General features: G+C 64.2%; 55 protein-coding genes (1 of these 55 running past the window's edge). 31 read left to right on the top strand and 24 right to left on the bottom strand.

Translation table 11 applies throughout. From position 1 onward, the window contains the following. Together FFS45_RS14790 and FFS45_RS14785 are read left to right on the top strand one after the other, a co-directional pair. Positions 1-1,225: the 3' portion of an LLM class flavin-dependent oxidoreductase gene (locus tag FFS45_RS14790; protein WP_137955398.1), read on the top strand. The gene continues 125 nt to the left of window position 1, outside the view; only the last 1,225 of its 1,350 coding nucleotides appear in the window; the start codon falls outside the window, past its left edge; its stop codon occupies positions 1,223-1,225. Positions 1,226-1,263: 38 nt separating this feature from the next. After that, a complete protein-coding gene (locus FFS45_RS14785) occupies positions 1,264-2,631 on the top strand; it encodes an LLM class flavin-dependent oxidoreductase (protein WP_137955397.1) in 1,368 nt (455 codons plus the stop codon). A 54-nt stretch (positions 2,632-2,685) separates the two neighbouring features. On the opposite strand, the gene FFS45_RS14780 is transcribed toward FFS45_RS14785, so the two are convergent. From FFS45_RS14780 to FFS45_RS14760, 5 genes are all read right to left on the bottom strand, one after another. Then, positions 2,686-4,050, bottom strand: a complete 1,365-nt coding sequence (locus FFS45_RS14780) for an LLM class flavin-dependent oxidoreductase (protein ID WP_137955396.1) — start codon at positions 4,048-4,050, stop codon at positions 2,686-2,688. Positions 4,051-4,135: 85 nt separating this feature from the next. Continuing rightward, positions 4,136-4,999 carry an ABC transporter ATP-binding protein gene (locus FFS45_RS14775; RefSeq protein WP_137955395.1) on the bottom strand — a complete coding sequence of 288 codons (864 nt, stop codon included), beginning with the start codon at positions 4,997-4,999 and terminating at the stop codon, positions 4,136-4,138. A gap of 53 nt (positions 5,000-5,052) precedes the next feature. Continuing rightward, the gene (locus FFS45_RS14770) at positions 5,053-5,946 is read right to left on the bottom strand and encodes an ABC transporter permease (RefSeq protein WP_137955394.1); all 894 of its coding nucleotides are present in this window, start codon (positions 5,944-5,946) and stop codon (positions 5,053-5,055) included. 44 nt (positions 5,947-5,990) lie between these two features. Beyond that, positions 5,991-6,842 carry an ABC transporter permease gene (locus FFS45_RS14765; RefSeq protein WP_137955393.1) on the bottom strand — a complete coding sequence of 284 codons (852 nt, stop codon included), beginning with the start codon at positions 6,840-6,842 and terminating at the stop codon, positions 5,991-5,993. A 12-nt stretch (positions 6,843-6,854) separates the two neighbouring features. Beyond that, positions 6,855-7,922, bottom strand: a complete 1,068-nt coding sequence (locus FFS45_RS14760; protein ID WP_137955392.1) for an ABC transporter substrate-binding protein — start codon at positions 7,920-7,922, stop codon at positions 6,855-6,857. Between the two features lie 340 nt (positions 7,923-8,262). Between FFS45_RS14760 and soxC the strand changes: the two genes are divergently transcribed. The 5 genes from soxC (at position 8,263) to FFS45_RS14735 (ending at position 12,146) form a co-directional block, all read left to right on the top strand. Next, positions 8,263-9,552 (top strand): sulfite dehydrogenase, encoded by a 1,290-nt coding sequence (soxC, locus tag FFS45_RS14755; protein ID WP_137955391.1) that lies wholly within the window; start codon positions 8,263-8,265, stop codon positions 9,550-9,552. Positions 9,553-9,556: 4 nt separating this feature from the next. Beyond that, positions 9,557-10,084, top strand: coding sequence for a cytochrome c (locus tag FFS45_RS14750; RefSeq protein ID WP_249362794.1), 528 nt, complete (start codon positions 9,557-9,559; stop codon positions 10,082-10,084). A 145-nt stretch (positions 10,085-10,229) separates the two neighbouring features. Next, positions 10,230-10,478 (top strand): hypothetical protein, encoded by a 249-nt coding sequence (locus FFS45_RS14745; RefSeq protein ID WP_137955389.1) that lies wholly within the window; start codon positions 10,230-10,232, stop codon positions 10,476-10,478. A 46-nt stretch (positions 10,479-10,524) separates the two neighbouring features. Then, complete coding sequence (locus FFS45_RS14740; protein ID WP_137955388.1) at positions 10,525-11,280, top strand: SDR family NAD(P)-dependent oxidoreductase; 756 nt, start codon at positions 10,525-10,527, stop codon at positions 11,278-11,280. A gap of 26 nt (positions 11,281-11,306) precedes the next feature. Then, a complete protein-coding gene (locus FFS45_RS14735; protein WP_137955387.1) occupies positions 11,307-12,146 on the top strand; it encodes a CmcJ/NvfI family oxidoreductase in 840 nt (279 codons plus the stop codon). Between the two features lie 127 nt (positions 12,147-12,273). Here FFS45_RS14735 and FFS45_RS14730 read toward each other — a convergent pair whose 3' ends face one another. Then, the gene (locus FFS45_RS14730; RefSeq protein WP_349292316.1) at positions 12,274-13,476 is read right to left on the bottom strand and encodes a porin; all 1,203 of its coding nucleotides are present in this window, start codon (positions 13,474-13,476) and stop codon (positions 12,274-12,276) included. A gap of 82 nt (positions 13,477-13,558) precedes the next feature. Continuing rightward, the gene (locus FFS45_RS14725; RefSeq protein WP_137955386.1) at positions 13,559-13,753 is read right to left on the bottom strand and encodes a hypothetical protein; all 195 of its coding nucleotides are present in this window, start codon (positions 13,751-13,753) and stop codon (positions 13,559-13,561) included. Positions 13,754-13,987: 234 nt separating this feature from the next. Between FFS45_RS14725 and FFS45_RS14720 the strand changes: the two genes are divergently transcribed. The 3 genes from FFS45_RS14720 to FFS45_RS14710 are packed head-to-tail and all read left to right on the top strand — an operon-like array spanning position 13,988 to position 16,953. Beyond that, a complete protein-coding gene (locus FFS45_RS14720) occupies positions 13,988-15,049 on the top strand; it encodes an ABC transporter permease subunit (RefSeq protein ID WP_137955385.1) in 1,062 nt (353 codons plus the stop codon). Continuing rightward, positions 15,043-15,873 (top strand): ABC transporter ATP-binding protein, encoded by an 831-nt coding sequence (locus FFS45_RS14715; RefSeq protein ID WP_137955384.1) that lies wholly within the window; start codon positions 15,043-15,045, stop codon positions 15,871-15,873. The genes FFS45_RS14720 and FFS45_RS14715 overlap by 7 nt, the downstream gene beginning before the upstream one ends. Positions 15,874-15,918: 45 nt before the next feature. Continuing rightward, positions 15,919-16,953 (top strand): ABC transporter substrate-binding protein, encoded by a 1,035-nt coding sequence (locus FFS45_RS14710; protein ID WP_137955383.1) that lies wholly within the window; start codon positions 15,919-15,921, stop codon positions 16,951-16,953. Between the two features lie 167 nt (positions 16,954-17,120). On the opposite strand, the gene FFS45_RS14700 is transcribed toward FFS45_RS14710, so the two are convergent. The 9 genes from FFS45_RS14700 to FFS45_RS14660 form a co-directional block, all read right to left on the bottom strand. Next, on the bottom strand, positions 17,121-17,999 hold the full coding sequence (locus FFS45_RS14700; RefSeq protein WP_137955381.1) for an ABC transporter permease: 879 nt from the start codon (positions 17,997-17,999) through the stop codon (positions 17,121-17,123). Further along, positions 17,996-18,865, bottom strand: coding sequence for an ABC transporter ATP-binding protein (locus tag FFS45_RS14695; RefSeq protein ID WP_137955380.1), 870 nt, complete (start codon positions 18,863-18,865; stop codon positions 17,996-17,998). Before FFS45_RS14695 ends, FFS45_RS14700 begins: the two co-directional genes overlap by 4 nt. 97 nt (positions 18,866-18,962) lie before the next feature. Beyond that, on the bottom strand, positions 18,963-20,015 hold the full coding sequence (locus FFS45_RS14690) for an ABC transporter substrate-binding protein (RefSeq protein WP_137955379.1): 1,053 nt from the start codon (positions 20,013-20,015) through the stop codon (positions 18,963-18,965). A gap of 52 nt (positions 20,016-20,067) precedes the next feature. Next, complete coding sequence (locus tag FFS45_RS14685; protein ID WP_137955479.1) at positions 20,068-20,913, bottom strand: TauD/TfdA family dioxygenase; 846 nt, start codon at positions 20,911-20,913, stop codon at positions 20,068-20,070. 257 nt (positions 20,914-21,170) lie between these two features. Then, positions 21,171-21,455 (bottom strand): gamma-butyrobetaine hydroxylase-like domain-containing protein, encoded by a 285-nt coding sequence (locus tag FFS45_RS14680; RefSeq protein WP_137955378.1) that lies wholly within the window; start codon positions 21,453-21,455, stop codon positions 21,171-21,173. After that, on the bottom strand, positions 21,452-22,459 hold the full coding sequence (locus tag FFS45_RS14675; protein WP_249362786.1) for a HEAT repeat domain-containing protein: 1,008 nt from the start codon (positions 22,457-22,459) through the stop codon (positions 21,452-21,454). The genes FFS45_RS14680 and FFS45_RS14675 overlap by 4 nt, the downstream gene beginning before the upstream one ends. A 91-nt stretch (positions 22,460-22,550) precedes the next feature. After that, a complete protein-coding gene (locus FFS45_RS14670) occupies positions 22,551-22,796 on the bottom strand; it encodes a ferredoxin family protein (protein ID WP_090682857.1) in 246 nt (81 codons plus the stop codon). An 18-nt stretch (positions 22,797-22,814) separates the two neighbouring features. After that, a complete protein-coding gene (locus FFS45_RS14665; protein WP_137955377.1) occupies positions 22,815-24,554 on the bottom strand; it encodes a fumarate reductase/succinate dehydrogenase flavoprotein subunit in 1,740 nt (579 codons plus the stop codon). Next, complete coding sequence (locus tag FFS45_RS14660; RefSeq protein ID WP_137955376.1) at positions 24,551-25,321, bottom strand: GntR family transcriptional regulator; 771 nt, start codon at positions 25,319-25,321, stop codon at positions 24,551-24,553. Before FFS45_RS14660 ends, FFS45_RS14665 begins: the two co-directional genes overlap by 4 nt. Before the next feature lie 313 nt (positions 25,322-25,634). Here FFS45_RS14660 and FFS45_RS14655 point away from each other — a divergent pair, with 313 nt between their 5' ends. The 5 genes from FFS45_RS14655 (at position 25,635) to FFS45_RS14635 (ending at position 30,526) form a co-directional block, all read left to right on the top strand. Then, positions 25,635-26,102, top strand: coding sequence for a rhodanese-like domain-containing protein (locus FFS45_RS14655; RefSeq protein WP_137955375.1), 468 nt, complete (start codon positions 25,635-25,637; stop codon positions 26,100-26,102). 33 nt (positions 26,103-26,135) lie between these two features. Further along, positions 26,136-27,134, top strand: a complete 999-nt coding sequence (gene epsC / locus FFS45_RS14650; RefSeq protein ID WP_137955374.1) for a serine O-acetyltransferase EpsC — start codon at positions 26,136-26,138, stop codon at positions 27,132-27,134. Next, a complete protein-coding gene (locus tag FFS45_RS14645; RefSeq protein WP_137955373.1) occupies positions 27,131-27,430 on the top strand; it encodes a helix-turn-helix transcriptional regulator in 300 nt (99 codons plus the stop codon). Before epsC ends, FFS45_RS14645 begins: the two co-directional genes overlap by 4 nt. A gap of 107 nt (positions 27,431-27,537) precedes the next feature. Continuing rightward, positions 27,538-28,470, top strand: coding sequence for a family 2A encapsulin nanocompartment shell protein (locus FFS45_RS14640; RefSeq protein ID WP_137955372.1), 933 nt, complete (start codon positions 27,538-27,540; stop codon positions 28,468-28,470). After that, the gene (locus tag FFS45_RS14635) at positions 28,445-30,526 is read left to right on the top strand and encodes a family 2A encapsulin nanocompartment cargo protein cysteine desulfurase (protein WP_137955371.1); all 2,082 of its coding nucleotides are present in this window, start codon (positions 28,445-28,447) and stop codon (positions 30,524-30,526) included. The genes FFS45_RS14640 and FFS45_RS14635 overlap by 26 nt, the downstream gene beginning before the upstream one ends. Before the next feature lie 90 nt (positions 30,527-30,616). Here the strand turns inward: FFS45_RS14635 and FFS45_RS14630 are convergent, their stop codons facing one another. The 3 genes from FFS45_RS14630 to FFS45_RS14620 all read right to left on the bottom strand — a co-directional run bounded on the left by FFS45_RS14630 (position 30,617) and on the right by FFS45_RS14620 (position 33,289). Further along, positions 30,617-32,149 (bottom strand): FAD/NAD(P)-binding protein, encoded by a 1,533-nt coding sequence (locus FFS45_RS14630; RefSeq protein ID WP_137955370.1) that lies wholly within the window; start codon positions 32,147-32,149, stop codon positions 30,617-30,619. A 355-nt stretch (positions 32,150-32,504) separates the two neighbouring features. Beyond that, positions 32,505-32,738: a hypothetical protein gene (locus FFS45_RS14625; RefSeq protein ID WP_137955369.1), complete on the bottom strand. Its 234-nt coding sequence runs from the start codon at positions 32,736-32,738 to the stop codon at positions 32,505-32,507. Positions 32,739-32,824: 86 nt separating this feature from the next. Continuing rightward, entirely contained in the window at positions 32,825-33,289 is a 465-nt protein-coding gene (locus tag FFS45_RS14620; protein ID WP_137955368.1) for an Lrp/AsnC family transcriptional regulator, read from the bottom strand. A 134-nt stretch (positions 33,290-33,423) separates the two neighbouring features. Between FFS45_RS14620 and FFS45_RS14615 the strand changes: the two genes are divergently transcribed. Both FFS45_RS14615 and FFS45_RS14610 read left to right on the top strand, forming a co-directional pair. Beyond that, on the top strand, positions 33,424-34,053 hold the full coding sequence (locus tag FFS45_RS14615; RefSeq protein WP_137955367.1) for a LysE family translocator: 630 nt from the start codon (positions 33,424-33,426) through the stop codon (positions 34,051-34,053). A 68-nt stretch (positions 34,054-34,121) separates the two neighbouring features. After that, positions 34,122-34,442 (top strand): YnfA family protein, encoded by a 321-nt coding sequence (locus FFS45_RS14610; RefSeq protein WP_137955366.1) that lies wholly within the window; start codon positions 34,122-34,124, stop codon positions 34,440-34,442. A 92-nt stretch (positions 34,443-34,534) separates the two neighbouring features. Here the strand turns inward: FFS45_RS14610 and FFS45_RS14605 are convergent, their stop codons facing one another. After that, entirely contained in the window at positions 34,535-35,041 is a 507-nt protein-coding gene (locus tag FFS45_RS14605) for a DUF1993 domain-containing protein (RefSeq protein ID WP_137955365.1), read from the bottom strand. Positions 35,042-35,345: 304 nt separating this feature from the next. On the opposite strand from FFS45_RS14605, the gene FFS45_RS14600 reads away from it, so the two are divergent. The 4 genes from FFS45_RS14600 to FFS45_RS14585 all read left to right on the top strand — a co-directional run bounded on the left by FFS45_RS14600 (position 35,346) and on the right by FFS45_RS14585 (position 40,301). Continuing rightward, positions 35,346-36,905, top strand: coding sequence for a S53 family peptidase (locus FFS45_RS14600; protein ID WP_137955364.1), 1,560 nt, complete (start codon positions 35,346-35,348; stop codon positions 36,903-36,905). A 136-nt stretch (positions 36,906-37,041) separates the two neighbouring features. Further along, on the top strand, positions 37,042-38,697 hold the full coding sequence (locus tag FFS45_RS14595) for a peptidase S1 (protein ID WP_137955363.1): 1,656 nt from the start codon (positions 37,042-37,044) through the stop codon (positions 38,695-38,697). 295 nt (positions 38,698-38,992) lie between these two features. Continuing rightward, a complete protein-coding gene (locus FFS45_RS14590) occupies positions 38,993-39,643 on the top strand; it encodes a hypothetical protein (protein ID WP_137955362.1) in 651 nt (216 codons plus the stop codon). Positions 39,644-40,034: 391 nt separating this feature from the next. Then, positions 40,035-40,301 carry an RNA-binding protein gene (locus FFS45_RS14585; RefSeq protein ID WP_137955361.1) on the top strand — a complete coding sequence of 89 codons (267 nt, stop codon included), beginning with the start codon at positions 40,035-40,037 and terminating at the stop codon, positions 40,299-40,301. An 11-nt stretch (positions 40,302-40,312) separates the two neighbouring features. Here FFS45_RS14585 and nadE read toward each other — a convergent pair whose 3' ends face one another. Then, positions 40,313-41,164, bottom strand: a complete 852-nt coding sequence (gene nadE / locus FFS45_RS14580; protein WP_137955360.1) for an ammonia-dependent NAD(+) synthetase — start codon at positions 41,162-41,164, stop codon at positions 40,313-40,315. A 359-nt stretch (positions 41,165-41,523) separates the two neighbouring features. Between nadE and FFS45_RS14575 the strand changes: the two genes are divergently transcribed. Next, entirely contained in the window at positions 41,524-42,423 is a 900-nt protein-coding gene (locus FFS45_RS14575; RefSeq protein ID WP_249362785.1) for a L,D-transpeptidase, read from the top strand. 156 nt (positions 42,424-42,579) lie between these two features. On the opposite strand, the gene FFS45_RS14570 is transcribed toward FFS45_RS14575, so the two are convergent. Beyond that, positions 42,580-43,461, bottom strand: a complete 882-nt coding sequence (locus FFS45_RS14570; protein ID WP_137955359.1) for a DMT family transporter — start codon at positions 43,459-43,461, stop codon at positions 42,580-42,582. Between the two features lie 154 nt (positions 43,462-43,615). Beyond that, positions 43,616-45,172 (bottom strand): AarF/UbiB family protein, encoded by a 1,557-nt coding sequence (locus FFS45_RS14565; RefSeq protein WP_137955358.1) that lies wholly within the window; start codon positions 45,170-45,172, stop codon positions 43,616-43,618. Positions 45,173-45,326: 154 nt separating this feature from the next. Between FFS45_RS14565 and FFS45_RS14560 the strand changes: the two genes are divergently transcribed. Beyond that, positions 45,327-46,082 carry a DeoR/GlpR family DNA-binding transcription regulator gene (locus tag FFS45_RS14560; RefSeq protein ID WP_137955357.1) on the top strand — a complete coding sequence of 252 codons (756 nt, stop codon included), beginning with the start codon at positions 45,327-45,329 and terminating at the stop codon, positions 46,080-46,082. 85 nt (positions 46,083-46,167) lie between these two features. Here FFS45_RS14560 and FFS45_RS14555 read toward each other — a convergent pair whose 3' ends face one another. Next, a complete protein-coding gene (locus FFS45_RS14555) occupies positions 46,168-47,277 on the bottom strand; it encodes a 2-aminoethylphosphonate--pyruvate transaminase (RefSeq protein WP_137955476.1) in 1,110 nt (369 codons plus the stop codon). Between the two features lie 349 nt (positions 47,278-47,626). Between FFS45_RS14555 and phnS the strand changes: the two genes are divergently transcribed. The 8 genes from phnS (at position 47,627) to FFS45_RS14515 (ending at position 55,825) form a co-directional block, all read left to right on the top strand. Next, on the top strand, positions 47,627-48,721 hold the full coding sequence (phnS, locus tag FFS45_RS14550) for a 2-aminoethylphosphonate ABC transporter substrate-binding protein (RefSeq protein WP_137955356.1): 1,095 nt from the start codon (positions 47,627-47,629) through the stop codon (positions 48,719-48,721). A 113-nt stretch (positions 48,722-48,834) separates the two neighbouring features. After that, positions 48,835-49,932 carry a 2-aminoethylphosphonate ABC transport system ATP-binding subunit PhnT gene (gene phnT, locus FFS45_RS14545; RefSeq protein ID WP_137955355.1) on the top strand — a complete coding sequence of 366 codons (1,098 nt, stop codon included), beginning with the start codon at positions 48,835-48,837 and terminating at the stop codon, positions 49,930-49,932. Beyond that, complete coding sequence (locus tag FFS45_RS14540) at positions 49,910-50,836, top strand: 2-aminoethylphosphonate ABC transporter permease subunit (protein ID WP_137955354.1); 927 nt, start codon at positions 49,910-49,912, stop codon at positions 50,834-50,836. The genes phnT and FFS45_RS14540 overlap by 23 nt, the downstream gene beginning before the upstream one ends. Then, the gene (phnV, locus tag FFS45_RS14535) at positions 50,836-51,699 is read left to right on the top strand and encodes a 2-aminoethylphosphonate ABC transport system, membrane component PhnV (protein WP_137955353.1); all 864 of its coding nucleotides are present in this window, start codon (positions 50,836-50,838) and stop codon (positions 51,697-51,699) included. The genes FFS45_RS14540 and phnV overlap by 1 nt, the downstream gene beginning before the upstream one ends. A gap of 78 nt (positions 51,700-51,777) precedes the next feature. Next, positions 51,778-52,524: a phosphonate utilization associated transcriptional regulator gene (locus FFS45_RS14530; RefSeq protein ID WP_137955352.1), complete on the top strand. Its 747-nt coding sequence runs from the start codon at positions 51,778-51,780 to the stop codon at positions 52,522-52,524. A 22-nt stretch (positions 52,525-52,546) separates the two neighbouring features. Continuing rightward, complete coding sequence (gene phnA / locus FFS45_RS14525) at positions 52,547-53,812, top strand: phosphonoacetate hydrolase (RefSeq protein WP_137955351.1); 1,266 nt, start codon at positions 52,547-52,549, stop codon at positions 53,810-53,812. Beyond that, a complete protein-coding gene (gene phnY, locus FFS45_RS14520; RefSeq protein ID WP_137955350.1) occupies positions 53,809-55,260 on the top strand; it encodes a phosphonoacetaldehyde dehydrogenase in 1,452 nt (483 codons plus the stop codon). Before phnA ends, phnY begins: the two co-directional genes overlap by 4 nt. A 4-nt stretch (positions 55,261-55,264) precedes the next feature. Next, positions 55,265-55,825 (top strand): phosphonate degradation HD-domain oxygenase, encoded by a 561-nt coding sequence (locus FFS45_RS14515; protein ID WP_137955349.1) that lies wholly within the window; start codon positions 55,265-55,267, stop codon positions 55,823-55,825. Positions 55,826-56,039: the final 214 nt, after the last annotated feature.

The raw sequence follows: 56,039 nt of genomic DNA, 5'->3' as shown, positions 1-56,039 counted from the left end.
CGGCCATTACGTGCGCGTCGCGCAGATTGCCGAGGCGGCCAAGTTCGATGCCGTGTTCCTTGCGGATAATGCATCGATTGCGGACCAGATAAACTTCCGGCCGATCACCGCGCTCGAACCGACGGTGCTGCTGGCGAGCATTGCAGCGGCGACGTCGCGCATTGGCGTGATCGGCACGGCATCCACCAGCTATAACGAGCCGTACAACATCGCGCGCCGTTTCGCCACGCTCGACCACGTGAGCGCGGGGCGCGCCGGCTGGAACGTCGTCACGACCGCGGATCTGGGGTCCGCGCGCAATTTCGGCCGTGAGGCCGTGCCTGACCACGCCGAGCGCTATGCCCGCGCGGCCGAATTCACCGAGGTGGTCAAGGCGCTGTGGGATAGCTGGGAAGACGACGCGTTTATCGGCGACAAGGTCAATGGGCATTTCGTCGACACCGGCAAGGTTCATCCCATCGCGCATCGCGGCAAATATTTCGATGTTCAGGGACCGCTCAATCTGCCGCGCTCGCCGCAGGGGCACCCGGTGCTGGTGCAGGCCGGAGCGTCGGCTGATGGCCGCGATCTCGCGGCGCGCCATGCCGAGGCAGTGTTCTCGGCCTCGCAGTCGTTCGAAGAGTCGCTCGCCTATGGGCGTGAACTGAAGGCTGGGGCAGCCGCCTACGGGCGCGGCCCAGTGAAGGTACTGGCGGGACTGACGACGATTATCGGCGCCACCGAAAGCGAAGCCTTGCGGCGGCGCGACGAACTGATCGATCTGATTCCGTGGAGCTACAGCCTGACGCGCCTCGCCGGCACGCTGGGCATCCCCGCGGACAGACTCAAGCTGGACGAGCCACTGCCCGACAACCTGACCTTGCCAGGCGGCGGCAATGGCAACCACACCTTCTTTCACGCCACGATCGCGCAGGCACGGCGGCATGGCTACACGGTGCGTGAGCTGATCCGCTCGCTTGCGGGCGGTGGCGGTCATCGCGTGATTGTCGGGACACCTGAGCAGATTGCGGACGACATCGAGCATTGGTTCAAGGCTGGCGCGGCCGATGGTTTCAACCTGATGCCGGACGTCTTGCCGGGTGGCCTGCAGGACTTCGCGGATGGCGTGGTGCCGATCCTGCAGCAGCGTGGCATTTTTCGCACCGAGTATGAAGGCCGCACCCTGCGCGAGCATCTCGGTCTCGCACGGCCCGACAACGGGCGCGTGTGGCAGAAGAGTGCCTAGGCGTTCGCCTTGACCCCTCATTTTCAGAATCCATCATCATGACCCAACGCAGCGGCCATTTGCGCCTTGGCGCTTTTCTCTATCCGGCAGGCCACCATATCGCAGCATGGCGTCATCCCGAAGCGCAGGCCGACGCCGGTGTGAATTTCCGGCATTACGTGAAACTCGCCCAGGCTGCGGAAGCCGCGAAGTTCGATCTGGTGTTTCTCGCCGACGGCGCGGGCACGCGCGGCGACAATGTGGAGTTTCTCAGCCGCACGGCGCATAGCTACGTCGCGCAATTCGAGCCGATTACCTTGCTGTCGGCGCTGGCAGCCGTCACGGAACACGTGGGTCTGGTGGCGACGGCGTCGACCAGCTTCAACGAGCCGTATCACGTTGCCCGCAAGTTCGCGTCGCTCGACCACATCAGCGGCGGGCGTGCCGGCTGGAATCTGGTGACGTCTTCGAATGAGCATGAGGCGAGGAACTTCAACCGCGACAAACACTTTGACCACGCCGAGCGCTATGAGCGCGCCGTGGAGTTTGCGCAAGTCGTGGGAGGCCTGTGGGACAGCTGGGAGGACGACGCGTTCTTGCGCGACAAGACGCAAGGGCGTTTCTTCGATCCCGCGCGGCGTCATGTGCTCGATCATAAGGGGCGCTTCTTCCAGGTAAGAGGACCGTTGAATGTGGCCCGTTCGCCGCAGGGTCATCCGGTTGTGGTGCAAGCCGGATCGTCGGAGGCGGGCCGGGATCTTGCCGCCCGCACGGCCGAGGTGATCTTTACCGCGCAGCAGACGCTCGAAGACGCTGTCGACTTCTATGCTGACGTCAAGGGACGCCTCGCTCAATACGGCCGTCATCCCGACGACCTGAAGATCATGCCCGGGGTATTTCCGATTGTTGGCCGTAGCGAGAGCGAGGCGCGCGAGAAGTTCGAACAGTTGCAGGCGCTGATTGACCCGAAGGTGGGTCTTGCGCTGGTATCCGGGCTCACCGGAGGCTTCGATCTGTCCGGCTATCCGCTCGATGGTCCGATTCCTGAACTGCCGGAGACGAATGCGAGCAAGAGCCGCCAGCTATTGACACTGGAACTGGCCCGCCGCGAGAACCTGACGATCCGGCAGCTGTACCTGCGGGTGGCGGGCGCGCGGGGACATTGGCAACTGGTCGGCACACCGGCTCAGATCGCCGATCAGCTCGAAGAACGGTTCGTGAAAGGCGGGGCGGACGGTTACAACGTCATGCCGCCGGTGTTGCCGGCTGGGCTCGATGATTTCATCGAACTGGTGATTCCCGAGTTGAGACGCCGTGGCCTGTTTCGTAGCGAATACGAGGGCCGCACGCTGCGCGAGAATCTGGGGCTGCGGCGGCCCGCCAACCGGCATGCCGGGCAGAGCCACCCCGAGCACGCTGTCTCGTGAGTGGTGCCCGGGTGCTGGGCTGACGGGAATCCCGGATGGCTGCGCCGGGTTTTCCTAGCGAATCCCGGCTCGTGCGGGAGCCGCACTCTGGGCATAGCGATTCTGCGGCCGCGGCAAACCGAGGTTGTCGCGCAGCGTACGCCCTTCGTACTCGGTTCTGAACAGTCCGCGCCTTTGCAACTCCGGCACCACCTGCTCGGTGAATTCGGCAAGCCCGCCTGGCAGCCACGGTGACATGATGTTGAAGCCGTCGGCGGCCTCCTCTTCGAACCATTGCTGCAACTGATCCGCGATGCTCTGCGGTGTGCCCACCACCTGTTGATGGCCGCGCGCACCGGCAATGCGCAGATACAGGTCGCGGATCGTCAGGTTTTCGCGGCGCGCCAGATCGAACAGCAGCCGCTGGCGGCTCTTGCCGCCGTTGGTCTCGGGCAGCTCAGGCAGCGGGCCGTCCACGGGGAACTGCGAGAGGTCGACGCCGCCTGACATGTTCGACAGCAGGGACAGGCCCACGGTGGGATGAATCAGGGCCTGCAGCGCCTCGAATTTCTCGCGCGCTTCTTCCTGGGTTCGACCGATTACCGGAAAGATGCCTGGCATGATCTTCAGGTGCTCGGGCTGCCTTCCGTATTTCGCCAGACGGCCTTTGATGTCGCGATAGAACACCTGTGCCTCTTCCAGCGTCTGATGGGCGACGAAGATTACCTCGGCGGTTTGCGCGGCCAGTTCCTTGCCGGCCTCCGACGCGCCCGCCTGCACGACCACCGGCCAACCCTGCGGCGAGCGTGCGACGTTCAGCGGGCCGCGCACCTTGAAGTGCTTGCCCTTGTGATGGAGCACGTGCAGCTTGTCCGGATCGAAGTAGACGCCGCTCTCCTTGTCGCGCAGAAATGCGTCGTCTTCCCAGCTATCCCACAGGCCCGCCACGACATCGTAGAACTCGCGCGCACGTTCATAGCGCACCGCGTGATCGGGGTGCTGCTCGAAGCTGAAGTTGTGCGCCTCGGATTCGGTGCTCGACGTGACCAGGTTCCAGCCCGAGCGGCCGCCGCTCAGATGGTCGAGTGAGGCGAACTTGCGCGCGAGGTTGTAAGGCTCGTTGAAGGTCGTCGATACCGTTGCGATCAGGCCGATATGGGACGTGACGACCGAGAGGGCCGAGAGCAGCGTCAACGGTTCGAAGTGGTCGGCACGTGCGGTGCGCGAGAGCGACGCCAGATTGGTGTCGCGCACGCTGACGCTGTCGGCGAAGAAGATCGCGTCGAATTTCGCGCGCTCGGCGATCTGCGCAAGTTGTGCATAGTGGGCGAAGTCGAGTCCGCCGCTCGCATGTGCATCCGGGTGACGCCATGCGGCAATGTGATGGCCGGTTTCCATGAGGAATGCGCCCAGCCTGATCTGCCGGTTGTTTTTACTCATTGTTTGCTCCGCGGGATGGGTGCGTAACGCTCTGACTCAAAGGTTTGACGCAAGGGTATGACGCAAGGGTTCGACGCACGCGGTCTCACCATGCAAGCCGCCATTCGGTGATCGGCGGGGTAACGGCAGGCCCGGAAACCTGCTGCGCGCCCGGTGGCGCGTCGCCGGCTCCGTTCTGAACCGCGGCGCCGTCTTCGGCAAAATCGGCGAGCACTTCTTCGCGCAGACGGATGAAGCGCGGATCGCTGCGCTCGCGCGGCCGTGGCAGCGCGACTTCGACAATCCGCTGGATCCGTCCGGGGCGCGGCGCCATGGTGACGACGCGATCGCCCAGGTAGATGGCTTCGTCGACGTCGTGCGTGACGAGAATCATGGTGATGCGCTCGCGTTCCCAGATCCGTTGCAGTTCGTTTTGCAGGCGAGCACGGGTGAGGGCGTCGAGTGCGCCGAACGGCTCGTCGAGCAACAGCACGCGGGGCCGGTTGACGAGACCCCGCGCGATGGCCACGCGCTGCGCCATCCCGCCGGAAAGCTGATGCGGATAGGCGTTTTCGAAGCCGTTCAAACCCACCAGTGCAATGTGCTCGGCGACTGCGGCGCGTTTTTCCCTGGTGGACAGCGGCGCATTGCGCAAGGCGGCCAGGATGTTTTGCGAGGCGGTCAACCACGGGAACAGCCGGTGGTCCTGGAAGACGATGCCGCGTTCGAGCGACGTATTGCGTACCGGCTCGCCGGCTACGCGGATTTCGCCGCTGTAATCGCTATCGAGTCCGGCGATCAGCCGTAGCAAGGTCGACTTGCCGCAGCCGCTCGAACCTAGCACGCTGACGAATTCGCCGGGTTGCACCCGCAGCGTGATGTCGTCGAGTACCGCCAGCGCCTCGCCGCGCTGCGCGTAGTGCTTGCTGACGTGAAGAATGTCGAGTGAGTCGGAAACGATGGTGCTCATAAACGATGATCCTCAGTATGACGGGGCGGGGCGGGGCGGCGCTGCCGGCGCGCCTAGCCCGAAACCGCAAGGCGGCGCGACAGCACAGCGCGTTCGACGGCGCGTGCCACCGCGTTGAGCGCCCAACCGGTGATGCCGACGACGATGATCCCGAACAGCACCAGGTCCATGCGGAACTGCTCGCTGCCGTCGACCAGCGTGTTGCCGATGCCGCTGCCCGCCACCAGCAGATACTCGGCGCCGAGCGTGGCGAGCCATGAATAGATCAACGCGAGGTAAATGCCGGTGAAAATCGACGGCAAGGCGGCCGGCAAAATGACGTAGCCAATCAATTGCAGCCTGGTGTAACGGAACGCACGCGCGACTTCGATGTAGGCGCGGGGCACCGCGTGAATGCCATCGCAGGTATGCGCGGTGACCGGCAACAGTGCCGCCAGTGATAGAAATACGATTTTTGCGGCGTCGCCCAGACCGAACCACACGGAAATCAGCGGAATCCACGCGAACAGCGAGATCTGCTTGAAGGTGTCGAAGCTCGGCCCGATTAGCCGCGTAGCAATCCGCGAGAGGCCGAGCACGCTGCCGAGCAACAAACCGCCCACGGTGCCGATGACAAAACCGCTCGCCTCACGCGCAAGCGAAGCGGACAGTGCACGCGTCAGGGCTCCGCTGACGATCTGCTGCCAGGCGGTCTGCAACACCTGGCCGGGACTGACCAGCAGGCCGCTCTTGACCAGATGAGCGTGAGCGATCGCCCACCACAGCGCGATCGCCACGACGGGCAGCACGGCGCCGCGCAGGTCGATGCGGCGGCGCTGGTCTGGCTTTGCCGGCCGCTTGCTGGATGCAGTTTTGCGCTTGACCGGCAGTTCGCAATCGCACGGCGGCGGGCCAGACTGTTTGCGGTTCGCAATGCGCTGCAACAGCGAGGGGATGAATCGGCTCATGGGAGCACTCCAGGGGATCGAGGCGCGTTATTTGATCAACGCGCTCACTCACGAAACGCCGACGGCTGGCCGCGCCGCAGCCGTGCTTCGAGCGCATCGAGCAGCCGGTTGATCGTCAGGCCGATGGCGCCGACCACCACCACCGACGCCATCACCAGGTCGAGTTGGAACAGTTGCCGTCCGTAGACGATCAGATAGCCGAGTCCTTCCGACGATGCGACCAGCTCCACCACCACGAGTGCAAGCCACGCCTTGGTGAAGGCGAGCCGCACACCGGTGGCGAGCGTCGGCACCGCGGCGGGCAGCACGACATAGGCAATCCGTTGCCAACGGTTGTAGGCGAACACGCGCGCCACCTCTTCCAGGGCCACGGGCGTTTGCCGGAAGCCCTGCAAGGTGCTGAGCGTGACGGGGACCAGCGCCGCGTGCGCGATCAGGATGTATTTGAGCGGCTCGCCGACGCCGACCAGCAGGAGCAGGAAGGGCAGCCAGCCCAGCACGGGAATCTGCACCAGCGCGTTGAAACTCGGCAGCACGTACGCTTCCAGCGTGCGCGACAGCCCGAGGGCCGCGCCGATCAGAAAGCCGAGCACGGTCCCCACGCCGAAGCCGATCAGCACGCGTTGCAGGCTGATCAGCGTGTTGGAGGCGAGGTCGCCGCTGCGCGCGAGATCGAGGAAGGTCTCGTACACGCGTTGCGGCGGCGGCAGGATCTGCGGGGGAATCCAGCCGCGCTCGCAACCGGCCGTCCAGAGCGCGAATAGCAGCACGGGCAGCAACCACGGCGCGATGTGCCACGCCACCGCACGCAGGCGTTCGTAGCGGCGTGGCGCCGCCTGGGCGGCGCTGCCCTGACGGGTGCCGTCAGTCGTGAGAGTGATCGCGGTTTCGCTCATTTTGGCGCCTCGTCAACTGAGCGGCTTGCCCGTTGGGTCGTAGCGCGTCCAGTAGTTTTCGAGCTTGAGCGTGCGCAGCGCGTTGTCGAGATAGCTGGGTTCGAACCAGTTGTCGACGTCGACGGGCTGGCGGATCAGTTTGAGCTTGAGCGCATCCTGGGCGACTGCCTTGTAGCGCGCGACGATGAACGGATCGATCAGCGGCGAATTGCGCTCCTTCAGGGTGCGGTTGGCAAATTCGGCCTGCCACGAGGCGTACGGAACACCGCTTTGCGACCACAGTTTGAACAGCGCGTCGCGGTTCGCTTCGTCGGACGACCATTGCGCGCCTTTGACGAAGGTGGTGACGACGCGTTGCACGATGTCGGGGTGCGCGCGGTCGAAGTCGTCGAGCACCAGCAGATGCGACTGGCGCGTGAGTTGCGGACCATCGTTCTGCGATTCGTAGATGATCTTCGCGAGACCCTGGTCGCGCAGCTTGTACAGGTGATAGTCGTTGATCGACGCGTCGATGCCTTTGGACGCGAGTGCTGCCAGCGCGCTGGCGGTGTCGAGATTGATCACGTGCAGGTCGCGCTCGTCGAGGTGATTGGCCGCGAGCGCGTTGTCGGCGACGAGTTGCAGGTTGGTGCCGCGAAAGATCGACACGCGGCGCCCGTTCAGGTCCTTGATCGAGCGGATGTCGGAGTCCGGCGGCACGGCAACCTTCACCCCCACCCGTACGCCCGATTCGAGCAGGATACGTGTCTTCAGGCCGTTGGCGCGTGCCAACACGGCCGGCAGATCGCCCTGGAAGGCGAAGTCGAGCGACTTGTCCGCAATGGCTTCATTGACGGCCGGCCCCGCACCCTTGAAAAACAGCCACTGGACCTTGATGCCGTCGTGGGCGAACTCTTTTTCGAGCAACTGCTGTATCTGCACCGTGGCTGCGGGTGAGCCGCCAAAGGTCGGCGGGTCGCCGGCGCCTTGTTCCGCCACACCGATCCGGATGACCGCAGGCTGGTCGGCATGCACCGACATGGCGGCGAGGGAAAGCAGGGTGGCCGCGAATACTGACTGGAGCAAACGAAGATATCGCATCGATTCGAGTGGGCTAGAGAACAATAAAGGGCAATAAAGGAGTGCGCGCCGCAGCCCTGTGTGCCGCGCCGGCGGGGGCTGGCCGCCGCCAGGATCGGGAATGAACATTCTTGCCGGGCAAACTAGTCAGGACAAGAAAGGATTTGAGCTATGTATATTGCACGGGGTGTTTTTGGCAGCAAGGTATGGCGCGAATGAGACGGTGACTGGTTCTACACATTGGCTGCGATCGATATCACGATTGATCGTTTTGACGCCGAGGTATCCGTTGCTACGATCATTGGTTGGCCCTTCATGCAACGAAGCAACGATGTAACGACACCGCGACGCCACGACGCCAATGACAAAACCCCGCGACAATCCCCCCACCAGGCTCACTTCGCGCTCGCGCCGCCGCGTGCTGGGCGGATTCGCGGCGAGCGCCCTGGTGGTGGCGCGGCGTGCCGGTGCGGCAGAGCCGCTGCTCAAGCCGCTCGAAGTCGCGCCGTGGAGCCGCACACCGGGCGCGCCGATACTCGCGCATCCCTACGGCGTGCCGTCGTCGCATGAGGCCGATGTCGTGCGTCGCAGCGCACGGGCGTGGCCCTTGCCCGGGGCGGCCTCGTCAATGACGCCGCTAGCGGACCTGTACGGCACGATTACGCCGAATGGGCTCGTCTACGAACGCCATCACAACGGCGTGCCGGATATCGATCCGGATCAGCACCGGCTCGTGCTGCACGGTCTGGTGCGCCAGCCGAAAGTGTTCACGATGGATGACCTGGTTCGTCTGCCGGCTGAATCGCGGATTCATTTCATCGAGTGCTCGGGCAATACCGGCAGCGAATGGAATGGACCGAGCGGCCAGCCGGTGCAACTGACGCACGGTTTGCTCTCCTGTTGCGAATGGACGGGGGTGCGGCTTTCGACCCTGCTGGAAGAGGTCGGCGGCCTTTCGGCGTCGGCGGGCCAGCGCGGTGGCGGCGCCGGCTGGGTGCTGGCGGAAGGCGCGGATGCCGCGGCGATGACGCGCAGCTTGCCGCTCGAGCGCATTCTCGACCGCGCGCTGGTCGTCTATGCACAGAACGGCGAGCGCTTGCGCCCGGAAAACGGCTACCCGTTGCGCCTGATCGTTCCCGGGTTCGAAGGCAACACCAACGTCAAATGGCTGCGCCGCCTGAAGTTCGTCGACGCGCCTTTGGAGACGCGCGAGGAAACCTCGAAGTACACGAGCCTGATGGCGAACGGCACGGCCCGGCAGTTTGCCTTCGAAATGGATGCGAAGTCGGTCATCACCAGACCTTCGCCGGGGCATCGTTTAACGACACCGGGCTATTACCCGATCACCGGTCTCGCGTGGTCAGGCCGCGGTGCGATTCGCAAGGTGGAGGTATCGGCGGATGGCGGGGCGACGTGGCAACTGGCACGCCTCGACGGGACGCCGCGCGATCGCGCCCTGACGCGCTTTCAGGCGGACTGGCTGTGGCAGGGCGCCCCCGCGGTGATCCTGTCGCGCGCTACGGATTCGACCGGCTATGTGCAGCCCACGCGCGAGGCGCTCGTCGCCGCCCGTGGGTTGAATTCGCAGTACCACTACAACGCGATTCAGCAATGGCGTATCGACGCGGCCGGCGAGGTGCGCAATGCCTAGTCTCGTGAGACGCAGCCTCGCGGCTGGCATCTTTATCATTGCGAGTTCGCTGGCGCCGGGCGCATACGCGGCCTATGGCATCGGCACGCCCTTGCCGGAGCAGGACACGGCGGCCTGGAACATCGACGTTGCGCCCGATGGCCGTGGCCTGCCCGCAGGCAGCGGCGATGTCGCCACCGGTGCTCATGTGTTTGCGGCCCAGTGCGCCGCGTGCCACGGAGAGCAGGGGCAAGGGCTGATCGGCGATGCGCTGGTCGGCGGACAGGGCACGCTCGCGAGCGCGAAGCCGAAGCGCACGGTCGGCAGCTACTGGCCGTACGCCACCACACTGTTCGACTATATCCGCCGCGCCATGCCTTTCAACGCGCCCGAGTCGCTATCCGCTGATGACGTGTACGCGGTTTGCGCATTCCTGCTCAACCAGAACGGCGTCGTGCCCGCAGATACCCGGCTCGACGCACGGTCTTTGCCGGCGGTGAAAATGCCGAACCGCGACGGCTTCGTGCCTGACCCGCGGCCTGGCAAACTCTGAGCGTTGCCGCGAGGCAGCGCGTATCACCCTGTTCCCATACCAGGTTTTGCGGCGTTTTCCGAAAACCAATCCACAAAAACTTGTTTGCGCTTGCCTCGGCTGCTCACTAGATTCGTTTGTATAGCGACGAATCGACGGAGGTCGCATGGCCACACTTTCAGCGACGCTTATCTGGGACGGATTTCGACATCCTGTGCGAAGCTTGCAGAAGCAGTTGTCGAAACACACACCCGTCACGCAGGATCGATCCCCGGACGGGGCATCGACGCCCGCTTACGGTTCCCAATCACCCGAGCGGCTTGAACGCATTGCCGCGTACGCGCGCTGCGGCTATTTCCATATGGAATACACGGCCGGGATGTTTGTCGTGCCGCTCGATATTCCACCAGAATGACACGCACGTCGTTCGCGTAAGCGGCGGCAAGGCGACGGAGAGTGCAATGACCGAAGTTGTTGGGCAAGACAGGAAACACACGCGTGTAGCGTGGATCGCAGGGGTAGGGGCAAGCGCAGGACTGGGGGCGGCATTGGCCCGCCGGTTTGCCGGCGAGGGCCTGAGTGTCGCGGTGACGGGGCGCTCGCGCGAGCGGCTCGAGACAGTCGTCAATGAGATTCGCAGCGCGGGTGGTCATGCGCTCGCCTTGCCGGGTGACGTCACGAGCGAAAGCGATCTGCTCGCCATCACACGGCAACTCGCTGAGGTGGGCACGCTCGAAGCAGCGATTTTCAATGCGGGTGGCGCAACGCGTGCGCCGGCACTGGAACTGAGCGCCGAGCAGTTCGAGGCCGCCTGGCGCGTCTCGACCCTCGGCGGTTTCCTGTTCGCACGGGCGGCGCTTCCTCTCTTGCTTTCCGCAGGACGGGGTTCGCTGCTGTTTACGGGTGCGACCGCATCGCTGCGCGGCCGCCCGCCATTTGCGGCGTTCGCCTCTGCCAAGGCCGGCTTGCGCTCGCTCACGCAGAGTCTCGCGCGTGAATTCGGGCCGCGCAATATCCACGTTGGGCATGTGGTGGTCGACGGCGGCATTGACGGCGAGCGCCTGCGTACCTCCGCGCCACAACGGGTTGCCGAACGTGGAGAGGACGGCCTGCTCAAGCCGGGCGAAATCGCCGACGCCTATTGGCATCTCCATCAACAGGGACGCAGTGCGTGGTCGCAGGAAATCGATTTGCGGCCATTCAGCGAACCGTTTTAAGGCGAACATGACGTGGGGACGTGGACATGAGCGATATTGTCATCGACGCACCAACATCGGTTACGACGATCGAGGCGGAGCTGAACTACCTTGAATTCACCGGCGAGAAGCCGGTGTCTTACCAATACGACCCACCGCCGGGCGTGCCCAAGCGCAGCGGCGTGTATCGGCCGCATCGGGTGACGATTTCAAATGCACGCGTGGCGCCGCCGCCCGGTGCGTTGTCGCTCGATCGGAACGGTTTTGAACTGCATCGTTACCCGAGCGCGCTGAGCGATTTCTCCGATCCGCGGAAAATCCAGTCGCTCTACTACGCGGAGGCGGAAGCGCTACTCAAAAAGGCCACTGGCGCGAAGCGGGTGGTTGTGTTCGATCACACGTTGCGCGACGGCAGCGCGGGTCGGGATCAGGGTGTGCGGGAACCCGTCAAATACATCCATAACGATCAGACCTTCGTGTCGGGGCCGCGCCGGGTGCGTGACCACCTGCCGCCTGATGAAGCCGAACAGCTGCTGCAGGGCCGCGTGGCGATCGTCAACCTGTGGCGTCCGATTGGCGAAACCGTGCAGTCGTCGCCGCTTGCGTTGTGCGATTCGCGCAGTATTGCGCTCAACGATCTGGTGGCGTCGGACCTTGTCTATCCCGACAAGGTAGGCGAGACGTATGCGCTGGTTTTTAATCCACGGCACCGCTGGTATTACTTCCCCAACCTGACGCCCGACGAGTTTCTGCTGCTCAAGATCTACGATTCGGCGGGAGATGGAGTCGCGCGTCTGAGTGCGCACACCGCATTCGATGATCCGACTTCGCCAGCGGATGCACCGCCGCGCCGCAGTATTGAACTGCGTTCGTTGCTGTTCTTTTGATTGGCTGAGATACCGTTCATAGAATGCAGCAAGCGGTGTGTGATGTTCCACGCAGAACGGCCGCCGGATACGGCGGCCGCTGAGAGTGATGTAACGGCCGCTCAAGAGCGCGCGGCCGTTCCTCCGCTTAGAAGCGGTGGGTGATGCCGAAGATGCCGGCGAGCTGGTGGTTGTCCGCCGAGTAAGTGCTGCTGGTGAAGTTGGCAACGGCTTGCTTGCCTGTCGAATCGATGCCCGATGCGGTCTCATAGAAGCCGATCGCGTAGAGCGAAGTGCGCTTGGACAGCGAGTAGATTACGCCCAGGTTAACCTGGTTGTACCTTGCGCTACCCAGATCGTCTGCACCGCTGTTGTGCGTGTAGATATACGCGCCCGCCAGCAGCAGCGACGGATTCAACTGGTACTTGATGTTGATTTCGCCCGAGTTGAAGGTCGCCGTGCCGCTCGTGTACTTCGGAGCGGAGATCGCACCAACGGCGCTGACCGTACCCAGGTTCTGGAATTGCGTGTTCGAGTACAGCAGGCCGACGGTTGCCGGGCCGAATGCGTACGAACCGCCGGCCACGATGATCTGTTCCGAACCGGCCGAAGCGTAGCCACCGAAGATCTTGCTGGCCATGTTGTCGTTCGCACCCGTTGCAGCGGTCGACGGCGTCGACGAATTGCCCTGATTGCCGAAGAACGAATAGTACGGGTCCTTCACGAACGTGTAGCCTGCACCGAGGCTGATCGGGCCGTTCGAGTACGAGAGCGCCGCGTCCCAGATCGAGTTCTGGGAGAAAGCGCCTGCCACGCCGCCCAGGCTGTACAGCACGCCTGCTTGCAGGCCGTTGTAGTTCGGGCTTTCGTACTTGATCGAGTTCTGGATGCGGTTCGACGTATCGACGTTGTCGACGTCGGCCGCGCGCGTGCCATAGCCGAGGCCCGAAGCGGCCCAGTCGGCGCCCGACGCGTACGACGCGGTCAGGTCGTTGCTGACCGAGTATTGACGGCCGGCCGTCAACGTACCCCATTGCTTGCTGCTCAAGCCGACGAATGCCTTACGGCCGAACTCCAGGCCGCCTTGGGACAGTGCGCCCGTGCCGGTGGTGAAGCCGTTTTCGAGGTCGAAGACTGCCGAAAGGCCGCCACCCAGGTCTTCCGTGCCTTTCAGGCCCCAGCGCGACGAGGTGCCTTGCGAGAGCGCGTACTCATGCAGGCCTTTGACGTTGTTGTTGAAGAGCAAACCCGTATCGACGATGCCGTACAGCGTCACGCTGCTTTGCGCATGCGCTGCGCCAGCAAACGCGCCAAGTGCCAGTAGGGCCACCGAGGTCTTTTTCATTTTCATCTGTTTTTCACTTTATCTGAAGAGGGTTCTGTCGCCCGGATAGTGGGCGTGACCCATTGACGCCGGTTGCTCGGCGCGCGCATCAAATAATCTGAATGTAAGATTCGCGCTCCGACCAACCTGCCAAGAGCAAGAACGAACTGACCAAAGCTGTTCTCGCCATTCCCATCAGACATGCGCCTTGCATGTCTTCATGGCCGGCAGATGGTGTAGCCGCCAGATTAAATTTCAGTGAAAGCGAACCAAAACCGAATTGATTAGGGATGGAAAATTTCACAATGTCTCGTTCTTGCAACAGTAGCGAGAATTAGCTAGGCACTCGTCTTATTGCTGTGCCATCGCGTCGCAAAGAGTCGGCCGTTGCGTTAGCGGCCAAAGCGTCCACATAGCGCTCCTGCACGCCAAAAATAAGCAAAGCGCAATTTGTTTGTTGGACCGTGCGTGGACCACGACGATACTTTGTTGTCTGGTTGCACGCGCAACCGAAATCCTGTGGGAGATCGGAAACATCATGTCCACCCAGCTCGAATCGGTAACGAACGGTAATGTGACCGGCGCGCAAGCGGCCGTGGCGCCGCGTCCCCGGTTCTCGCGTGGGGTGTTGATCGCTGGGCTTGCCGCGCTGGCCTGGCTTGGCAGCGCGGCATTGACGCAGTGGTGGCCGGCCGCCGACGACTGGCCTTACACCACGCAACTGATTGTGTTCAAGGTGGTGTTGGCGGCACTCGCCCTTGTCATTGCTGTGGCGGGCTGGCGGACAGACGCCAGCGGCACGCGTGAGGTTCGCGGCGTGACGCCCGCGTCGCGGGCGGATGCATGGCTTCGAGCGACACCCTGGCTGCTTGCGCTGGCCCTCGGCATCAGCGCGTGGGAAGTGCTGACCGCGCAACTCGAATGGTTGCCGCGGCCGTTCTTTGCACCGCCGCAGGCGCTGATCGGTGTGTTTGCGGAAGATTATCCGCGGCTCGGCTCGAGCGTCGCGCACTCGTTCGGCCTGCTGGCGTACGGCTACGTGCTCGGCGCCGTCACAGGTTTCGTCACGGGCGTCAGTATCGGCTGGTCGAAGGCGGTGAGCTACTGGGTGCATCCGGTGCTGCGCCTGATTGGACCGCTGCCGTCGACAGCGTGGCTGCCGCTGGCTTTCTTTTTCTTTCCATCGAGTTTCAGCGCAAGCGTGTTCCTGATTGCGTTGGCCACCGCGTTTCCGGTGACCGTGCTGACATGGTCGGGTGTCGCGAGCGTCAACACGGCCTATTACGACATCGCGCGCACGCTGGGCGCGAGGCCCGGTTTTCTGATTCTCAGGGTGGCGATCCCGGCCGCGTTGCCGTCGGTTTTCGTCGGTCTCTTCATGGGTCTTGGCGCATCGTTTTCGGTGCTGATCGTCGCCGAGATGATGGGCGTAAAGGCGGGGCTCGGCTGGTATCTGCAGTGGGCGCAGGGTTGGGCTGCCTACGCGAACATGTACGCGGCGCTGCTTGTGATGGCGGTAATGTGCTCGGGCCTTATCACGCTGCTGTTCCGCGTGCGCGACCGGCTGCTGGGATGGCAGAAAGGATTGCTCAAATGGTAGCTGTACCCGAAGTGCTGGCAGGAGAGAGCGGGGCACGCGCGCTGCGTGGCGGCGCACGGATCGACGTGCGTCATGTCAGTCACCAGTTCGCGCTGCGCCGTGCGACGCTGCCGGTGTTGCAAGACGTCGACTTCGCCGTCGAACCGGGTGAGTTCGTCGCTTTGCTGGGGCCGAGCGGTTGCGGCAAATCGACCTTGCTGCGGCTCGTCGCCGGGCTCGACCAACCGACGCAAGGTTCGCTGCATGCGGATGGTGTGGCGATCACCGGGCCCGATCCGTCGCGCGTCGTTGTCTTCCAGGACCCCACGCTGTATCCGTGGCGCACGGTGCGCGGCAATGTTGGTGTCGGTCCGCAGGCTCAGCGCCGTCGGTCTGGCTGGCGGCGCAACGCAGATGACGACGGTGCGCAGGGTCGCATCGACGCCGCACTGCAACTGGTCGGCCTCAGCGAATTTGCCGATGCGTTTCCCCATCAGTTGTCGGGGGGCATGGCGCAGCGTGTGGCGCTGGCGCGCGCCCTCGTCAACGATCCGGCGCTGCTGGTGCTCGATGAGCCGTTCGGCAAGCTCGATTCGCTCACGCGCATGCGTCTGCAGGGTGAGCTGGCGCGCTTGTGGCAGGACGCACGTTTCTCGGTTCTGCTCGTGACGCATGACGTCGAAGAGGCTTTGCTGCTTGCCGGCCGGGTCATCGTGTTCAGCGAGCGGCCCGCGCGTATCGTGGCGCAAGTCCATAACGATGCGCCGTATCCACGGCATCGCGATGATCCCAAGCTGGTTGCGCTGCGCCGTCAGGTGCTGGCGGAGCTGGGACTCGATCTCTGAGCGCCACGACGTACCACATCGACCACACCACACGACGAGAAAACAATGACATTTGCCGATGATTCCACTCCCGTGAGCCACGCGCGCCGCGCGTGGCTGCGCAAGACAGCCTGGGCGGCCGGAGCGGCAGCGCTCGGCGGAACTTCATTGGGCCTTGCGGTACCGCTTGCATCTGCACAAACGCCGCTCACGCCGTTGAATCTTTCATGGAATGCGGGCGCGATCTGCACGGCGCCGGTCGCGGTCGCCGACAAGCAGGGATTCTTCACTCGCCATGGCTTGCAGGTGCAACTGGTCAACTTCGCGGGTTCGACCGACCAGTTACTCGAGGCGATTGCGACGGGCAAGTCCGACGCGGGCGTCGGCATGGCGCTGCGCTGGCTGAAACCTCTGGAGCAGGGCTTCGACGTGAAGCTGACGGCGGGCATACACGGCGGGTGCATGCGGCTGCTCGCGACGCGCGCATCGGGCATCGTCGATGTGGCCGGGTTGAAAGGCCGCATTGTCGGCGTCAGCGACATGGCGAGTCCAACCAAGAACTTCTTTGCGATCGTGCTGAAGAAGGTAGGCATCGACCCGGAGACCGAAGTGAGCTGGCGGCAGTATCCGGCCAATCTGCTGGGCGAAGCGTTGAAAAAAGGCGAGGTCCATGCCATCGCGGACGGTGATCCGACCATCTGGAACATCCGCGAATCGGACCATCTGTATGAAGTGTCGAACAACCTGTGCGGCGAATATCAGTCGCGCTCGTGCTGCGTGCTCGGCGTGCGCGGCTCGCTGATCCGCAAGGACCGGGCGACCGCGCAGGCGTTGACCCAGGCGTTGCTGGAAGCAACGGAATGGACGGCCAATCATCCGGCGGAAGCGGCGCAGATTTTCTCGGTGCATGCACCGTCGGCGGACGTCAACCAGTTGACGGCGATGCTGAAGAGCCACACCGATCATCATCATCCGACGGGCGACGCGTTCAAGAAAGAGATTGCGCTTTACGCCGACGATCTGAAAGCGGTTAACGTGCTGAACAGCGGCACCGATTCGAACCGGCTAGCGACGCGGGTGTTTTCGGATGTGCTTGCTTAGCGTTTGGAGCGTTTGGAGCGTTTGGAGCGTTTGGAGCGTTTGGAGCGCTTGGAGCGCTTAGGCGCGGCGCGCGACCGGCATCTTTGCAGAGCGGGTGCGCGCCGCTTACACACGGGGTACGCACAGGGCGCACTTGGGGCGCCCTGTCCCGCAGAGCATCCCCGCTCTTACTGCTGGATACCCCAGCGGCGCACGGTAATTCGCTCGAGCGTATCGAACACCAGATGCTCGATCAGCAAGCCGATGACAATCACCGCGGCAAGACCCGCGAAGACGCGATCCGTATACAGCTCATTGCGGTTCTCGAAGATGTACCAGCCCAGCCCGCCGCTGCCCGAACTGGTGCCGAACACGAGTTCGGCGGCGATCAGCGTGCGCCACGCAAAGGCCCAACCTACCCGCAAGCCGGCGAGAATCGACGGCAACGCGGCGGGCACGAGGATCGATACGACGTGACGCAGGCCCGTCAGCCCGTAGTTGCGGCCCGTCATGCGCAGCGTTGCCGGCACGGCCTGAAAGCCTGAATAGGTATTGAGCGCGAGCGGCCACAACACGGCGTGAACCAGCACGAACAGCAGGCTGCCGGTGCCGAGGCCGAACCATAGCAGTGCAAGCGGCAGCAAGGCAATCGACGGCAGCGGGTTGAACATGGCGGTGAGCATAGTGAGCAGGTCACGGCCGGTCCGGGTAGACACCGCGAGCGACGTCAGCGCGAACGCGAATGCGACGCCAAGCAGATAGCCGCGCAGCAGCACCGACATCGACACGGCGGTCTTCTGCAGCAATTCGCCGGACAGGATGCCCTGCACGAATGCGCTCAGCGTGGCGCTGAAAGTCGGCAGCAGCAGATCGTTGTTGACCGCGCGAGCCGCGATTTCCCACACGATCACCAGCACGAGCGCGATCAGCGTCTTGCGCAGCCAGGCATGCGCGAAAATCCGTTTGCCGGCCGGCAGCGGCGCTTCGACTGCGATATCGCCGAGCGGCGCAAGAGGCCGCTCGTATTCTTCGCGAACGGGAGGCAGCAAGGTACCAGGCGAGCTCATTGAGCGGACTCCGTCTGTTCGAACAGCAGGTGATGGATGCGTTCGGCGCTGCGCTGAAAATCGCTGCGGCCGGTGCTGTCCTGCGTGTATTGATGGCTGTTGAGTTCGGCACGCACACGGCCGGGATGGGGAGACAGCAGCAAAATCCGGTTGCCGACGATCAACGCTTCCTCGATCGAGTGCGTCACGAACAGCAGGGTGAAATTCACCTCTTCCCACAGACGCAGCAGTTCTTCCTGCATCTTGCGGCGGGTCAATGCGTCCAGCGCGGCAAACGGCTCATCCATCAGCAGCACGCGCGGCTGCATCGCAAGTGCGCGGGCGATCGCCACGCGTTGTTTCATGCCGCCTGACAAGGTGTGCGGGTACGCCTTCGCAAACGCTGCAAGCCCCACCTTGTCGAGGTAATGCAGGGCGCGCTCGTTGGCCTCGGCGCGCGAGAGCTTTTTCGCCACGCGCAACGGAAACACGACGTTTTGCAGCACCGTCTTCCACGGCGGCAACTGGTCGAACTCCTGGAACACCACGATACGGTCAGGGCCTGGCCCGTGCACCGGTTGGCCGGCAAGCGCGATGCTGCCGGAGGTGGGTTTGATGAAGCCCGCGACGGCCTTGAGCAGTGTCGACTTGCCGCAGCCCGACGGGCCGAGCAGCACGAAGCGATCGCCGCCGTAGACGTCGAAACTCACGTCGTGAGTCGCGCGAACAATCCGTTCGCGTGTGCGGTATTCGAGGTTCACCCGGTCCACGACCAGCAGTTTGTCGCTGGTGGGCGGATTCGCTGCAATCGGCGCGGTGGCCGCCGGGGCCGCGGCGTTCGTGCCACCCGCCTCGGAGGGAAACGCAAGGGTGGGATTGGCTACCATTGTCTCGGTCCAGGTGAGTTGGCCAACTTGTTTGATCAAATGAGTTGATCAATGAGTCGGCCAATGAGTCGGCCAAATAAGTCGGCCGTGCCGGCTGTCAGCTTCCTGCGGCCGTCGCAGGGTCGTCGAAGAAGTAGTCTTTCCACGACTTGGGTTCGTTCCTGATCGCGCCCACCCGGTACATGAACTGCGCCAGTGCGAAGGTATTCTGCGGCGCGACCTTGAACTGCACTTCCGGATTCTTGATCACCTTCAACAACAGGTTCCGGTCGATCTTCGACTGGTTCACCTTGATATAAATGTCAGCGGCGGCATCCGGGTTGGCGGTGACGAAGCGCGCCGCATCCGCAAGACCATCGACAAAGGCGCGATAGGTCTTCGGGTTGTCATCGCGGAATTTTTCGGTCGTGTAGAGAACCGTGGCCGAACTCGGTCCACCCAGCACGTCGTAGGAATTCAGCACGATGTGGGCCTTGGGATTGCCCGCGAGTTCCTGCTCCTGAAACGGCGGATTGCCAAAGTGCCCGGTGATCTCAGTGCCCCCGGCGATAATCGCGGCGGCTGCATCGGGATGCGGAATTGCCTGGGTGTACTTGTCGAGGCGGTTGTAATTCTTGTCGCCCCACTGTTTTGCCGCGGCGAACTGCAACACGCGCGATTGCACCGAAACGTTGACCGCCGGCACGGCGATGCGGTCCTTGTCGGTGAAATCGGCAATCGTCTTGACGTTGGGATTGTTCGACACCAGGTAGTAGGGCAGGTTGCCGAGCGAAGCGACGCCCTTGACGTTCTGCCTGCCATGGGTGCGATCCCAGATCGTCAGCAGAGGGCCGACACCGGCGCCCGCGATATCCACCGCACCGGAAAGGAGCGCGTCGTTGACGGCTGCACCGCCCGACAGGCGGACCCAGTCCACCTTGATGTCGAGTCCTTGCTTGCGGCCTTCCTTCTCGATGAACTGCTGGTCGCGAGCGACGTTGAGCAACAGATAGACCACGCCGAACTGTTCGGCAATACGGATCTGTCCTTCGGCATGGGCCGCCGCAGGTGCGGCAACGCCTGCCGCGACGATCGAGGCAGCGAGCAGCGTCGCCGTCATCCTGCGGGCGAAAGAGGACGAAACGCCCGTCGGGCGAAAAGTGGACAGCATCGGTACTCCGGTCAGCGTATGGGTGGGTGAGTGCCGGCAGGCGAGCCTGCCTTCAGAACGGCACGTCACCTTCGATGGTGGTGCGATACAGCTTGCGGCGCAGATGATCTGGCGTGCCGGCTGCGAGATGCATCAGCGAGCGGTTGTCCCAGAACACCATGTCGTGCTCCGCCCACACGTGCCGGTAGAGATGCTCGGGGCGCACGCTGTGCGCGAAAATTTCTTCGAGCAGTTGCTTGCTCTCGTCCTCGGGCAGCCCGATCACACGGGTGGTGAAATGCTCGCTCACAAAGAGCGCCTTTCGGCCCGTCTCGGGATGCGTGCGTACGATCGGATGCACGACCGGCTTCACCTGGGCAATCTGCTCGGCCGAGAGATTCGGTCGCCACGGACTGCGCTTTTGCAGTTCCGCGTACTTCGCGAGATAGGTATGTTCCGCGGCGCGCCCTTCGACGGCACTGCGCAGATGCGCCGGCAACGTGTCCCAGGCGAGGTGCATGTTGGCAAACAGCGTGTCGCCGCCTTCAGCCGGTAACTCTTGAGAATGCAGCAGCGAGCCGAGGCTCGGCTTTTCCTTGTACGAGAGATCCGAATGCCAGAAATGGCCCGCGTCACCGAGGCCAATCGGCTTGCCGTTCTCAAGGATGTTCGACACGATCAGCACTTCGGGATGACCCGTGAGCTGAAACTGGTGCAGCACATGAATCTGCAGCGGCCCGAAACGGCGGCTAAAGGCGATCTGCTGCTCCGGGGTGATGCGCTGGTCGCGAAACACCAGCACGTGGTGATCGAGGTGCGCGCGGTGAATGCGCGTGAAGTCCTCTGCGGCAAGCGGCTGGCCCAGATCGAGGCCCAGTACTTCGGCGCCTACCGGGCCGTCGAAGGGGCGAATTTCGATGGATTGAGGGACGGCGGGGCCGGAACTGGCCTGGCCGGGAACGGCGGAGTCGGAAGCAATCGTCACACAGAACTCTTCGTTTAGTCCGAGCGGAAGCGCCGGTCGTGGCGCGATAGCGTAAATCTACCGGCGCACGCGGGCGAGAGCAACGAAGCAAATTCGATACGCTTATCTGCTGCGATGATAAACCCGATGCTGTATCGGACGCCGCAGCGTACGTGTTCTACTCCGGTCCCGATAAACCCGGGCGCCCGTGTCTACGCCAGGCCAAGCTGTTCAAGATACCGCCATGGATAGATGCCGCGGGCGTGCCCGTCGCTGAAGACGAGCTGCACGCCATAACCCATCGTCTGTATACCGGTCAGCGCAATGTCCGGTGCGGCGCTCACCGTCAGCCCGTCCAGCCTGATGCGGCGGCATTCGGCGCACGCGCAGGCTTGCCGCAGTTGCGCATGCGAAAGTTGCTGTTCGCGCCCGTCCGGCCAGCGCAGCGTCAGAACGCGAGTGGCGGCGTCGCTCGCAATCTCGCGCGGGATGTTCATCGGACCGCGCTTTCCACTTGCTGCAAGGCGATGCGCACTGCCTTGCGCACGTCGGGATCGCGGTCGTCGAGCGCGTCGCGCAGTGCAGGCAAGGTGCCGGGATCGCGCAATTCACCAAGCGCGAGTGCCGCCTCCTTGCGCAGGTTGCTGATCGTATGCGTGAGCAGGGCGGCAACGGCCGGGGCCGCGCTGATGTCTCCGGTCTGGCCAAGCGCGCGCACGGCGCGCAGGCGCACCTGCCAGTAGTCGTCGTCGAGCGCGGCCAGCAGCGGGGCGAGGGCGGCCGGCGCGCGCAGCTTGCCGAGCGTGGTGGCCGCTTCTTCGCGTACCTGCCAAGCGCCGTCGCGCAACGCGTCGAGCAGTGCGGCCGTAGCAGCCTCGTGGGTGGCGGGGGCGAATCCGAGTGAACCGACCGCTGCGCGTCGTACGTCGGCTTCGGCGTCGCCGGTTGCAAGCGCGGCCAGCGGCGGCAATGCGCGTGCGTCCTTGAGCCAGCCGAGCACTGCGACCGCCTCTAGCCGCACGCTCGGCGTGGCGTCGGCAAGCGCCTCTAGCGCCGGCTCGAAGGCAACGGCCACGCGCAGTTCACGCAAGGCGCGCAAGGTTGCCGCGCGCACGAACGGCTCCGGCCGCTCGACCCAGCGGCGCAGCACCGTTGCGGACGCCGGGTCCTTGAGTTCGCTCAGACTCTGCGCGGCGGCGGCGCTGACTTCGGCGGCGGGATCGAGGAGCGCGCCGCACAGCGCTTCCACGATCTCGTCGCGTTCCCACGACGCCAGCACCCGCGCCGCTTCGAGCCTGACTTTGGGGGCGGGGTCGGCGCGTAGCGCGCTGACGAGCGAGGGCAGCAGGTCGGCATCTTCGAGATCGGCGAGGTCCAGCAAGGCGATGCGTCGCACTGCGGCGTCTTCGTCAGCAAGACGCGCCAGCAACGCCGCGGTCTCGGGATCGAACGCGTCCGGGTGAGGGGTGACGGCGGGCGGCACGGTCATTCGAATGCTCATGGGTTGGTTATGCGTGACGGACTTCGGAGTAAAGCGTCGTGGATGGGCGTGTACCTATGGTGCAACGCGAGGCTTGCCACTCCACGGCCCGCTAGCGCAGCAGGTAAGGAATCTCCACCTTGACCGCGCCTGTTGGACAGTCGCGCTCGCACGGCATGCAGTACCAGCACTCGTCGAACTGCATATAGGCTTTGCCCTTGCTCAGGTCGATGGCGAGCAGGTCGAGCGGGCAGACGTCGACACAAACGGTGCAGCCCTTGTCGGCAATGCATAGATCCTCGTCGATCGTGACGGGGGCGCTGCTGCGCTGAAAGATTTCGTGTGGGGTATAGGACATGGCGGTCTCTACTCTCTCTCAGATGGCGGCGGCAAGCGCGCCGGATTCGCGGATGCGCAGGTTCTGGTAAGCGCTGCGCTCGTCTTCGGCGAGCGGCACGATATAAGGCTCGACTGCGCGCTTCTCGCTGGTCATGCGGCCATGCTCATCCTTGCGCAGATGCGTATGGCAGAACCACTGCGCGTCGTCGCGCTCGGGATAGTCGACCCGGTGGTGATACAGCCCCCAACGGCTTTCGGTGCGAAACAGCGAGGCGCGCGCCGCCATTTCCGCACAGTCGCGGATGGCGCGCACTTCGGCCGCACGCATCAGCTCGTGAGGGTTGGCTGCCTTGATCGTCTCGATGTCGTCGGCGATCTCCTCGAAGCGCTGCAAGCCGATCTCCATCTTGCGCGTGACCTTCGGCGGTTGCAGATAGTCGTTCACCATGCGCCGCAGCTTGTATTCGACCTGCGACGGCGCGTGGCCGCTAGCGCGCTCAAGCGGCGCGTAGACGCGTTCGCGCTCGGCGGCAACCTGCTGTTCGTCGACGCTCGCATGCTCGCGTCCCTGCACATATTCCGCCGCGTTCTGGCCGGCAAACCAGCCGTAGGTGAACGCGCCGAGCATGTAGTTATGCGGCACGGCCGCCATGTCGCCGGCGGCGTAGAGTCCTGCCACGGTGGTTTCGGCGCGTGCGTTCACATAGACGCCGGATGCGCTATGTCCGCTGCAAAAGCCGATCTCGGAGATGTGCATTTCCACCATCTGCTGCCGGTAATCGGTGCCGCGCCCGGCGTGGAACCGGCCGCGGCTCGGCCGTTCGTTGGTGTGCAGGATCTGCTCGATGGTCTGGATCGTCTCTTCCGCGAGATGGTTGAGCTTCAGGAACACCGGGCCATTGCCGCTTTGCAGCTCCTGATAGAACTCCCACATCATCTGGCCGCTCCAGTAATCGCATTCGATGAAGCGCTCGCCCTTGCCATTGGCCGTAAAGCCGCCGAGCGGCCCGGTGACGTAGGCGCACGCCGGGCCGTTGTAGTCCTTGATCAGCGGGTTGATCTGGAAGCATTCGAGGTTGGCGAGCGCGGCTCCCGCGTGATAGGCCATCGCGTAGCCGTCGCCGGCATTGGTCGGGTTCTCGTAAGTGCCCATCAGATAGCCGGAGGAGGGCAGCCCCAGCCGTCCTGCTGCGCCACACGAGAGAATTACCGCCTTGGCGCGCACCACGTAAAAGTCCGCCGTGCGGCAGTCGAAGCCGAGCACGCCGCAGACCCGTCCCTGTGCATCGGTCAAGAGGCGCGTGGCGACGATGCGGTTGGTGATCGAAATACGCGTGCGCTTCAACTGCCGGTACAGGACCTTCTTGATGTCGTGCCCTTCGGGCATCGGCAGCACGTACGAGCCCATGTGGTGGACCTTCTTGACCGCGTAGTCGCCGGTGCCGTCCTTCTCGAACTTCACGCCCCAGCGGTCGAGCTGTTCGATGGTCGTGAAGCTGTGTTTGGCGTAGGCGTAGACGGCTTCCTGATCGACGATGCCGTCGTTTGCGACCGTGATTTCCCGGGTGTACTGTTCCGGCGTCGCATGACCCGGAATGACCGCATTGTTCAGGCCGTCCATGCCCATGGAGATGGCGCCGCTGCGCTTGACGTTGGCCTTTTCGAGCAACAGCACCTTCAGGTCCGGATTGCGTTCCCTGGCCTTGATCGCGGCCATCGGCCCGGCCGTGCCGCCGCCCACCACGACGATGTCGTATTCCAGTACATGCGTATTCATTGCGTTTTCCTCGCGTTGCGGCGCGCTTTCTCGCGATCGGTGCGCATCCGGTATTGGAATGCGTCGCCGCGGAAGTAAAGGTATTCGTAGTCGATGGGCGTGCCGGCAGCATCGTGCGTGAGGCGCTCGATGCGCAGCACCGGACTGCCTTCCTCGACGCGCAGCGCATCGACTATTTCGTCGTCTGCGAGGATCGCGTCGATGGCGATGTCGGCATGGCCGAGCGGCACACCGCAGTCGTTCTCCAGAATCAGAAAGATGTCGCGTGTGACGAGATCGGCATTGGCGAGGCGCTTGCCGAACGCTTCCGGTACCCACGTGAGTTCGAGCGAAACCGGCTCGCGATTGAGCAGGCGGACGCGATGGATTTCGGTCACCGGCGCGCCCTCGGGCAGCTTGAGCTTCGCCGCAACGTGGCGGTCCGCCTTGACGCTACGCAAGCTGCGTAGCTGGTTGACGATTTCGTAGCCCATCGACTCCATCGCCTCCGCGAAACCCTGCAGCGACGTCACGTTCTGGAACGCCTTGGGCTTGGAGACGAAGGTGCCTTTTCCATGCAGCTTGAACAGCAGCCCCTCCTTTTGCAGATCGCCAAGCGCCTGACGGACCGTAATACGGCTGACCTCGAACATCGCGCACAGCTCGTGTTCCGACGGCATCTGGCTGTGCGGCGCATAGGTGCCGTCAAGAATGCGCGAGCGCAACGCATCCTTGATCTGCGCGTAAAGCGGTTGCGGCGAGAGCGGCACGAGGTTCGTTTTCGGCATGGTCAACTTGTAATGACAAGATGGAAGCCGAGTGTAGTGACCCGGCCGAACCGGTCAAACGAAGAAATTGTGCTATCGATCTTCCGTTTTACGGACAGCGGGCGCAGCGGCGTCGCTCCTGCCTTGTCGCTCGAGCACCCATGCTGGCGCTTATTTAGAAATAAGAATTTATTGGTTTTGCTTTGGAGGGCGGACTTGCATAGTTCGTTTTGATGGCTATAGACGGTGACGCTCATGGTTTTGCGCAGCACCTGGCCAGCATCGCCGTCCGGTACGAAACCGCACGGGTACGACAGATGAGCACGGAGACATCATGACAGTTGAATTGGCAGAACAAACCACTCACGCGGCGCTGGTAGCGGCGCGCGAAGCCGCCGTCGCCGCGGGCTTGCCCTATGCGGGCCGCGTTTCTCCGCAGGACGCGTGGGCATTGTTTTCGGCCGGCGAGGCGCTGCTGGTCGATGTGCGTTCCGCAGAGGAGCGCAAGTTCGTCGGTTACGTGCCGGACACCCTGCATGTCGCATGGGCGACCGGCACCAGCCTGAACCGCAATCCGCGCTTTGCGCGCGAGCTGGAGGCGAAGACGGGCAAGGACGCGGTGGTGCTGCTGCTGTGCCGCAGTGGCAACCGCTCGGCGCTCGCCGCGGAAGCGGCGACCAAGGCCGGCCTGACCCAGGTCTTCAACGTCCAGGAAGGATTCGAAGGCGACCTGGACGCGCAGCAGCAGCGCGGCCGGAATAACGGCTGGCGTTTCCATGGCTTGCCGTGGGTGCAGGATTAAGCGGTTTCAACCTCAGGACGGGGAGTACTGACTTTGGCCGTATTTGACATTGACGATATCGTCCGCTCGCTTCAAGCCGTGCGCCAGCGCTGGCGAGATGAGCAAAAGCGCTCGCTCGAACCGGGCGGGCGCGACCTGCCGGCGCGCGAGGCGCTTGCCAGTGTGATCGACACCCTCAAGGGTGTGCTGTTTCCGATGCGTCTTGGGCCGCCCGACCTGCGCCAGGAAAGCGAGAACTTCTACGTGGCGAATGCGCTGGATGCGGCGCTCCATGCGCTACTGGCTCAGGCTCGCCTCGAGTTGAACTACAAGTCGCGCCATCATGCGCGCGCCGACGAGTTTATCGAGGCGCAGGCGAGCGCCGCGGTGCGCCAGTTCGCCGCGCGCCTGCCGGAGATCCGCAGCCTGCTGGACAGCGACGTGCTGGCGGCCTTCCACGGCGATCCGGCGGCGGGCAGCGTCGACGAAGTGGTGCTGTGCTACCCCGGCATTCTGGCGATGATTCATCACCGCCTTGCACACGAGCTATACCGGTTGGGGCTCCCTTTGCTGGCGAGGATCGTCTCCGAGCAGGCCCACGCGGAAACCGGCATTGACATTCATCCCGGCGCGCAGATCGGCGCCGGATTCTTTATCGATCACGGCACCGGTGTGGTGATCGGCGAAACGGCCGTGATCGGCCAGCGCGTGCGCGTCTATCAGGCGGTGACGCTCGGCGCCAAGCGCTTTCCGCGCGACGCGGCGGGACACCTGGAGAAAGGGCTCGCCCGTCATCCGATCGTCGAGGACGACGTGGTGATCTATGCGGGCGCGACGATTCTAGGCCGCGTCACGCTTGGGCGCGGCTCGGTGATCGGCGGCAATGTGTGGCTCACCGAGGACGTCGCACCGGGCAGCCATGTCACCCAGGCCATCTCGCGTAACGAAGCGAAGCAGCCGGCGCCGGGCAACCCGGCGCAGTCTGGGGGGCAGGCGCTGGAGTCATCGCCGCCGGCCGAAGCGCCCACCCCGCTAGAGAGCGCGGCGCCATGAGCACGCTCGTCAAAAGCTTCGGCGCCGCGGTGCGCGAGCTGCGTGAGGCGCGCGCCTGGTCGCAGGAGCAGCTCGCCGAGCATGCCGGCCTGAACCGCTCCTATGTCGGAGAGATCGAGCGCGGCAGCGCAATTGCGTCGATTGTCACGGTCGACAAGCTCGCCGCCGCCTTCGGCGTGCCGATCGCCAGCCTGCTGCGCCCGTCGTTTGCCGGCAATGCAGCCGCGGATTCAGCTGCTGCAACAGCCGCGCCGGATGATCCAGCGGCGCGTCCCACCCTGTCGACTACCCCATAGGGGGCAAGTGCCGTCTATAGCATGTTGAACCCCATCAGGCCCCGTCTTGATAATGACGTTTCGTCATAAGCTTTTCTGTTTTTCTTCTATCAACCCCGGAGCCACACATGTCGACCACAGCGAGCGGCCATTCGGCGCTTAGCGATAATGCTGCACGGCAACTAGCCAATGCCACCAAGACCGTTCCCCAACTTGCGACCATCACGCCGCGCTGGTTGACGCATCTGCTGCAATGGGTGCCGGTTGAAGCGGGTATCTACCGCCTGAATCAGGTCAAGAACCCGGACGCCGTGCGGGTGGCCTGCACGCAGCGCGAAGACGAGACGGTGCTGCCGCGCACCTTCGTGCCGTATGAAGAACAGCCGCGTGAATACTTCCTGAATGCGGTGAGCACGGTGCTCGACGTGCATACGCGTATTTCGGATCTGTACAGCAGCCCGCACGACCAGATCAAGGAACAACTGCGCCTGACGATCGAAACGATCAAGGAATTGCAGGAAAGCCAGCTGATCAACAATCCGGATTACGGCCTGCTCGCCAATGTCGCCGAAGAGCAGCGCGTGTTCCCGCTGACGGGCGCGCCGACGCCCGACGATCTGGACGAACTGCTGACCAAGGTGTGGAAAGAGCCGGCTTTCTTCCTGACCCATCCGCTCGCAATTGCCGCCTTTGGCCGCGAGTGCACGCGCCGCGGCGTGCCGCCGCCCACCGTCAGCCTGTTCGGCTCGCAGTTCCTGACATGGCGCGGGATCCCGCTGGTGCCGTCCGACAAGGTGCCGGTTGCCGATGGCAAGACCAAGATCCTGTTGCTGCGCGTCGGCGACAAGCGCCAGGGCGTGGTCGGCCTGTTCCAGCCGGGTGTTGCCGGCGAACAGGGACCGGGGCTGTCGGTGCGCTTCATGGGCATCAACAGCCATGCGATCGCGTCCTACCTGATTTCCCTGTACTGCTCGCTGGCGGTGCATTCGCCGGACGCACTGGCGGTTCTCGATGACGTGGAGATCGGTAAGTACCATGACTATCCAGACACCTACAAATAATCCGGCGGGTGCAGGGGCGCCGCACGACGTCCCGCAGACGCTGCCGGCCGGCTTGCCCGATCCGGCGACGCTCGCTCGTCTGGCCGGCGAATTTTTCGCCGCGCTGCCGGGTGGCGGGGTGTCCGCCGGCTGGCCCGCGAACTCGCTGAACGATGCGGCGTCGTCCCCGCCGTCTGCGTCGTCCGCCTCGTTTGCTTCCGCACTGCCGGTGGCGGCGCCGGTGCTGTCCACCGCGAGCAATCCGGCGCCGGCCGGCTCGCCGCTCGCGGGTCCGGGCGGCTTCGGCACCGGCGTGCCGGGCGCGGCGGTGCCGCAGGGCAAGGCGGCCGGCGCCAACCTGCTGCCGTCTGCACCCACGCACGTGCTGTCGCTCGGCAACCGGGCGCCCGCGCTGGTGCCGCATGCCGCTGCGCAAAACGGCTTGCCGGATAGCGCGGTGACGATTGCTCCGGCGCTCGAGCCGCGCTTCGGCGGTGCGGCGTTGGGTGTGCCTGAAGGGCATGGCGCGCAACGGCCGTCGGCGGGTGGAGTTTCTTCTTCGAGCGCACCGGCTGCGGTGTCGCCGTACTACTTCCTTGACGAACAGGCCGATACGCGGCGCAGCGGCGGCTCCGGTGGCCAGGATATCGTCGTGCCGTCAAGCGATGCGGTCACGGCGCAATCGTTCGGTCTGCCTGGCGAAGAGGATTTGCGCTCGCTGCTCGCGGTGCAGCGTTTTCCTTACGATACGGGTTCGCAGCAGGGCGGCGCTTCACGCTATTTCGTCGAAGAGCCGCGGCGCCCCGGTGATCAGGCGAGCGCCCCGCACGGCGTGCCGAACGCGGCTGCCTCGGCTCGTCCGCCGTTTGACGTCAATGCCATCCGGCGTGACTTTCCGATTCTCTCGGAACGCGTGAATGGCCGCCAACTGGTGTGGTTCGACAACGCGGCGACGACGCACAAGCCGCAGGCCGTGATCGACCGTCTCGCGTATTTCTACGCCCACGAGAACTCGAACATCCATCGTGCCGCCCATGCGTTGGCGGGTCGTGCGACGGATGCCTACGAGGCGGCGCGCAGCAAGGTGCAGCGTTTTATCGGCGCGGCCTCGCCCGATGAAATCATCTTTGTGCGCGGCACGACCGAGGCGATCAACCTGATCGCGAAGTCCTGGGGTGTGCAGAACGTGGGCGAGGGCGACGAAATCATCGTCTCGAACCTCGAACATCACGCGAATATCGTGCCGTGGCAGCAGCTTGCCGCACAGACCGGCGCGAAGCTGCGTGTGATTCCGGTCGACGATTCCGGCCAGGTGCTGCTCGACGAATACCGCAAGCTGCTGAACGAGCGCACGAAGATCGTTTCCGTGACGCAGGTCTCGAATGCGCTCGGCACGGTGGTGCCGGTCAAGGAGATCGTCGAGATGGCGCATCGTGCCGGTGCGAAGGCGCTGGTCGACGGCGCGCAGTCGGTGTCGCATATGCGTGTGGATGTTCAGGCGATCGACGCGGACTTCTTTGTGTTCTCGGGACACAAGGTGTTCGGGCCGACCGGCATCGGCGTGGTGTACGGCAAGCGCGCGATTCTCGACGACATGCCGCCGTGGCAGGGTGGCGGCAACATGATCGCCGACGTGACCTTCGAGCGCACCGTGTTTCAGCCGCCGCCGAACCGCTTCGAAGCCGGCACGGGCAACATTGCCGACGCCGTGGGGCTGGGTGCGGCAATCGACTACGTGAACCGCGTGGGCATCGAGAACATTGCTCGCTACGAGCATGATCTGCTGGCTTATGCGACGAGCGTGCTGCAGCCGGTGCCGGGTGTGCGTCTGATTGGCACTGCGAAGGATAAGGCGAGCGTGTTGTCGTTCGTGCTCAAAGGCTATGAGACGGAAGAGGTCGGGCAGGCGCTCAACGAAGAGGGCATCGCGGTGCGCTCGGGGCATCACTGCGCCCAGCCTATCCTGAGGCGCTTCGGCGTCGAGGCGACCGTGCGGCCGTCGCTGGCGTTCTACAACACCTGCGATGAGGTCGATGCGCTGGTCTCGGTGGTGCGGCGGTTGTCGGCGCGGCGCTAGGGAGCGCTCACGCGCAAGATCCCGACTGCAAAGGCCGGATGAGAAGGGCCCTCGTGCATGGACCGTTGGTCCGTTGCGCGGGGGCCTTTTTCATTGGGCGGAGGTTGCGACCTGCGCTTGCGGCGTGGCTTGAGGGCGCTGCTCGGCCGCTGCGGTTGCGGTAACAGGCGCCGCGCCCGGTGCCTGCGCCTTGCGTAGTGTGGTGCTCGAGGGGCTGCTCAATGCCGCCAGCAGACGCGTACTGAGCTTACTGGTCTGGTTGGCAATCTCGACGACCGTGCCGGGTTCGATGATCGTGCCGCGCAACGCGGCGCCGAGCACCGACAGGTGTGGCGAAACAGTCCCGTCGGCGGCAACGGCGGCCAGCGACGCGTCGACCTTGATGCCCAGCCCGACTGGTCCGGTCTGTACGAGGCCGCGCGCAAACAGATTGCGCACCAGACACTGTTCACTGCCGGCATGCCAGCGATAGTCGGGCCCGGTGCAGTTGACTACCCCTTGGGTCAGGACTGTGCGCTCTTCATCGCCGCCGCGCAGCCGGTAGCGCACGCTCACGCGTCCCGCAGGCGCCTCGGCCAGGTCGTTGACGGTGGCCGCTTCGATGCTCAACCGGCCGCTTGCGCGCAACGCGGCGACCAGCGCCGCACTGACCGGCGGCGCGCGATGCAGGAACACGTCCCAATGCGGCCGCACGTGGCGGAAAAAGCGTCGCCGGTCTGTCAACGCGGCGCTGTGCCACCACTCGGCCGTGTAGGCTCTCAGCGCGCCGGGCAGCGCTTGCCAGTCACCGCCATGCGCGACGATGGCACGTGCCCTGTCGCGCAGCTCACGGACGACTTGCCGCAAGCTGCGCGGCGGCCCCGCGTCGCCGAAAGGGGCGGCGGCCGGCGCGGGATTGCGCCGCTCGACCGGCGTCAGGCCGTGTCGCGCCAGCACCCGGTAGGTGCCGCTATAGCCGAGCTTGTCGAGCGATACGACGGCGTCGATCATCGTCAGGCTCGCGCCGATCAGCACAATGTCCTCTGCATCGGCAAGCGCCGCGAGCCGTCGACGGTCCCACACGTCAGCCACATAGCGTCCCGCTTGCGTCAGCGCGCCGCTCGCGTCAAAGCGCGGGCGCGACTGGAACACGCCGAGCGCGAGCACCACGCGATCGGCGAGCAGTACGCGGCCGGCATCGAGCGCGAGCGTGATGCCGCTACCGGTGACATCAATATCGTCGACGCGTGCCCGGACGTGTTCGAAGGTGACGCCTGGGAGGGCTTGCTCACGGGCGCGCTGCAATTCCTCGTTCACGTAGTCGCCAAAGCGCCAGCGCGGCGCGAAGGCCTGGGCGACCGCTTCGCGGGGCTGACCGGCAAACTCGGGCTGGGCCGCGAGCCAGTCGACAAAATGCTCTGGCTTGTCCGGGTACAGGCTGAAGATGAGCGCGGGGCCGTTGACCAGATGACCCGGTTCCTCGGTCGAATAGGCGAGACCCCGGCCCGGTTGCGCAGATGGCTCGACCAGGCGGATCGCCAGTGCTTGCCGCGCTTCATGCAGCAGCTTGATGGCAAGCGCCGTACCGGAAAGGCCGCCACCGACGATGACAATCTGCTGCGCTCCGCCGTGATGAGCGACCATGGTGTTCCTTTGTGAATGCCCCGGCGGCCGGGCCGGATCGACTGGAAATGTTAGTGGCCGGTCTGTTATGGCGGAAACGACAAATCGTGATATCGATTTCTGAATGGATGCTTATGACTGTTTAAACGACGAAACCGGCGTCTTTGCGTCATGAGCATTTTTTGATGCGCTTGAAGGGGAGGGGGAATGGTTTTGGGAGGCGAAGATCAAGCCGTTAAAACGCAACTAACGGTCAAGCCCGCCGGTGTCCCCCATTCCGCGCCGATCCGCCCTCGAAAGACGGGCGAAGCGCCGCGCGCCCAGGTGTACCTGCGAGCCCACCCCCGCCACGCAAGGCGCCGGACCGGTATGCCACTCAACGGTTCCCGTCAAGCAAATCGCCGAGCAATTCGTCGAACGCCGCTTGCGCGTCTTCAAGCTCCTGCAGCGCTGCATCGAAGGTCTGTAGCGCGAACTGCGAGGGCCGGCCTTCGCCGGCAGGTGGAAATTGCGCTTGCAGCGACTTGAACGCCGCCTGCACGCGTTGCGTGGCAACCAGCACGCGCTCCATGGCGCTCGATTCTTCGGCTCGCGCCTGTTCGTGATTCATTGGTAACACTCCGTAGTTCGTTCGGCCTGCGCCGTGCCGGTCACTATGCCACGACCGGCCTCTCGCGCAGGCATCGGGCAGGGGGATCAGATTAACGGCAAGCCGCCGTTGGCCTTGACCTCGCGCAGCGACAACGCCGATTCCACCGACGTCACGCCCGGCAGGCTGCGCATCTCATCGCGCATGAAGGTGCCGTAGTCGTCCAGGTCACGGGCGACCACCTGCAGCACGTAGTCTGCACTTCCCGAGACGTTATGGCACGCGAGGATGCGCGGAATGGCCTGCACCTCGCGCTCGAAACGGGTGGCCACCGCGCGGTCGTGCACCGCAAAGCGTACATAGACGAATGCGACTACGCCGAGGCCGAGGGCCGAGCGGGACAGCATGGCGCGGTACTGGTCGATATAGCCGTCGTTCTCGAGGCGCTTGAGGCGCCGCGCGCAGGGTGTTTCGCTCAGGCCAACGGTCTCGGCCAGACGGGCGTTGGACATGCGCCCGTCTTTTTGCAGCGCGGCAAGGATGGCGCGGTCGACTTTGTCGAGGTCGTTCATCGCGAGGGGAAAAGTCTATGAGAGAGCAATATAGTAGCGTATTCCCCTAATGACCCTACTATTCGCCTCGTAATTCGCCAGAAATCCCTCACGTTCCGATAGCAAGATAGAGCCCTTATCAACGTGAGGTTCCCATGATTTCCGCGCATCTTCTGATTGTCTACATTGCCGCCTTGGCCGTCGTCTACGCTGTGCCCGGACCGGACATGGCGCTGCTGTTGCAGACAAGCATCGGGCGGGGCGTGCGCACGGGTTTTGCCACCGCCGGTGGCCTCGGAATGGCACGCGCCACGCATGTGACCCTGTCGGCCTGCGGCGTGGCCGCGTTGCTGCGCAGCGCCCCGTGGCTCTACGAAGTGGTTCGCTACGGCGGCGCGGTGTATCTGGGTTGGGTCGCGGTGCAGATTTTCCGCTCGCCGGTTTTCGCCTTGCCTGCAGGCGGCGCCGTGGCGCCCGAGTCGCGGCCGTTGCGGACCGCCTTCGTCAAAGGGCTTTTGACGAACCTGCTCAACCCGAAGGCGCTGCTGTTCTGCTCGGTGCTGCTGCCGCAGTTCGTGCGTCCGGAGGCAGGGCCGGTCGCCTTGCAGATGGTCGAGCTCGGCGTGATCCTCGTCGCGACCGGTGTGTGTTTCGACGCCGTCTATGTGATCGGTGCGGCGCGCATTTCGAACTGGATGCGCTCGCATCCCCTTGCGCAGACCGTGCAGCGCTGGACTTTCTCCGCCGCCTTGATTGGCTTCGCGCTGCGCTTGTCGCTCGACTAGGCTGCGGCTCGGCATCGGCTACCATTCGCGATCAGGCACAATCAACCCAAAACCCGTCCTGTTGCTCAATGAAGACTTTTCTGCTGTATATCGTGACTGCCGTCGCCGAGATTCTCGGCTGCTATCTGCCTTGGCGCTGGCTGAAGGATGGCGGCTCGGCATGGCTGCTCGTACCGGGCGCGCTGAGTCTTGCTGCATTTGCCTGGCTGTTGACGCTGCACGGGGCAGCAGCCGGCCGTGTGTATGCAGCCTATGGCGGCGTATACGTCGCTGTTGCGATCCTGTGGCTCTGGTGGGTCGAGCAGGTCCGTCCGACTGTCTGGGATCTGGCGGGTGCCGCCTTCACGCTGGCTGGAATGGGGATCATTGCATTCCAGCCGCGAGTCTGAACGTTTGAGCGCTACGGCAAGAACCGCCGTGGCGAACGGCGGCTAGTGTTGCTCTTTGCGTGAGCTGCGCGTGCTGTACGCCGACTCGGCGCTCAGCGGCCGCCGAGGTAGTCGAGCTTGCCGAGTTCGACACCGTTATGGCGCAGGATGTCGTACGCGGTCGTCACGTGGAAGTAGAAGTTCGGCAACGCGAACTGCAGCAGATAGTTCTTGCCCGTGAACTCCACCGGCCCGGTGCGCATCTTCAGCGTGACTGCGCGCTCTTCCGAACCGTCGATCTGCTCCGGCTTGAATTCCTTCAGGTAATCAATCGTTTTCTGAATGCGGGCCTGCAGCTCTTCGAACGTCACCTCGACGTCGTCGTACTTCGGCGGCTCCACGCCGGCGAGGCGCGCCGCGCAACCCTTGGACGTGTCCGTGGCGATATAGACCTGGCGCACGAGCGGCAGCATGTCCGGGAAGAGCCGGGCGCCGGTGAACACGGACGGGTCGATCTGCTTTTCGGCAGCATGGGCTTCGGCCTTGCCGAGAATGGCTTGCAGGCAGGTCAGGCCGCGCACCAGCACGGGCACGGAGGCTTCATACATCGAAATGGACATGGAACGTTCCTCAGATTCACTCGGATTCTTCGGCTCGTGCAGGTTTGCGCACGGGCCATTGCAACGGCAGGTTTGCCGCTCGAGCATCATAGCGCGACCTGTGTGACGCATGCGTTGACCTGGCCATCTGGACAACTGTTGTGCGCGTTGGAACTGTGTTTGAATGGATTTGTCGGACGGCTTGACGATGTCCAGCAACCAGTCACCCGCGCGGGTTGTGCCGCACCCTTGTTGCGTCACGCGGCGCGCGTCCGCCGGGATCAACGCGCAGCCTCAGGGCTGTGCACCGAGGAGTATGGAAACTATGGCCAAGCATCCCCTGCAAGGAAGTGAGCGAGCGGTAGCGGAAGGTTCAAAACTCATCGGGCATTGCGATCCGTCAGAGCGGATCGAAGTCCACGTCGTCCTGCGCCGCCCGGCGCAGGCACAGTTCGATGCGTTGCTTGGCAAGATCGAAGCAGGCGATCCAGGTGTCAAGCCGCTGTCGCGCGAAGCCTTTGCCAAGGAGTTCGGCGCGGCGGCAGAAGACGTCGCGAAGGTCAAGGCGTTCGCGGCCCAGGCCGGTCTCACTGTGGTGCGCGAAGATCCGGCCTCGCGCACGGTTGTGCTGGGTGGCACGATCGCGCAGTTTCAAAGCGCGTTCAACGTCGAGCTGCAGCACTACGAGCATCATTCGATCGGCCAGTACCGCGGCCGTACCGGCGTCATCTCCGTGCCCGACAACCTGTCGGGCATCGTCACGGCTGTGCTCGGGCTGGACAACCGTCCGCAGGCGCGTCCGCATTTCCGCATCCGGCCGCCGTTCCATCCGGCCACCGCGCCACAGTCGGGCGCGTTTACGCCATTGCAGGTTGCCGCGCTGTATCAGTACCCGCAAGGCGACGGCACAGGAGAGTGTGTCGGCATCATCGAACTTGGCGGCGGCTATGAGGCCTCCGATCTGAATACCTATTTTTCGGGTCTTGGCGTGAGCGCGCCTACCGTAGTCGCCGTGGGCGTGGACAAGGGCAAGAACAAGCCCACCGGCGACCCGAGCGGCCCGGACGGCGAGGTCACGCTCGACGTCGAGGTGGTCGGCGCAGTCGCGCCGGGCGCGAAAATCGCGGTGTATTTCACCACCAACACCGACACGGGTTTCATCGATGCGGTGAGCCGCGCGGTGCACGATACAACCAACAAGCCATCGGTCATTTCGATCAGCTGGGGCGGCCCGGAGACGTCGTGGACCGCGCAGTCGCAGCAGGCTTTCAACAGCGTCCTGCAGTCCGCCGCGACCATGGGCGTGACAGTCTGCGTGGCCTCGGGCGACAGCGGCTCGACCGACGGTTCGAGCAGCACCAACGTGGTGGATTTTCCGGCCTCGAGTCCTTACGTGCTGGCTTGCGGCGGCACGAGGCTCACCGCTTCGGGGCAAACCATTACCCAGGAGGTGGTGTGGAACGACGGCACCCAGGGCGGCGCCAGCGGCGGCGGCGTGAGCACGGCGTTTGCCGTGCCGGCCTGGCAGCAAGGCCTTTTTTCCACCAGCATCGAGGGCGTGCAAACGCCGCTCACCGGGCGCGGCGTGCCTGACGTGGCGGGCGATGCGTCGCCGGTCACAGGCTACGATGTGCTGATCGACGGTTCCCAGACTGTCGTGGGCGGTACGAGCGCGGTGGCGCCGCTCTGGGCGGCGCTGATTGCACGCATCAATGCCGCCAAGGGCTCGCCGGTCGGCTTTATCAACCCGAAACTCTATACCGCGCCGAGTGCCTTTAACGACATCACGCAAGGCAACAACGGCGGATATGAAGCCTCGCCGGGTTGGGACGCGTGCACCGGGCTTGGCAGCCCCAATGGTCAGAAGATCGCGGCGGCACTATAGTCTTGCGAGCAGGTGCGCGGCGACCCCGGCGCCTGCTTGTGACAGGTTGCATGGCAGAGTGGTGCATGGCTTGAGACAGCGCCTCGATGGCGCCCACATGACAAAAACGACGTAAAACGAATTCGACGGAGCGATCATGACGAACACCGAGTCAGCTTCTGGCAGTCCGCAGTCGTCTCACAATTCACATGCTGCTCCCGCCGGGGCGGCCGCGAAGGCGGCGCACCCCTCGGGAAACCAGCCGTTTTTCGATCCGGTCGCATACGGTAATGGACCCAATGATTCCGTCACCGACACGACCGAGAACGCCGCCATTACGAAGCACTCGATCGTGATCGGCGGACGCAAGATTGCCTATACCGCGACGGCCGGCCATCTGGTGACGGTCGATTCGAGCAGTTCCCAGCCCAACGCCAAGATGTTTTACGTGGCGTTCACGGAGGACAACCAGACGGAAGAGACCCGCCCGGTTACGTTTTTCTATAACGGCGGCCCGGGTTCGTCGTCGGTCTTCGTGCTGCTGGGCTCGTTTGCGCCGCGCCGCATCAAGACGGCCATGCCGAGCTTTACGCCGCCCGCGCCATATTCGCTGGAAGACAATCCTGACAGCCTGCTCGACAAGAGCGATCTGGTGTTCATCAATCCGATCGGCACGGGTTATTCGGCGGCGATTGCGCCCAACAAGAACCGCGATTTCTGGGGCGTCGACCAGGACGCCACCTCGATCAAGCAGTTCATCAAGCGCTTCCTGACCAAGAACAACCGCTGGAACTCGCCGAAGTTTCTGTATGGCGAGTCGTACGGCACTGCGCGCAGTTGCGTGCTGGCTTACATGCTGCACGAAGACGGGGTCGATCTGAACGGGGTCACGCTGCAGTCGTCGATTCTCGACTACACGCAGTCCGGCAACCCGGTAGGCGCGCTACCCACGGCTGCGGCCGACGCCTGGTATCACAAGAAGCTCGGCGTCGCGCCCACCCCGACCGATCTCGGCGCGTTTGCCGAAGAAGTCGCCCAGTTCTCGCGCACCGACTATCTGGCCGCCTTGCGCAAAGTGCCGGCTACGGATAACGCCACGGTCGAAAAGCTCAGCGAATACACCGGCATCGACAAAGCCACCTTGCTCGCGTGGAGCCTCGATATTGCCGCGTACGACAGCCGCGGCAACTCGCTGTTTCTGACTACCTTGCTGAAGTCGAAAGGGCTCGCGCTCGGGGAGTATGACGGGCGCGTGACCGCGGTCGACACCGGCATTGCGGGGAAGATCGATCCGAATTCCGGCGGCAACGACCCGACCATGACGGCGGTGACGGGCGTCTACACGACCATGTGGAACGTCTATCTCAACGAGCAGTTGCTGTACACGTCGAACTCGTCGTTCACCGACCTGAACGACCAGGCGTTCCAGTACTGGGATTTCAGCCATATCGACCCGACTGGCGCGCAAAAGGGCGTAGACGCGAAAGGCAACGTGATTCTCTACACCGCCGGTGACCTTGCCGCGGTGATGGCGCTCAATGTCGACCTGAAGGTGCTCTCGGCGAACGGCTTTTACGATTTCGTCACGCCGTTCTACCAGACGGTCATCGACCTGCAGCAGATGCCGCTCGTCAGTCCGCAGGTGCGCCAGAACCTGTCCGCGCGCTTCTATCCGTCGGGGCACATGGTCTATCTCGACGGCGGCTCGCGCACTGCGCTCAAAGCGGATTTGACGAAGATGTATGACGCGGCGGTGTCGAATCCGGCGGCGTTGAGCCGGATTCGCGATTTGCAGGCGCGCCGGCCAAGTTAGCGTAGACGCGGCGGGGTTAGCCGGAGTGGCGGGGTTAGCCGGGTTAGTTCGGATGGCAGGCACAGGAGGCCGGCTGCGGCAGGGTGCAACCCCGGCCGCCGGCCGGGGCGACCTGCGCCTCGCCGCGTGCTCCGAGCGGGGCCGCGAGGCGCATCGGTCAATTCTTCCTGAGTCTGCCCGCCGGCTGCCTCAAATACCCGGTCCATGCAGGCTGAATTTTCCTCTTACAGAGTGAATGTGTTTTAATTGTCTGGCGAATTTAACCATTGCGCGCCAGGACCTGGCGCGCCGAAGTATGAATCCAGCAAAGGCAGGCAAGCGTGGCGCACCGCTGCGCAGCGGAAAATCGAGTACCGGTTGCGCGTCGAATGGCGCTTATCGCCTCGGCACCGTACCAGCCGCACGGGCAGTGCGGGCAGTGCAGGTGGTGCGCGTGGTGCGGATCGGCATGGTGGTCATGCTGGGGGCGGTTGCCGGACTGCGGGCCGGCCAGGCGGCCGCGCAGGATGCGGCGATGCTCGACGAGCGCGTGACCCAGCAGTCGATTGCCGAGACGATCTGCCGTCCCGACTATGCCGACGCCGTGTCGCCGCCCTTCGACGTGATGATGGCGCACAAGGAGCGCTTGCTGGCTCAGCACGGCATTGATCCGGAAGATGGCACCGATTATGCGGTCGACCGGCGCGTGCCGGTTTTGCTGGGCGGCTCGCCCGACGCGCCGGCCAATCTCGATCTGCTGCCGTGGGCGGGCGCGAGCGGCGAGCGCCGCAAGTCGCGCTTTGTCGTGCATCTGAAACACTGCGTCTGCGCGGGAAAGATGAGCCTGAGCGACGCACAGGCGACGATTGCCGGCAACTGGTCGGCGGCTTACGCGGGTTTTGGCCGTAGCTCCTGTGACGCGAGCGGCGTCAACGTGGCCACCGGTGGCCGCGATACTGGCCCGTGAAATAGAGGACGTGGCTGAGGCAATGCCACGGGTGCGGGGTATGCGATAACCCGCTGCATCGCCGGGCCAGAAAAAAGCGGACTGACGTGCGTCAGTCCGCGAATCCCCGATTAGACTGTTTCCCCGTTACCTCGTTTCCCCCGGTCTCCCTCGCGCTTTTTTCAGCATGCCGCCGCTCACTCAAAGAGCGTGTGCATGGGTATTTGTCTGCGCGTCGATTCTGCGTATGCTGATAACAGGACGAAACTGGAAGGGAGATTTTCAAGTGATTGCCTTATATCTGTCATCGGCTCTACTCGGGGCCGCAGTTATCCTTGCCGCCATTGCTACGCAGGCGAAACCGCGCGCGAGCCTGCAGCCGGTCCGCCGCGCAAGCTGAGGTGTTGCCACCATGAACCTGTTCGTCTGGAACATCGCCGAATCGTGCTCCGAGCAGCAAGTGCACGATTTTCTCTCGCATGAACTGGGGCATTACGCGAAAAGCATAACGGTCCACGAGATTGGCACGCCGACGGCGTATGCGCTGGTCGAACTGGCGGCGGACGGCCCTTATGTCGGCGAGGTGATCGCAAGGCAATTACAGGGCAAGCATCTCGGCGGCGTTGCGCTGCTTGCGAGCGGTGAACTGTTCCGCGAACATCAGCCGCCCGCTCACTGAGCGCTGCGGTCTCACGACTGCACTGGCCAGTCGAACGGCGTGTACGGCAGCGCCCGCTTGTGGCGTGTGTTCTCATAGAAACGCAGAACAACATCGCGAACCGGATCGGCAACCGGCTTACCCTCCAGGAAATCATCGATCGCGTCGTAAGGGATGCCATACGCATCCTCGTCGGGACGTTGCGGGCGCAACATTTCCAGGTCCGCCGTCGGAACCTTGTGGGCGAGTGCCTCGGGCGCGCCTAAGGCACGGGCGACGGCGCGCACGCGGCGCTTGTTGAGGCCCGCAAGCGGCAGCACATCGGCGCCGCCGTCGCCGAACTTGGTGAAGAAGCCCATCACCGATTCGGCCGCGTGGTCGGTGCCGATCACCACGCCGGCCCGCGCTCCCGCCACCGCGTACTGCGCGATCATGCGCTGGCGCGCCTTGATGTTGCCATGCACGAAGTCCTCCTGTGCCGCGCCGGAGAACGGCATGCCGGCTGCGTGCAGCGAGGCGAGCATGGCATCGGCGGCGGGCTTCACGTCGATGGTCAGGTTTTCGTCGGCGCGAATGAAGGCGAGGGCTTGCTGCGCGTCCGCCTCGTCTTGCTGGACGCCGTAGGGCAGGCGCACCGCAACGAAGCGCGCTTCGTATCCCTGCGAGCGCAGGCGCTCGACGGCAAGCTGCGCGAGGCGCCCGGCAGTGGTCGAATCGACACCCCCGCTAATGCCGAGCACGTAAGTCTTCAGGCCGCTCGCCTGCAGATACTGCGCGAGGAAGCCGATGCGCCGCTCGATCTCCTGCTCGGCAACGAATTCGTCACTGATATGCATCTCCGCGGCAATGCGCCGTTGGCGTTCGGCCGAATCGTGTTGAATCATTTTCTTCCTCTGCAGTTGTTGTGCATTTGCCTTACCAAGGATCGGCAAGTTTAAATGCGTCCGGCATTTGAATTTAAATCCGTTGGTACCGCGTCACATCAATGTCCGATATTCGCAGCCCAGTTCGCTGGTATCCGGCTGGGCGATGATCGACAGAAGCCAGTGTGCTTAGTAAGATCGTGTTCAGATGTATTCAGCATGAACCGTCGAACGGTCAATGATAAGCAGGTTTGCTCAATTACACGATGAATCAGAAGAAACGGCTTGACCCGCTTGCGCAACCCGGAAATATTCAATGGGCTGGAATCAATCGAAACAGCGCTCTCAGGGTGCTACGCATCGGAAATATAAACTGGGCATTGATTGCCGCATTATTGGCGTTATCGTGCGGGACGGCTTTTGCGGCTGGGGCGCAGAAGTCCGAGGCCGCTGCGCCAGTTGATGTCACCGCCTCCGCCGTCGCGGCCCCGGACGCATCAGGTGTGGTCGATCCGCATCGGGCGCTTCTGTTGCGCGCGGTCTTCGCCCAGGACGTCACGCGCCGTCTGAAAGTGCCGGCAGCCGCGCAACAGGAGTATGGCGAACGTCTCCAGGCCACGCTTGAACAGGCTCAGCTCGGCAATCTGTCGGGCGAGTACGTGGTGCTGGTGGACCGCAACGCCAACGTCCAGGCGCTCTTTATCTATTTCCGCCCGACGCCGGCCGACGCGTGGGTCATGATCGGGGCGTCGCCGGTGGCCACCGGCCGGCCCGGGGAGTTCGACCATTTCATTACGCCGCTCGGCGTGTTCGAACATACCCCCGACAACATGGATTTTCGCGCTGAAGGCACGATGAACGATAACGGCATCCGCGGCTACGGCAAGCGTGACATGCGCATCTTCGATCTCGGCTGGGCGCAAGGCGAACGGGGCTGGGGCAAGGGCGGCATGTCGCAGATGCGTTTCCAGATGCATGCCACGGACCCCGACAAGCTCGAACCGTTGCTTGGCATCCGCCATTCGAAAGGCTGCGTGCGGATTCCCGCGTCGCTGAACGTGTTCCTCGATCACTACGGCATTCTCGACGCCGAGTACGAGGCGCTGGTGGAGTCGGGCAAATCGCTGTGGGTGCTGCACACGGACCGCCAGGTGACGCCGTGGGCGGGCCGCTACATTGTGGTGGTCGATTCGGAGCGCAAAACGCGCCCGGCGTGGTCGCCGGCGCCGGGCAGCAAGGCCCTTGCGAAAGTGCCGGCGAAGGCGGACACGGCTGATTGAGGCGATGCGCCGGAGCGGCTGAGGAGATAGATCCGGCTGAGGCAATAGACGTGGCCAAGGCAATGGAGGTGACGGAGACAATGGCGGCAAGGGAGTCGCCGTCGCGCTGCGTCGCTTCGCGCTGCGTCGCTTCGCGTTGCTTCGCTTCGCATTGCGTTACGAACGCGCCAGCAATACCCCCAGCAATGCCACGGCGAAGCCGGCAATCTGCACGGCCAGCAAGGTTTCGCCGAAGCCGACATATCCCTCGAGCGCGGCCAGCGGCGGCGCCAGAAACAGCAGCGCGGTGGCGCGCGCCGCGTCGCCGCGCCGGACCATCCAGACCAGCAGCGTCACGCCGATGCCCGAGAGCATCACGATGCCCCATGCGAGCGACGCCCATAGCGTAGGCGAGGCCACCCAGCGATGTTCTCCCAGCGCGAGCGCAAGCAGCGCCGCGACAATGGCCGCGCCGAAGTTCTGCACGGCACTTGCGCTGCGAAGGTCGGCGCTGGCGAGGGAGGTCTTCTGAAACAGCGTGCCGGCGGTGATCGCCCCGACCGCGAGAATCGACACCCCAACCACCAGCCAGCCGGGGGCGCCGCCTTGCTCTGCGTGGGGCAGATGGGGCGCGCTCGCAGCGAGCTTCGGCTGCAGCACCAGCGCGACACCCGCGAGTCCCAGCGCCATGCCTGCCCAGCCGCGCCGCGACAGGCGCTCGCCGAACAGCGGAGCGGCGAGGGCGGCCGTCAGCAGCGGTTGCAGCGCACCGAGCAAGGCCATCACGCCCGCGCTCAGCCCTTGCGCAACGGCCCAATATCCTGCGCCCAGATAAACCCCCTGCAGGAGCGCACCGGCGAACAGGTGTTTGACGAGATCGCGTCCGCGCGGCCACGCAGCGCGCGCGAACCCTGCGGCAAGCGCGAACAGCAGCGCGGTGCCGCCGAAGCGGGCGAGCAGGAACAGGTTGGGATCGGCAAACGGCGTGATCGCGCGGGCGACCACAAAGCCCGTTGACCACAGCACGACAAACACGGCAGGGAGGAAGGTGGCGAGCATGAGGCGTCGTTAGGGGCGGCCTGAAAAGCTCGCAGTATTGCGTGGGGTGGCGCGGCCTGTCTTGTTCGAAGCTGCACTCGCAGCCGGGAGGCGACAAGCCGCGAGGCCGCACCGCCCATGACGCCGGCGCTCATGCCTTGCCGAGCCAGGCCGCTTACCGGGTCAGCAGCACAGCCCCCGCGCCAAGCAACCCTCCGCATACGGCGCAGGCCCATAGCAGCAAGCGCGTGCGGCGGTACTCCAGGCTGATCTCGCGTAGCAATTGCTCATGCTGCCGGGTGCCCGCCGCATCGTGGCGGCGCTGCAGATAACGCACCGCCAGTTGCGGCACACGCGGCAGCATATGCGCGAGGTGCGGCAACTCCTGGGCGATGCGCTTGATCCAGCCGCGATGGTCGATGTCGCGCCGAGCGATGCCGGCCAACACGGTGCGCGCGACATTCCAGGTATCCACGCCCGGATGCAGGGCGCGCGCCAGGGCCTCGGCCTGCTCGAATGAGCGCTGGGCGGTCGCAAGGCGCGGCGAGACGGCGCCTTCGAAGGGCTGCACCGCATGCAGCAGATGATGAAACAGCGCGCCCGCCGAACGGTCTTCGGGCACGGCCGCGAAATGGGCTTCGCTGCGCCGGCGCAGTTCCGCTTCCAGCACTTCCGTGCGTGTGGTGTGCTCGACATGGCCGGCATCGCGATGCAGGTCGGCGAGGCGCGCATAGTCCTGGTCGAACAGCGCGGTGGCGCCATGCACGAAGAACTCGCGCTCGTGCGACGAAAGGCTCGACATCACCGCGAACTCAGCCAGCAAGATGCGGCCGAGCGTGTCGGGCTCGATGCTCACACGCACCCGTTCGGCATCGAAGGTCGCGTGAAAGAAGCCGTGTTCGAAGGCCTGTTCGGTGACAACCTCGACGAGATGCGTTGCCAGAGGCGCGAGCTTGACGCCGTGTTCGAGCAGGCCGGGCAGATCGGTCGCGGCCAGCGTCTCGATGTGCTGCACAGCGAGCGTGTTGGCGCCGCACAGTTCCCAGATCACTTCCGGTACGACGAGGCGCCTGTCGCCCTCGAAGTGATGGCCGGTCTGGCTCAGATTGGCGGCTTCGGCACGCAGGTCGAAGCGCCGCAGCACGTCCTCGGTGAACGATTGCGCGAGCGCGCTCACCTGCAACCGCCGCGCGCCGCCGGAGAGCTTCTCCATCCAGCGGGCGGCCCAGCGCAGCAAGGCGAGTTCGTCGCCGATCTGCTGCACCTGCGCCGCGCGCACGAACTTGATGGCGATATCGCGGTGGCCGTTGACCGGCGATGCGAGGCGGGCGACATGCGTCTGCTCCGCAAAGCCGCTGCGTGCCGGGACCAGATCGATCCGCTCGAACAGGGTGGCGCACGGGCGCCCAAGCGCAGCCGCGAGAGCGGCCTCGACCTCGGGCGGCGGCAGCGGCGCCTCCATGCGGCCGATCGCATCGAAGGCGTCGTGCAGGGTGCCGCTGGCGAGCTCCGGGCGCTCCGCGAGGCTCTGCATGAAGTTGCTGGCGAGCGGCCCCAGCACCGGCAGCATGTTGTGCAGGCTGTTGCGGCCACCTTCGCTTGCATGCACACGCTTCACGAGCGTGATCGCCCAGTGCAGCTTGTGCTCGCGCGGCGCCGCGAGCCAGATCAGGCGTGCGCCGAAACGCAGTGCGTGGAACAGCAACAATATGCGGCGAAGCAGTGGCGGCATGGGCAGATCGATTGACGCGGCGTGCATGGGTTAAAGCGTGGCTGAGCGCTCAGGTTAGCAGGGAAGCAGCCGCAATAGGAGCATCCGGGCTTCGCGCGTACTACAATACGGCGCACTCCCGAACCTAAGTGCGCCGCTTGCCGGCTGTCTACCGATGCTTGCTGAACAACGACATCAATATATCCTCGCGCAAGTCACCAAGAACGGTGCGCTGTCGGTGGCTGAGCTGGTACGCGAACTGAACGTGTCGCGCGAAACGATCCGGCGCGACCTGAATACGCTGGCCGGACGCGGCCTGATCGTGACCACCCACGGCGGGGCGCTCTCGGGCGACCGGCGCGAACCCGATCTGGACGTGCGCGAAGCGGCCAACGCCAGCGCCAAGCGGGCGATCGGCGAACGTGCGGCCGAGCTGGTGCCGGATGGCGCATCGCTGATCATCGACTCCGGCAGCACCACGCAGGCGGTTGCCCGGGCGCTGACCGGGCGGCACCGGCTCACGGTCTATACCAATGACTGGCGCATCGCGCTGCTGCTCGGCCGCCGCAACGACAATCGCGTCACGCTGCTGGGCGGCGAGCTTTCGGAGAACGAGGACGCCACTTTTGGACTGGATACGGTCCATCAGTTGACCCAGTACCACGCGGATTTTGCCTTCGTCGGCGCAGGCGGGATTTCGTCCGACGCATGGCTGACCGACTACACCCGCATGGCCGCCGAAGTGCGCAGCCGGATGATCTCGGCCGCCAACCTGGCGGTGGTGGTGGCGGACAATTCCAAGTTCGGACGCGTGACGCCGGTGCGCATCAACGGCTTCGAGAGCACCCGTTATCTGGTCACGGAGCTTGCGCCGGACCGTGCGCTCGCCAAGGCGATTTCCACGCGCGGACCGGAACTGCTGATCGCCTGAGCTGCTGCCGGCCTTGCCGGGCCGTCCGTCTCCCGCGCCTTGATCAGCGCGGCTTGACGTGTCCAGGCGCTACGCCTCATCGTGCCTATCTGACGCGCAGGCCAAGACAGTCCAGCGTCCTGCCGATCGCGGCAACCGCGTTGTGCAGCTCGTTGGCGTCGATTGCTCCGATACAGCCCACCCGGAACGTCTCCACCTGGGTCAGCTTGCCCGGATACAGCACGTAACCGGCCTCCCGCACCGCAGCATAAAAGTCGGCAAACTTCCACGCCGGATCGCGCGGCGCATGAAAGGTGACGATCACCGGTGCCTGCACCTCCGGCTTCAGGAACGGCTCGAAGCCGAGCGCCTTCATGCCTTCGATCAGCGCCGCGCAGTTGCGGGTGTAGCGCGCGCCGCGCGCCGGTTGCCCGCCTTCCGCGATGAACTGGTCGAGGGCGCTGCGCAACGCCGCGACCACGTGCGTCGGCGGCGTAAAACGCCACTGCGTGGTCTTCTGCATATACATATATTGATCGTGCAGATCGAGCGCGAGCGACGGCGAACGGCCGTCGGCTGCCTCGAGCACGTTGCGCCGTACGATCACAAAGCCCATCCCCGGCACGCCTTCAAGGCATTTACCGCTTGCCGACACGAGCGCGTCGATGCCGCCTCGGCGCAGGTCGATCGGCAGGGCGCCGAACGAGCTCATGGCGTCGACAATCAGACTCTTGCCGTGCCGCTGACATACTGCGGCGATATCGTCGAGCGGATTGAGCAGGCCCGCGCTGGTCTCCAGATGCACCAGCGCCACATGCGTGATGCGCGAACCTCGATTGAAGGCGTCTTCGATCGCCGCTGCATTGACGGGCTCGTCCTCGCGCAGCGGCAATTCCACATACGAAATGCCGAGGCGCTGCAGAATGCGGATGATGCGCGCGCAGTACGCGCCGTTGTTCGGCACCAGCACGCAGCCCTGGCGCGGCACCAGCGTGCCGATGGCGGCTTCGACGGCGAACGTGCCGCTGCCCTGCAACGGCACGCAAACGTAGTCGTTCTCGCCGTGTGCGATCTGGACCAGGTCGGCGCACACGGTGTGGGTCATACGGTTGAAGGCGGCGTCCCACGACCCCCAGTCGCGCAACATCGCCTGACGTGTCGCGGGTGAGGTCGAGAGCGGTCCTGGGGTCAGCAGGACCGGGTCGTTTCCAAGAATCACAAAGCCTCCGTCGTCAGATGAATACGCTTTTCTGTCTCAATGCCTGATTGCATATTATTGGCGAATTGTGTCATTTGTTGGAAATCGACAGAATGGTCACGGCTCTGTCATGGAAACCTGCAATCCTTGCCGTGCCCGTTCAGGCAAGGCAGGCAGCGCCGCAATGCGAGGTTGGCTGTAAGTCTGGCTGGAAAAGAAGCAGTGGGGTTGTCAGCAATCTGCAATCGCATGAAACTGGCAACCGGCTGCGGGCAAAACGTAATCGGCGCGGCGCTACAGCCGTCAAATCAAAACAGGTATCGGGTTCCCCCGACCGTCTGGTTTTTTGCCTTTCGGAGAGAACGACATGAAAAAGACGAATCACCTTCGCGCGACTGCCAGCATCGTCCGCAAAACCTTGCCGGCACTCGTGGTGGCTGCTGCATTCGGCGGCGCTGCGCTGCCGGCCCAGGCTGCCGACGCGGTGGTGCTGTACACGGCCGACGGCCTCGAGAACCTCTACAAGGATGTGCTGCCGGGCTTTGAAAAGCAGGAAGGCGTCAAGGTCAACATCGTGACGGCCGGTAGCGGCGAAGTGGTGAATCGCGCGACCATCGAAAAGGACTCGCCGAAGGCCGACGTGCTCGTCACGCTGCCGCCGTTCATCCAGCAGGCGGATCAGGCCGGCCTCCTGCAGGCTTACCAGAGCGCCAACTACAAGAACGTGCCGACCATCGCCAAGGCCTCCAACGGCACGTGGGCGACCTTCGTGAACAACTACTTCTCGTTCGCGATCAACCCGGATGTCGTGAAGACCCAGCCGAAGACTTTCGCGGATCTGCTGCAGCCGGATTACACGGGCAAGATCGCCTACTCGAACCCGGCCACGGCCGGCGACGGCATGGCCGTGATCATCCTGACGACCTCGCTGATGGGTGAAGACAAGGCGTTCGACTATCTGAAGAAGCTCGAACAAAGCGCCAAGTTCCACACCAAGGGCACGGGCTACCTCGACGTGCTGCTCTCGCGCAATGAAATCTCGCTCGCCAACGGCGACCTGCAGATGGACCTGGACGACGCGGCCAACGGTGGCCTGTCGCTCAAGCCGATCTTCCTCGCCGCAGCGCCTGGCGGCAAGCCGACCACGTTCCAGTTGCCGTACGCGATCGGTCTGATCAAGAACGGCCCGAACCAGGCTGAAGGCAAGAAGCTGATCGACTACCTGATGTCGAAGGAAGTGCAAGCCAAGGTGCCGGACATCTTCGGTATCCCGGGCCGCACGGATGTGCCGCTGACCGGCAAGAACGGCGAAGCGGTGAAGCAGGCGATTGCCGGCGTGAAGCTGATTCCGGTGGACTGGAACCAGGTCATGGCGAAGAAGGCTGACTGGACCGCACGCTGGAAGAACGACGTGATCGGTGACTCCGGCAAGCAGGTCGAAGTCGTCAAGCCCGCGCAGTAAGTCTCGCTGCAAGCCTCACAGCGCTCATGCCGGTTAGCTCGATGCCGATGAGCTGACCGGCGGGCGCGCTGCGAGGCCATTACCCGCACTACCTTAGTTGGAGGATGAATCCGGTGAATACCGCAACTCTTGCCCCTGGCGCACTCGGCGCCTCACCGGAGGCGCTGGATGCAGCGCAACCGGGCACGCCCGGCGGCGTGCAGATCGAGCATCTGACCGTGCGCTTCGGCACGCGTACCGTGCTCAACGACCTGTCGCTGAACATCGAGCGCGGCGAATTGCTGACCGTGCTTGGCCGTAGCGGTTGCGGCAAGACGACCATGCTGCGTTTCATCGCCGGATTCATCGAAGCGGACGGTCTCGCCGGCACCTTGACGGTGGCCGGCCACGACCTCACGCATGTACCGCCGCACAAGCGCAACCTGGGGCTGCTGTTCCAGAGCTATGCGCTGTTTCCGCATCTGTCGGTGTTCGACAATGTGGCCTTTGGCTTGCGTGCACGCCGCGAGTCGTCCAAGGAGATTGCCCGCCGTGTCGCCGACGCGCTCAAGCTCGTGCAACTGGGCGATTCGGGGCATGTGATGCCCGCGCAACTGTCGGGCGGCATGCAGCAGCGCGTGGCGCTGGCGCGTGCGCTCGTGATCGAGCCGGATGTGCTGCTGCTCGACGAACCGCTTTCCGCACTCGACGCCAATCTGCGCGCGTCGGTGCGTTCCGAACTGAAGGCGCTGCATGAGCGCCTGCCCAATCTGACCATTGTTTGCGTGACGCACGATCAGGACGACGCACTGGTGCTGTCCGACCGCACGCTGCTGATGCGCGAAGGCCATATCGCGCAACTCGGCACGCCGCAGCAACTCTATGACCAGCCGAACGACGGCTTCGTGGCGCGCTATCTTGGCGCGGCGAATCTGCTGCCGCCGCACGTGGCTTTCCCGCTCGGCGATTCGCGCTACAACGAGCGCGAGCGGGTTGCCTGCCTGCGTCCCGAGGCGCTGCGGATCGTGCCGCTCGGCGAAGGGCACCTGCACGGCATGATTACTTCGGTCGAGTGGTATGGCGCCGTGCTGTCGGTGTCGGTTGTCCTCGATGCCATGCCCAACGAGCCCGTGCTGGTCACTATGCAGCGTGGCCACGGCATGTCGCCCGAAAAGGGCGCGCGTATTTCCTTGCGCTATGAGGCAGACGATGTCGTCCTTATCAACCCCTGATAGCCCCGACGCGCTCGGCGACGCGCAGCGCGCCGCCACCTTTGCTTCGCATGCGGCCGCGGTGCGCCGCCGCGAACGCGCGGCGCAATGGCATCTGCTGTTCCTCGCCGTCGTGGTGCTGGGGCCGCTGGTGATCTATCCGCTGGTACGGATGGTGTTGCTGAGCCTGACCGGCCCGCATGGAGGCTTCGGTTTCCAGGCCTACGCCAGCTTCTTCGGCAATCCCGAAACGCGCGGCGTGGTCGGCACCACGCTCTGGATCCTGTTCGCCAGTGCCGGCCTCGCGTCGCTGCTCGGCGTGGCGCTTGCATCGCTGCTGTTCTTCAAGCCGTTTCCGGGCGCCCGGCTCGTGACGCGTTTCCTTGAACTGTTCGTCGCCTTTCCGTCGTTCCTCGTCGCCTTCACGCTGATCTTTCTGTACGGCTCGCAAGGCTCGGTGAGTATCGGACTGCAGCGTCTGTTCAATCTGCAGGCGCCGCCGCTCGACTTCCTGTTTGGGGTCGGCGGCGTGATTCTCGCGGAAGTGGTGTTCTACGCGCCGTTCGTGGTGCGCCCGACGCTCGCTTCGTTCGCGACGCTCGACATGCGCCTGATCGAAGCGGCCCGCAGCCTCGGCGCGAACGGCCTGATGGTGGCCTTCAAGGTGATCCTGCCGCTGGCGTGGCCGGGTATCGCAGCCGGCACGATCCTGTGCTTTTTGCTGACGCTCAACGAGTTCGGCATCTTGCTGGTGCTCGGCAGCGCACACCTGATTACGCTGCCGGTGGCCATCTACAGCTCGGCGACCGTCGATCTCGACTTGCCGACTGCCGCCGCCGGTGCGGTCGTGATGCTGATGATGTCTTTGTCGCTGTATGCGTTGTACCGCCAGGTCAACCGACGCAAGGTTAGAGGAGCACGGTAATGGCCGTCGAACTGGATCCCACTGTATTGCCGGTCATGCACAAGCGTGCGCGGCCGGTGCAGCGCAGCCTGCTCACGCGCATTGCCGGCGCGGCGTTTATGGGCTTCGCCGCCTTGCTGTGCTTCTGGCTGTTCGTTTTGCCGGTGCTGGTGGTGGCGCTGTCGAGCGTCGCGGCGCACTGGTCCGGCACGATTCTGCCCGATGGTTTCAGCATGCGCTGGTTCGAGCGGCTGGGCTCGAGTGATTTCGATGCGCTCAGCACGAGTCTCGAGATCGGCTTCGGCGTGGCCGTACTGGGCACGATCCTCGGGCTCTGGCTGGCGCTGGCGCTCGAAGGGCGCGACCGTCGCGGGCTCGGTGCGCTCGTCGACACGATCGCGATGATGCCCAACGGCGTGCCAAGCGTGGTGCTCGGGCTGGCTGTGCTGATTGCGTATCACAAGCGTCCGCTCGATCTGTCGAGCTCGGCGGCGATTGTCGTATTCGTGCAGCTCGCATTGGTGCTGCCGTTCTGCTACCGCTGCGCCGCCGCGGCCCTGCGTCCCGAACTGACCATCCTGCGCGAGGCCGCCGCGAGTCTCGGCGCACCGCCTTCGATGGTGCTGCGCCGCGTCGTCCTGCCGCAACTGGTGCCGGCCATCCGCGCGAGTCTTGCGCTGGGTTTCGCGCTTTCGCTGGGCGAGCTGGGCGCAACGCTGACCGTCTATCCGCCTGGATTTGCGACGGTGCCGATCGTCGTGGTCGGCCAGGTCGAGCGTGGCTACTACCTGCCGGCTTCCGCCCTCTCGCTGATCCTGCTGCTCGTCTCGCTCGCCGCGCTGCTGCTGATCGCCGCGCGGGTCCCGCGCCGCCGGGCCGACTGACCCGCAGATTGCCCTGACTTCGGGTGTCGAACGTCAAGTTGCCGTTCGACACATCTTGATGTGGCAAAAAATGTCGAAATGACCGAAAATATGGAAATCGCCTCAGCCGATCCGATTGACGTCGTACGCCGGCATTCGCTCACGGCGCTGGTTCGCGACGAGATCGAGCGCAACATCATCGAGGGCGCTCTGGCGCCCGGCGCCAAGCTCAACGAGGCGGACTGGGCCGCGCGCCTGCAGGTGTCGCGCGGTCCGGTGCGCGAAGCATTCCGCGCGCTCGAACAAGCCGGGCTCGTCACGACAGAAAAGAACCGCGGCGTGTTCGTGCGGGTCGTGTCGCTGGCGGAGGCGGACGAGATTTACGCAGTGCGGGCCGTGCTCGAAGAGGCGGCGTGCCGGATGCTGGCGGTGCGCATCGACGCAGCGCAACTGGCCAGTCTGCGCAAGCAGATCGACGCGATGCGCAGCGCGCTCGACGCACAGGACCACAACGCTTACGCGCGCGCCAATGTGGCGTTTCACGACGGCATTGTGGCGGCCGCGGGCAACGGCAAGCTGTATGAGACGTATCGGCGCCTCGTGGGCGAATTGAGCCTGTTCCGGCGTGCCGCGCTGGTGGTGCATGCCGATGCGATGGAGCGCTCGCTCGCCGAGCACCGCGCCATCCTGACGGCGCTGGCGTCGCGCGATGCCGAACAGGCGGCCGCGCTGATGCATGCGCATGTCAACGGCGGGCGGCAGCGTGCGCACGAAGCCTGTGAACCGGCTGGACAACGCGGTGTGCTGCTGCCGTCGTCCGCCCCGATCGACGAAGAACGCGCGTAAGCGACGCGCAGGGAAGAAAGCGATGTCAATTCAGTCCGCACAGAGCGAGCGCAGCATCGAGGTGAACGGCCGCGCTTACGGGCTCTCGAAGAGGCCGACGGTCGTGGTCTGCGTCGACGGTTGCGAATACGACTATCTGGAGGCGGCGGTCGCCGCCGGCGTCGCGCCGTTCATCGGCAAGATGCTGAAAGAGGGCACGGCGCTTAAAGGCGATTGCGTGATCCCATCGTTCACCAACCCCAATAACCTGTCGATCGTCTGCGGCGTGCCGCCTTCGGTACACGGCATTTGCGGCAACTACTTCTGGGATCCGCAGGCCAACGGCGGTGCGGGGGCGGAAGTGATGATGAACGACCCTGCCTATCTGCGTGCCGGCACGCTGCTGGCCGCGGCGGCGCATGCGGGTGCCGCGGTGGCCGTGGTCACCGCGAAAGACAAGTTACGCCGCTTGCTGGGCTGGCAACTGGAGGGCATCTGTTTTTCGGCGGAGAAGGCGGACACCGTCACGCTCGCGGAAAACGGCATTGCAGACGTGCTCGATCTGGTCGGCTTGCCGGTACCGGATGTGTATAGCGCGGGCTTGTCGGAATTCGTCTTTGCCGCCGGCGTGCGTCTCGCGCAAACGCGCGAGCTCGACCTGATGTATCTGTCCACCACCGACTACATCCAGCACAAGTGGGCGCCGGGCACCCGGGGCGCGAACGATTTCTACGCGATGATGGACGGTTATCTGGCCCAGCTCGACGCGCTCGGCTGGGTGATCGGCCTGACCGCGGACCATGGCATGAATGCGAAGCACGATCCGCAGACCGGCGAGCCGAACGTGATCTATCTGCAGGACGTGATGGATGAATGGCTCGGCGCACGCAAGGCGCGTGTGATCCTGCCGATCACGGACCCGTATGTGGTTCACCACGGTGCGCTCGGCTCGTTCGCCACGATCTATCTGCCGCCTGACGTGAATGTGGGGCAGGTGATCGAACGGATCGGCGGCATCGAAGGTGTCGAAGCCGTGCTGGACAACCGCACGGCCTGCGAGCGCTTCGAACTGCCGAACGACCGCGTCGGCGATATCGTGGTGGTCAGCAAGCGCGATGTGGTGCTCGGCACGCGTCGCGATGAGCATGACCTCTCGGGCCTGACCGTGCCGTTGCGCTCGCACGGCGGGATCTCCGAACAGGAAGTGCCGCTGATCTTCAATCGGCGCCTGGCGGGACTGACCGGCGGCAGGCGCTTGCGCAACTTCGACGTGTTCGACCTTGCGTTGAACCACGTGGTGGCATCGTGAATGCCGTGCTGACGGACCACCCTGCGTTTCGCGCCGAAGCGCTGCGCCTCAAAGGCGAGCGCGTGCTGCGCGAACGCACGCTCGACGTGTTCGATCCGTATACGGAATTGCGCGTCGGCACGGTCCCGTTGGCAAGCGTCGACGATGTGCGCGCCGCGTTCGAATACGCCGGTGCTTATCAGGCAAAGCTGACGCGCTATGAGCGCTCGCAGATTCTCGAGCGTGCGGCCGACTTGCTGCGCCAGCGCTGTGAGGCAGCCTCTGATCTGATCTCGCTCGAATCCGGCTTGTCGAAGCAGGATTCGCGTTACGAGATTGGACGCGTTGTCGATGTGCTCAAGTTCGCTTCGATCGAGGCGTTACGTGACGACGGCCAGAGCTTCTCCTGCGATCTGACGCCGCATGGCAAGAAGCGCCGGGTATTCGCGCAGCGCGAACCGCTGGCGGGCGTGATCGTCGCAATCACGCCGTTCAATCACCCGATGAACCAGGTGGCGCACAAGGTTGCGCCGGCGATTGCCACCAACAACCGCGTGTTGTTGAAGCCTTCGGAGAAGGTGCCGCTGTCGGCGTTTTATCTGGCCGATCTTCTTTACGAAGCCGGCTTGCCGGAGCCGATGCTGCAGGTGCTGACCGGCGACCCGCGCGAGATTGCCGACGAGCTGATTACCCATCCGCTCGCCGAACTGGTGACGTTCACGGGTGGCGTCGCGATTGGCAAATACATCGCGGCGAAGGCGGCCTATCGACGCGTCGTGCTTGAGCTGGGAGGCAACGATCCGTTGATCGTGCTGGAAGATGCCGACCTCGAACGCGCGGCCGCGCTCGCCGTCCAGGGTTCCTATAAGAACTCGGGGCAACGCTGCACGGCGGTTAAGCGCATGCTGGTGCAAAAGAGCGTGGCGGCGCAGTTTACCGAACTGGTAGTGGAAAAGACGCGGGAGTGGTCTTACGGCGATCCGTTCGATGCCGCGAACCAGATGGGCACCGTCATCGACGAAGCGGCAGCGCAGCTTTTCGAAGCGCGTGTCGACGAGGCGGTGTCCCAGGGTGCCCGGCTCTTGACCGGCAACCAGCGCACGGGCGCGCTGTATGCACCGACGGTGGTCGACCGCGTGGAGCCGGCGATGTCGCTGGTGCGCGAAGAGACCTTCGGGCCGGTGTCGCCCATCATCACGTTCGACACGCTCGACGACGCGATCCGGATCAGCAACGGTACGGCGTTCGGTTTGTCGTCGGGGGTGTGTACGAACCGTCAGGATGCGATTACGCGTTTCATCAATGAATTGCGGGTCGGTACGGTGAATGTGTGGGAAGTGCCGGGATACCGGATCGAGCTGACGCCGTTTGGCGGCATCAAGGATTCGGGCCTGGGTTACAAGGAAGGGGTGCAGGAAGCCATGAAGAGCTTTACCAACCTCAAGACGTTTTCATTACCTTGGGAGTAGCGGTGTGGCTTTGAGTCTGGATGATATTCGTACATTGTTTGAGCAGCACGGTAACCTGGCCTATAGCGGTGAGCCGGTCACGCAGTTGGAACATGCGCTGCAAAGCGCGGCGCTGGCAGAAGAGGAGGGCGCAAGCGACGAACTGGTCGCGGCCGCTTTCCTGCATGACCTTGGACATTTGCTGAACCGTTTCGGCGATACGCCGAGCGAACGTGGGATCGATGATCTGCATCAGTATTTCCTGTTGCCGTTCCTGCGTCCGGTTTTGCCGGAGGCGGTGCTGGAGCCGATTCGTCTGCACGTCGATGCCAAGCGCTGCCTGTGCGCGATCGACGAGACATACTTTGGCCGGCTCTCGGCGGATTCGGTGCGTAGTCTGGAATTGCAGGGCGGGATATTCAGCCAGCAGGAAGCGGATGCGTTCCTGCGCAAACCTTATGCGGAAGATGCGCTGCGTGTGCGCCGCTGGGACGATCTCGCTAAAGAGGCGAACCGTGCTACCCCGGATGTGGAGCACTACCTGGGCGTCGTCGAGCGGGTGATGGAGACGCACGCTACGGCGTGAGGCGGGGCTCCATGCTTCGATAGCTGACCTGTGCGTGGCGTAAGCGTCACGTGGGGTCATCATGTCCTTTATGGGCGCTCCAAATAACGCTTGCAAGGCGATGAGCGGCTCGCTAGAATCTCGTTCTTTCGCGCTTCGTCAGAGACGGGCGCGGGAACGGGAGAGCCAGCAGTGGCAAGGCTTTCGGCGGGGCGGGCAGGTTGAGGTGGTGATA

The sequence above is a fragment of the Burkholderia sp. 4M9327F10 genome (genome assembly GCF_005503145.1).
In the GTDB taxonomy this organism is placed as follows: Bacteria; Pseudomonadota; Gammaproteobacteria; order Burkholderiales; family Burkholderiaceae; genus Paraburkholderia.
Note: the sequence above shows the minus strand (reverse complement) of the source record. Positions and strands in the feature narration are given on the sequence as shown.

Coding starts and splice junctions, on each gene's coding strand:
- FFS45_RS14735 (WP_137955387.1), top strand. CDS start 11,307: ATGAGCGATATTGTCATCGACGCACCAACATCGGTTACGACGATCGAG.
- FFS45_RS14740 (WP_137955388.1), top strand. CDS start 10,525: ATGACCGAAGTTGTTGGGCAAGACAGGAAACACACGCGTGTAGCGTGG.
- FFS45_RS14595 (WP_137955363.1), top strand. CDS start 37,042: ATGACGAACACCGAGTCAGCTTCTGGCAGTCCGCAGTCGTCTCACAAT.
- phnA (WP_137955351.1), top strand. CDS start 52,547: ATGTCAATTCAGTCCGCACAGAGCGAGCGCAGCATCGAGGTGAACGGC.
- FFS45_RS14730 (WP_349292316.1), bottom strand. CDS start 13,476: ATGAAAATGAAAAAGACCTCGGTGGCCCTACTGGCACTTGGCGCGTTT.
- FFS45_RS14710 (WP_137955383.1), top strand. CDS start 15,919: ATGACATTTGCCGATGATTCCACTCCCGTGAGCCACGCGCGCCGCGCG.
- FFS45_RS14785 (WP_137955397.1), top strand. CDS start 1,264: ATGACCCAACGCAGCGGCCATTTGCGCCTTGGCGCTTTTCTCTATCCG.
- FFS45_RS14680 (WP_137955378.1), bottom strand. CDS start 21,455: ATGAACATCCCGCGCGAGATTGCGAGCGACGCCGCCACTCGCGTTCTG.
- phnV (WP_137955353.1), top strand. CDS start 50,836: ATGGCCGTCGAACTGGATCCCACTGTATTGCCGGTCATGCACAAGCGT.
- FFS45_RS14690 (WP_137955379.1), bottom strand. CDS start 20,015: ATGCTGTCCACTTTTCGCCCGACGGGCGTTTCGTCCTCTTTCGCCCGC.
- FFS45_RS14775 (WP_137955395.1), bottom strand. CDS start 4,999: ATGAGCACCATCGTTTCCGACTCACTCGACATTCTTCACGTCAGCAAG.
- phnS (WP_137955356.1), top strand. CDS start 47,627: ATGAAAAAGACGAATCACCTTCGCGCGACTGCCAGCATCGTCCGCAAA.
- FFS45_RS14585 (WP_137955361.1), top strand. CDS start 40,035: ATGAACCTGTTCGTCTGGAACATCGCCGAATCGTGCTCCGAGCAGCAA.
- FFS45_RS14720 (WP_137955385.1), top strand. CDS start 13,988: ATGTCCACCCAGCTCGAATCGGTAACGAACGGTAATGTGACCGGCGCG.
- FFS45_RS14645 (WP_137955373.1), top strand. CDS start 27,131: ATGAGCACGCTCGTCAAAAGCTTCGGCGCCGCGGTGCGCGAGCTGCGT.
- FFS45_RS14675 (WP_249362786.1), bottom strand. CDS start 22,459: ATGAGCATTCGAATGACCGTGCCGCCCGCCGTCACCCCTCACCCGGAC.
- FFS45_RS14540 (WP_137955354.1), top strand. CDS start 49,910: ATGTCGTCCTTATCAACCCCTGATAGCCCCGACGCGCTCGGCGACGCG.
- FFS45_RS14660 (WP_137955376.1), bottom strand. CDS start 25,321: ATGCCGAAAACGAACCTCGTGCCGCTCTCGCCGCAACCGCTTTACGCG.
- FFS45_RS14670 (WP_090682857.1), bottom strand. CDS start 22,796: ATGTCCTATACCCCACACGAAATCTTTCAGCGCAGCAGCGCCCCCGTC.
- FFS45_RS14640 (WP_137955372.1), top strand. CDS start 27,538: ATGTCGACCACAGCGAGCGGCCATTCGGCGCTTAGCGATAATGCTGCA.
- FFS45_RS14760 (WP_137955392.1), bottom strand. CDS start 7,922: ATGCGATATCTTCGTTTGCTCCAGTCAGTATTCGCGGCCACCCTGCTT.
- FFS45_RS14605 (WP_137955365.1), bottom strand. CDS start 35,041: ATGTCCATTTCGATGTATGAAGCCTCCGTGCCCGTGCTGGTGCGCGGC.
- soxC (WP_137955391.1), top strand. CDS start 8,263: ATGACAAAACCCCGCGACAATCCCCCCACCAGGCTCACTTCGCGCTCG.
- FFS45_RS14565 (WP_137955358.1), bottom strand. CDS start 45,172: ATGCCGCCACTGCTTCGCCGCATATTGTTGCTGTTCCACGCACTGCGT.
- FFS45_RS14655 (WP_137955375.1), top strand. CDS start 25,635: ATGACAGTTGAATTGGCAGAACAAACCACTCACGCGGCGCTGGTAGCG.
- FFS45_RS14610 (WP_137955366.1), top strand. CDS start 34,122: ATGAAGACTTTTCTGCTGTATATCGTGACTGCCGTCGCCGAGATTCTC.
- FFS45_RS14765 (WP_137955393.1), bottom strand. CDS start 6,842: ATGAGCGAAACCGCGATCACTCTCACGACTGACGGCACCCGTCAGGGC.
- FFS45_RS14590 (WP_137955362.1), top strand. CDS start 38,993: ATGAATCCAGCAAAGGCAGGCAAGCGTGGCGCACCGCTGCGCAGCGGA.
- FFS45_RS14600 (WP_137955364.1), top strand. CDS start 35,346: ATGGCCAAGCATCCCCTGCAAGGAAGTGAGCGAGCGGTAGCGGAAGGT.
- FFS45_RS14745 (WP_137955389.1), top strand. CDS start 10,230: ATGGCCACACTTTCAGCGACGCTTATCTGGGACGGATTTCGACATCCT.
- FFS45_RS14530 (WP_137955352.1), top strand. CDS start 51,778: ATGACCGAAAATATGGAAATCGCCTCAGCCGATCCGATTGACGTCGTA.
- FFS45_RS14570 (WP_137955359.1), bottom strand. CDS start 43,461: ATGCTCGCCACCTTCCTCCCTGCCGTGTTTGTCGTGCTGTGGTCAACG.
- FFS45_RS14635 (WP_137955371.1), top strand. CDS start 28,445: ATGACTATCCAGACACCTACAAATAATCCGGCGGGTGCAGGGGCGCCG.
- FFS45_RS14700 (WP_137955381.1), bottom strand. CDS start 17,999: ATGAGCTCGCCTGGTACCTTGCTGCCTCCCGTTCGCGAAGAATACGAG.
- FFS45_RS14665 (WP_137955377.1), bottom strand. CDS start 24,554: ATGAATACGCATGTACTGGAATACGACATCGTCGTGGTGGGCGGCGGC.
- FFS45_RS14780 (WP_137955396.1), bottom strand. CDS start 4,050: ATGAGTAAAAACAACCGGCAGATCAGGCTGGGCGCATTCCTCATGGAA.
- FFS45_RS14695 (WP_137955380.1), bottom strand. CDS start 18,865: ATGGTAGCCAATCCCACCCTTGCGTTTCCCTCCGAGGCGGGTGGCACG.
- FFS45_RS14630 (WP_137955370.1), bottom strand. CDS start 32,149: ATGGTCGCTCATCACGGCGGAGCGCAGCAGATTGTCATCGTCGGTGGC.
- nadE (WP_137955360.1), bottom strand. CDS start 41,164: ATGATTCAACACGATTCGGCCGAACGCCAACGGCGCATTGCCGCGGAG.
- FFS45_RS14560 (WP_137955357.1), top strand. CDS start 45,327: ATGCTTGCTGAACAACGACATCAATATATCCTCGCGCAAGTCACCAAG.
- FFS45_RS14770 (WP_137955394.1), bottom strand. CDS start 5,946: ATGAGCCGATTCATCCCCTCGCTGTTGCAGCGCATTGCGAACCGCAAA.
- FFS45_RS14715 (WP_137955384.1), top strand. CDS start 15,043: ATGGTAGCTGTACCCGAAGTGCTGGCAGGAGAGAGCGGGGCACGCGCG.
- FFS45_RS14625 (WP_137955369.1), bottom strand. CDS start 32,738: ATGAATCACGAACAGGCGCGAGCCGAAGAATCGAGCGCCATGGAGCGC.
- FFS45_RS14620 (WP_137955368.1), bottom strand. CDS start 33,289: ATGAACGACCTCGACAAAGTCGACCGCGCCATCCTTGCCGCGCTGCAA.
- FFS45_RS14615 (WP_137955367.1), top strand. CDS start 33,424: ATGATTTCCGCGCATCTTCTGATTGTCTACATTGCCGCCTTGGCCGTC.